This window comes from Staphylococcus pasteuri, assembly GCF_003970495.1.
Taxonomy (GTDB): Bacteria; Bacillota; Bacilli; order Staphylococcales; family Staphylococcaceae; genus Staphylococcus; species Staphylococcus pasteuri.
The window spans coordinates 1-50,347 of the sequence record NZ_RXWW01000022.1; the positions used below are offsets into that span (position 1 = coordinate 1).

The 50,347-nt window shown below is 31.3% G+C and carries 44 protein-coding genes; 26 read left to right on the top strand and 18 right to left on the bottom strand.

The window, feature by feature from the left end:
• Nucleotides 1-98 precede the first annotated feature (98 nt).
• The 6 genes from CD121_RS03045 (at nt 99) to CD121_RS03070 (ending at nt 5,718) form a co-directional block, all read left to right on the top strand.
• A complete protein-coding gene (locus tag CD121_RS03045; protein ID WP_126567425.1) occupies nt 99-344 on the top strand; it encodes a YuzB family protein in 246 nt (81 codons plus the stop codon).
• A 12-nt stretch (nt 345-356) separates the two neighbouring features.
• Nucleotides 357-716: a HesB/IscA family protein gene (locus CD121_RS03050; protein WP_017637445.1), complete on the top strand. Its 360-nt coding sequence runs from the start codon at nt 357-359 to the stop codon at nt 714-716.
• 261 nt (nt 717-977) lie between these two features.
• Nucleotides 978-2,186: an NAD(P)/FAD-dependent oxidoreductase gene (locus CD121_RS03055; protein ID WP_017637444.1), complete on the top strand. Its 1,209-nt coding sequence runs from the start codon at nt 978-980 to the stop codon at nt 2,184-2,186.
• A 182-nt stretch (nt 2,187-2,368) separates the two neighbouring features.
• On the top strand, nt 2,369-3,853 hold the full coding sequence (locus tag CD121_RS03060; RefSeq protein ID WP_126567426.1) for a M17 family metallopeptidase: 1,485 nt from the start codon (nt 2,369-2,371) through the stop codon (nt 3,851-3,853).
• Nucleotides 3,854-4,005: 152 nt separating this feature from the next.
• Entirely contained in the window at nt 4,006-5,322 is a 1,317-nt protein-coding gene (locus tag CD121_RS03065; RefSeq protein WP_029055597.1) for a Na+/H+ antiporter family protein, read from the top strand.
• Between the two features lie 21 nt (nt 5,323-5,343).
• Nucleotides 5,344-5,718 (top strand): PaaI family thioesterase, encoded by a 375-nt coding sequence (locus CD121_RS03070; RefSeq protein ID WP_017637441.1) that lies wholly within the window; start codon nt 5,344-5,346, stop codon nt 5,716-5,718.
• An 81-nt stretch (nt 5,719-5,799) separates the two neighbouring features.
• On the opposite strand, the gene CD121_RS03075 is transcribed toward CD121_RS03070, so the two are convergent.
• Complete coding sequence (locus CD121_RS03075) at nt 5,800-6,957, bottom strand: NAD(P)-binding domain-containing protein (RefSeq protein ID WP_126567427.1); 1,158 nt, start codon at nt 6,955-6,957, stop codon at nt 5,800-5,802.
• Between the two features lie 218 nt (nt 6,958-7,175).
• Here CD121_RS03075 and bioB point away from each other — a divergent pair, with 218 nt between their 5' ends.
• Nucleotides 7,176-8,159, top strand: a complete 984-nt coding sequence (bioB, locus tag CD121_RS03080; RefSeq protein WP_126567428.1) for a biotin synthase BioB — start codon at nt 7,176-7,178, stop codon at nt 8,157-8,159.
• A 71-nt stretch (nt 8,160-8,230) separates the two neighbouring features.
• Here the strand turns inward: bioB and mnhG1 are convergent, their stop codons facing one another.
• From mnhG1 to kapB, 8 genes are all read right to left on the bottom strand, one after another.
• Nucleotides 8,231-8,587, bottom strand: a complete 357-nt coding sequence (gene mnhG1 / locus CD121_RS03085) for a Na+/H+ antiporter Mnh1 subunit G (RefSeq protein ID WP_017637438.1) — start codon at nt 8,585-8,587, stop codon at nt 8,231-8,233.
• Nucleotides 8,565-8,858 (bottom strand): Na+/H+ antiporter Mnh1 subunit F, encoded by a 294-nt coding sequence (mnhF1, locus tag CD121_RS03090; RefSeq protein WP_017637437.1) that lies wholly within the window; start codon nt 8,856-8,858, stop codon nt 8,565-8,567. The genes mnhG1 and mnhF1 overlap by 23 nt, the downstream gene beginning before the upstream one ends.
• Complete coding sequence (gene mnhE1 / locus CD121_RS03095) at nt 8,855-9,337, bottom strand: Na+/H+ antiporter Mnh1 subunit E (RefSeq protein WP_126567440.1); 483 nt, start codon at nt 9,335-9,337, stop codon at nt 8,855-8,857. Before mnhE1 ends, mnhF1 begins: the two co-directional genes overlap by 4 nt.
• A 2-nt stretch (nt 9,338-9,339) precedes the next feature.
• Entirely contained in the window at nt 9,340-10,836 is a 1,497-nt protein-coding gene (gene mnhD1 / locus CD121_RS03100) for a Na+/H+ antiporter Mnh1 subunit D (RefSeq protein ID WP_126567429.1), read from the bottom strand.
• A complete protein-coding gene (gene mnhC1 / locus CD121_RS03105; protein WP_017637434.1) occupies nt 10,823-11,170 on the bottom strand; it encodes a Na+/H+ antiporter Mnh1 subunit C in 348 nt (115 codons plus the stop codon). Before mnhC1 ends, mnhD1 begins: the two co-directional genes overlap by 14 nt.
• Complete coding sequence (gene mnhB1, locus CD121_RS03110) at nt 11,170-11,598, bottom strand: Na+/H+ antiporter Mnh1 subunit B (RefSeq protein ID WP_017637433.1); 429 nt, start codon at nt 11,596-11,598, stop codon at nt 11,170-11,172. The genes mnhC1 and mnhB1 overlap by 1 nt, the downstream gene beginning before the upstream one ends.
• Nucleotides 11,579-14,002 (bottom strand): Na+/H+ antiporter subunit A, encoded by a 2,424-nt coding sequence (locus CD121_RS03115; RefSeq protein ID WP_017637432.1) that lies wholly within the window; start codon nt 14,000-14,002, stop codon nt 11,579-11,581. Before CD121_RS03115 ends, mnhB1 begins: the two co-directional genes overlap by 20 nt.
• 127 nt (nt 14,003-14,129) lie before the next feature.
• Nucleotides 14,130-14,510, bottom strand: a complete 381-nt coding sequence (gene kapB, locus CD121_RS03120) for a sporulation phosphorelay system protein KapB (protein WP_029055592.1) — start codon at nt 14,508-14,510, stop codon at nt 14,130-14,132.
• 65 nt (nt 14,511-14,575) lie between these two features.
• Here kapB and CD121_RS03125 point away from each other — a divergent pair, with 65 nt between their 5' ends.
• The 5 genes from CD121_RS03125 to CD121_RS03145 all read left to right on the top strand — a co-directional run bounded on the left by CD121_RS03125 (nt 14,576) and on the right by CD121_RS03145 (nt 20,160).
• Nucleotides 14,576-15,169, top strand: a complete 594-nt coding sequence (locus tag CD121_RS03125; protein WP_017637430.1) for a peptidylprolyl isomerase — start codon at nt 14,576-14,578, stop codon at nt 15,167-15,169.
• A gap of 312 nt (nt 15,170-15,481) precedes the next feature.
• A complete protein-coding gene (ygs, locus tag CD121_RS03130) occupies nt 15,482-15,862 on the top strand; it encodes a S1 domain-containing post-transcriptional regulator Ygs (protein WP_017637429.1) in 381 nt (126 codons plus the stop codon).
• Nucleotides 15,863-16,097: 235 nt separating this feature from the next.
• On the top strand, nt 16,098-17,225 hold the full coding sequence (locus tag CD121_RS03135) for an NADH-dependent flavin oxidoreductase (RefSeq protein ID WP_126567430.1): 1,128 nt from the start codon (nt 16,098-16,100) through the stop codon (nt 17,223-17,225).
• A gap of 390 nt (nt 17,226-17,615) precedes the next feature.
• On the top strand, nt 17,616-18,806 hold the full coding sequence (locus CD121_RS03140) for an ornithine--oxo-acid transaminase (RefSeq protein WP_017637427.1): 1,191 nt from the start codon (nt 17,616-17,618) through the stop codon (nt 18,804-18,806).
• Between the two features lie 109 nt (nt 18,807-18,915).
• Nucleotides 18,916-20,160, top strand: coding sequence for a Glu/Leu/Phe/Val family dehydrogenase (locus CD121_RS03145; protein ID WP_126567431.1), 1,245 nt, complete (start codon nt 18,916-18,918; stop codon nt 20,158-20,160).
• Between the two features lie 75 nt (nt 20,161-20,235).
• Here the strand turns inward: CD121_RS03145 and CD121_RS03150 are convergent, their stop codons facing one another.
• From CD121_RS03150 to CD121_RS03170, 5 genes are all read right to left on the bottom strand, one after another.
• A complete protein-coding gene (locus CD121_RS03150) occupies nt 20,236-20,529 on the bottom strand; it encodes a TfoX/Sxy family protein (protein WP_046466505.1) in 294 nt (97 codons plus the stop codon).
• Between the two features lie 62 nt (nt 20,530-20,591).
• On the bottom strand, nt 20,592-21,494 hold the full coding sequence (locus CD121_RS03155) for a glycerophosphodiester phosphodiesterase (protein WP_427704023.1): 903 nt from the start codon (nt 21,492-21,494) through the stop codon (nt 20,592-20,594).
• Between the two features lie 381 nt (nt 21,495-21,875).
• A complete protein-coding gene (locus CD121_RS03160; RefSeq protein WP_126567432.1) occupies nt 21,876-22,784 on the bottom strand; it encodes a glycerophosphodiester phosphodiesterase in 909 nt (302 codons plus the stop codon).
• 201 nt (nt 22,785-22,985) lie between these two features.
• Nucleotides 22,986-24,365 carry an argininosuccinate lyase gene (gene argH / locus CD121_RS03165; protein ID WP_108016850.1) on the bottom strand — a complete coding sequence of 460 codons (1,380 nt, stop codon included), beginning with the start codon at nt 24,363-24,365 and terminating at the stop codon, nt 22,986-22,988.
• Entirely contained in the window at nt 24,358-25,560 is a 1,203-nt protein-coding gene (locus CD121_RS03170; RefSeq protein ID WP_046466509.1) for an argininosuccinate synthase, read from the bottom strand. The genes argH and CD121_RS03170 overlap by 8 nt, the downstream gene beginning before the upstream one ends.
• Nucleotides 25,561-25,883: 323 nt before the next feature.
• Here CD121_RS03170 and CD121_RS03175 point away from each other — a divergent pair, with 323 nt between their 5' ends.
• The 8 genes from CD121_RS03175 (at nt 25,884) to CD121_RS03210 (ending at nt 38,380) form a co-directional block, all read left to right on the top strand.
• Nucleotides 25,884-27,215 (top strand): glucose-6-phosphate isomerase, encoded by a 1,332-nt coding sequence (locus tag CD121_RS03175; RefSeq protein WP_029055583.1) that lies wholly within the window; start codon nt 25,884-25,886, stop codon nt 27,213-27,215.
• A 205-nt stretch (nt 27,216-27,420) separates the two neighbouring features.
• Nucleotides 27,421-27,996: a TVP38/TMEM64 family protein gene (locus CD121_RS03180; RefSeq protein WP_017637418.1), complete on the top strand. Its 576-nt coding sequence runs from the start codon at nt 27,421-27,423 to the stop codon at nt 27,994-27,996.
• Between the two features lie 4 nt (nt 27,997-28,000).
• A complete protein-coding gene (gene lepB, locus CD121_RS03185) occupies nt 28,001-28,522 on the top strand; it encodes a signal peptidase I (RefSeq protein ID WP_126567433.1) in 522 nt (173 codons plus the stop codon).
• Between the two features lie 18 nt (nt 28,523-28,540).
• On the top strand, nt 28,541-29,116 hold the full coding sequence (gene lepB, locus CD121_RS03190) for a signal peptidase I (RefSeq protein ID WP_017637416.1): 576 nt from the start codon (nt 28,541-28,543) through the stop codon (nt 29,114-29,116).
• A 462-nt stretch (nt 29,117-29,578) separates the two neighbouring features.
• Nucleotides 29,579-33,049: a helicase-exonuclease AddAB subunit AddB gene (gene addB / locus CD121_RS03195; protein ID WP_126567434.1), complete on the top strand. Its 3,471-nt coding sequence runs from the start codon at nt 29,579-29,581 to the stop codon at nt 33,047-33,049.
• Nucleotides 33,046-36,705: a helicase-exonuclease AddAB subunit AddA gene (gene addA, locus CD121_RS03200; protein WP_126567435.1), complete on the top strand. Its 3,660-nt coding sequence runs from the start codon at nt 33,046-33,048 to the stop codon at nt 36,703-36,705. Before addB ends, addA begins: the two co-directional genes overlap by 4 nt.
• A gap of 135 nt (nt 36,706-36,840) precedes the next feature.
• On the top strand, nt 36,841-37,743 hold the full coding sequence (locus CD121_RS03205; RefSeq protein ID WP_017637413.1) for a fumarylacetoacetate hydrolase family protein: 903 nt from the start codon (nt 36,841-36,843) through the stop codon (nt 37,741-37,743).
• A 235-nt stretch (nt 37,744-37,978) separates the two neighbouring features.
• Nucleotides 37,979-38,380, top strand: a complete 402-nt coding sequence (locus tag CD121_RS03210; RefSeq protein WP_029055580.1) for a YisL family protein — start codon at nt 37,979-37,981, stop codon at nt 38,378-38,380.
• Between the two features lie 66 nt (nt 38,381-38,446).
• On the opposite strand, the gene CD121_RS03215 is transcribed toward CD121_RS03210, so the two are convergent.
• Both CD121_RS03215 and CD121_RS03220 read right to left on the bottom strand, forming a co-directional pair.
• Nucleotides 38,447-39,763: a CoA-disulfide reductase gene (locus CD121_RS03215; protein ID WP_119622415.1), complete on the bottom strand. Its 1,317-nt coding sequence runs from the start codon at nt 39,761-39,763 to the stop codon at nt 38,447-38,449.
• A 76-nt stretch (nt 39,764-39,839) separates the two neighbouring features.
• Nucleotides 39,840-40,664, bottom strand: coding sequence for a Cof-type HAD-IIB family hydrolase (locus tag CD121_RS03220; RefSeq protein WP_107999945.1), 825 nt, complete (start codon nt 40,662-40,664; stop codon nt 39,840-39,842).
• Nucleotides 40,665-40,776: 112 nt separating this feature from the next.
• Here CD121_RS03220 and CD121_RS03225 point away from each other — a divergent pair, with 112 nt between their 5' ends.
• The 4 genes from CD121_RS03225 (at nt 40,777) to CD121_RS03240 (ending at nt 46,996) form a co-directional block, all read left to right on the top strand.
• Nucleotides 40,777-41,085 (top strand): metal-sulfur cluster assembly factor, encoded by a 309-nt coding sequence (locus CD121_RS03225; RefSeq protein WP_017637409.1) that lies wholly within the window; start codon nt 40,777-40,779, stop codon nt 41,083-41,085.
• A gap of 494 nt (nt 41,086-41,579) precedes the next feature.
• Complete coding sequence (locus tag CD121_RS03230; protein ID WP_126567436.1) at nt 41,580-43,382, top strand: acyltransferase family protein; 1,803 nt, start codon at nt 41,580-41,582, stop codon at nt 43,380-43,382.
• A 299-nt stretch (nt 43,383-43,681) separates the two neighbouring features.
• Entirely contained in the window at nt 43,682-46,288 is a 2,607-nt protein-coding gene (gene clpB, locus CD121_RS03235) for an ATP-dependent chaperone ClpB (protein WP_126567437.1), read from the top strand.
• 192 nt (nt 46,289-46,480) lie between these two features.
• Entirely contained in the window at nt 46,481-46,996 is a 516-nt protein-coding gene (locus tag CD121_RS03240; protein ID WP_126567438.1) for a YbhB/YbcL family Raf kinase inhibitor-like protein, read from the top strand.
• A 73-nt stretch (nt 46,997-47,069) separates the two neighbouring features.
• Here the strand turns inward: CD121_RS03240 and CD121_RS03245 are convergent, their stop codons facing one another.
• Nucleotides 47,070-47,264 (bottom strand): YjzD family protein, encoded by a 195-nt coding sequence (locus CD121_RS03245; protein WP_017637405.1) that lies wholly within the window; start codon nt 47,262-47,264, stop codon nt 47,070-47,072.
• 313 nt (nt 47,265-47,577) lie between these two features.
• Between CD121_RS03245 and CD121_RS03250 the strand changes: the two genes are divergently transcribed.
• Together CD121_RS03250 and fabF are read left to right on the top strand one after the other, a co-directional pair.
• Nucleotides 47,578-48,519 (top strand): beta-ketoacyl-ACP synthase III, encoded by a 942-nt coding sequence (locus tag CD121_RS03250; protein ID WP_017637404.1) that lies wholly within the window; start codon nt 47,578-47,580, stop codon nt 48,517-48,519.
• Nucleotides 48,520-48,530: 11 nt separating this feature from the next.
• A complete protein-coding gene (fabF, locus tag CD121_RS03255; protein ID WP_126567439.1) occupies nt 48,531-49,772 on the top strand; it encodes a beta-ketoacyl-ACP synthase II in 1,242 nt (413 codons plus the stop codon).
• A gap of 44 nt (nt 49,773-49,816) precedes the next feature.
• Here the strand turns inward: fabF and CD121_RS03260 are convergent, their stop codons facing one another.
• Nucleotides 49,817-50,179 (bottom strand): DUF3899 domain-containing protein, encoded by a 363-nt coding sequence (locus tag CD121_RS03260; RefSeq protein ID WP_185817739.1) that lies wholly within the window; start codon nt 50,177-50,179, stop codon nt 49,817-49,819.
• Between the last annotated feature and the right edge of the window lie 168 nt (nt 50,180-50,347).

Sequence of the window (50,347 nt, forward strand, 5' to 3'; positions counted from 1 at the left end):
GTAAAAATTTCTATTTTTAACATTTTAAGCTCAAAGATAGTCATAACAACTGGTAGTTTGTTATAATATTATAACTATTATTTTAGAGAGGGTGTCGTATGTTTCCGTTAGTTGAATTCTGCATTTCCAATATGGCTAAAGGTGGGGATGTAGTTTATGAAAAATTAGAAAATGATCCTGATATAGATGTTTTAGAATATGGATGTTTACAAAACTGCGGTATATGTTCCGACGGCTTGTACGCACTTGTCGATGGTGATATTGTTGAAGGAGATACACCGGACGATTTGTTAAATAATATATATAAACATATAGAAGAAAATGATTTCATGAACTTATTATAGGAGGTTATGATTATGCAAACAGTTATATTAACTGAAGCAGCAGCTTATGAAGTTAAAGATATGTTACAAAGTAATGATATGCCCGATGGCTATTTAAAAATTAAAGTTAATGGTGGCGGATGTACGGGTTTAACATATGGCATGTCAGCAGAAGCTGAACCAGGCGAAAATGATGAAATATTAGAATTCTTTGGTTTAAAAGTGTTAGTAGATAAACATGATGCCCCAGTATTAAATGGTACGACAATCGATTTTAAGCAATCATTAATGGGCGGTGGTTTCCAAATTGATAATCCAAACGCTATTGCTTCATGCGGTTGTGGTAGTTCATTTAGAACAGCTAAAGTTGCAGGAAACCCGGAAGATTGTTAAAGCGATATACAGCAATTAATTTAATAAATTAAATTTTTCACAAAGTGCACTATTGTCGCTTGAAAATATTGTACAAAAGCTATAGAATTAAACTTGGATTTAATATTGTCTTTTCTGTGAACTTCACGAGAAATAGCTTGATGAAAAAGACGTAATAATTATTGTGTGTCGTAGTTTTAAAATGTGTTACTTATTTAAGTTTAATCATTTTTAGTTATGCTACACTAGAGTTAAAATATTATGAAAGCTTAGGTGAAAATAATGGCTCAAGAACGTAAAAAAGTATTAGTTTTAGGTGCAGGTTATGCAGGTTTACAAGCTGTTACTAAATTACAAAAAGAAGTTTCTGCAGAAGAAGCAGAAATTACTTTAATCAACAAAAATGATTATCACTACGAAGCAACTTGGTTACATGAAGCTTCAGCAGGTACAATTAATTATGAAGATTTATTATACCCAGTTGAAAGTGTATTGAAAAAAGACAAAGTTAACTTTGTAAAAGCAGAAGTTACTAAAATTGACCGTAATGCTAAAAAAGTAGAAACTGACAAAGGTATCTATGACTTCGACATTTTAGTTGTAGCATTAGGATTTGTTAGTGAAACATTTGGTATTGATGGTATGAAAGATTACGCTTTCCAAATCGAAAACGTTTTAACTACACGTCAATTATCTCGTCATATCGAAGATAAATTTGCTAATTATGCAGCTTCTAAAGAGAAAGATGAAAATGATTTATCAATCTTAGTTGGTGGTGCAGGATTCACTGGAATCGAATTCTTAGGTGAATTAACTGACAGAATCCCTGAATTATGTAGTAAATATGGTATCGATCAAAGCAAAGTTAAAGTAACTTGTGTTGAAGCGGCACCTAAAATGTTACCAATGTTCTCAGATGACTTAGTTAATCATGCAGTAAACTACTTAGAAAACCGTGGCGTTGAATTCAAAATCGCTACACCAATCGTTGCATGTAATGAAAAAGGATTTGTTGTTGAAATCAATGGTGAAAAACAACAATTAGAAGCAGGCACTTCAGTTTGGGCTGCAGGTGTACGTGGAAGCCACTTAATGGAAGAATCTTTCGAAGGCGTTAAACGTGGTCGTATTGTTACTAACCAAGATCTTACAATTGCAGGTCATGACGATATCTTTGTTATTGGTGACTGTTCTGCATTCGTTCCTGCTGGTGAAGAACGTCCATTACCAACAACAGCACAAATTGCAATGCAACAAGGTGAACATGTTGCTAAAAACATCAAACATATCTTAAATGGTGAAGCTAAAGAAGAATTTGAATATGTTGACCGTGGTACAGTATGTTCATTAGGTTCACATGACGGTGTAGGTATTGTTTACGGTAAAGATATTACTGGTAAAAAAGCAGCGTTCATGAAAAAAGTTATCGACACTCGTGCCGTATTCAAAATCGGTGGCATAGGTCTAGCATTCAAAAAAGGTAAATTCTAACTTTTTATAATAATGTAAGCCTCCTTACTTAATAGTTTGGAGGCTTTTTTGTATGCTTATTAAGAAAAGATGATTTGTAAATAAAACACTAAATAGTTATTTCAGTAATAGTCATTTTTTCTATTTTGAAATGATATAAAATGATTTACAAATGAATCAAAATAAAAAAGGAGGAAACGCTTATGAAAATTCACTTTAATTCGACGACTCCCAACGATATACATAATATTATCGTTGGGATCCCTGAACATATAAATCAATTAGAAAATATAAATTATAATGGTCAATCATTAATTGAAGATTTACAAACATTAAAGCAAAATCATATTATCCAAGGTGGCATTGGAAAAATTGCGACTTCAATCATATATATTCAAGAACAACCTAAAAGATTAATAACAGTAGGCTTAGGTAATATCAAACAATTGAATTATGCGGATTTTTTAAAAATATGGGGAAATTTATTTCAATATTTAAAACAAGAATTTATTACTGAAGCGGAGTTAATATTATCATCATTTTTAAATAAGTATATTAATGACAGTATTATAGCTAAAACACTGGGATTACAAAGTGAACAATCTATTTATCAATTTGATAATTATAGATCTGATAAACGCTCACCATATCAACCTAATTTATATATAAGCGTAAATCAAAGACATGAAGACATAGAATCAATGATAAAAGAAGGTAAAATTTTAGGTGAATCAATTAATATAGCACGTGGCTTTAGCCAAATACCACCTAATATTTTAACTCCACAATATTTTGCCGAAAGTGTAGATAAGCTATTTAAAGATACGTCAGTTAGTGTTGAGATTAAAGATGGACAAACTATACAAGATGAAGGATTTGGATTATTACATGCAGTAGGAAAAGGTTCTATTCATAGTCCAAGACTCATTACGTTAAGTTATCAAGGTCGTCAAGATGATGCAGATCCAATCGCATTAGTTGGTAAAGGAATTACTTATGATTCCGGTGGTTATAGCATTAAAAGTAAAACAGGCATGCAAACAATGAAATACGATATGTGTGGTGCAGCTAATGTTGTTGCAATGATAAAGGTTGCTCATCAATTAGCACTTCCTATCAATATTATTGGTGTAATTGCTTCAGCTGAAAACATGATAAATGAAAAAGCTATGAAACCTGATGATGTATACACAGCGTTTAATGGTGAAACCGTTGAAGTTCTAAATACCGATGCAGAAGGGCGACTAGTATTAGGTGATGCTGTAGCCTTTGCTACCCAATTTAAGCCACAAGTTATATTAGATTTTGCAACATTAACAGGTGCAGCTATTGTAGCCTTAGGTGAAGATAAAGCTGCTGCATTTGAATCACATGCTTCTAATCAGCTACAAGAAATTTTAAAATTGGCTAAAAATGTTGATGAACAAGTATTTGAGCTGCCTATTACTCAAACTGAAAGACAATTAATAAAAAATAGCGACGTAGCTGATTTAGTTAATCATACGAATGGACAAGGAAAAGCTTTATTTGCAGCATCCTTTATTAGTCACTTTAGTGGATCAATTCCGCATATGCATTTTGATATCGCAGGACCAGCTACTATAAATAAAATGTCTTATAAAGGACCAAAGGGACCAACCGGTTATATGATTCCAACGATTATAGAATGGTTGAAAACAATGAATTAGTTTATTAAGGGAGGAGGTTTGAACCTCCTTTCTTGTTGTTAATTATAATATGCAATTGGTTTTATTTTTATATTGACTTTATATTATTGAATTGCTATGATATTATCCATAAACGCTTTAGTTCGATAGAGTGATAAAGGATGGTTTTGCTTATGGTAAATGCAGTAGTTATAGCTGTTATATTAATGATTATCTTATGCTTGTGTAGATTGAATGTCGTTATAAGTTTATTTATTAGTGCACTTGTTGGCGGCATACTGTCTGGTATGAGTGTTGAAAAAGTTATAAGTATATTTGGGAAGAATATTGTTGACGGTGCTGAAGTCGCATTGAGCTACTCATTATTAGGAGGATTTGCTGCATTAATTTCCTATAGTGGTATTACAGACTATTTAGTTGGAAAAATAATTAATGCAATTCACTCTGAAAATAGTCGACTTTCAAGAATTAAAGTAAAAATAATTATTATCGTTGCGTTACTAGCAATGAGTATTATGAGTCAGAATTTAATACCTGTACATATTGCATTTATTCCAATTGTTATCCCACCATTATTAAGTTTATTCAATGATTTAAATATTGATAGAAGAGTCATTGGTTTAGTCATTGGATTTGGATTATGTTGGCCTTATGTTTTAATACCTTATGGTTTTGGTCAAATATATCATCAAATTATTCAAAGTGGTTTTCAAAAAGCACACCATCCTATCGAGTTTAATATGATTTGGAAAGCGATGATAATTCCTTCAATGGGCTATATCGTTGGTTTAATTTTAGGTTTAATTGTTTACCGCAAACCAAGAAAATATGAAGAGCGAAATATTAATGATAGAGCAACCGTAACTGAAGTAAAACCATATATTTTAGTTGTTACTATCATTGCGATTTTAGCAACTTTTATTGTTCAAACATTAACAGATTCAATGATTTTTGGTGCTTTAGCAGGTGTTCTTGTATTCTTCATTTCACGTGCATATAGTTGGCACGAATTAGACGAACAATTTGTAGATGGTATCAAAATTATGGCATATATTGGTGTTGTAATATTGACGGCTAATGGTTTTGCTGGTGTCATGAATGCTACTGGAGATATAGATAACTTAGTAAAAAGTTTAACAAGTATTACAGGAGATCATAAATTACTAAGTATAGTAATTATGTATATTATAGGCTTAATCGTTACGCTAGGTATCGGTTCATCATTTGCGACGATACCAATTATTGCTTCATTATTTATTCCATTTGGTTCTTCAATTGGTTTAGATACAATGGCTTTAATTGCATTGATAGGTACAGCTAGTGCATTAGGTGATTCAGGTTCACCAGCTAGTGATTCAACTTTAGGTCCAACAGCAGGACTTAATATGGATGGACAACATGACCATATTAGAGATACATGTATTCCAAACTTTTTATTCTATAATATACCATTGATTATTTTTGGTACGATAGCAGCCATGGTATTATAGTATAAAAAGGGGTGTTCTAAGTTGACCAATTTGTTAGAAACATTTGAAATGAATGTTGAAATTGAAGAAGAAGGCAAAGTAGTTATTTCAATGCCAGTTACAGATAAAGTGAAACAACCATTTGGATATTTACATGGCGGTGCGAGTTTGGCCCTAGGAGAAACTGCCTGTTCACTTGGAGCAGCGAATTTAATAGATACGACTCAGTATATTCCATTAGGTTTAGAAATGAATGCTAACCATGTCCATTCAGTAAAAGAAGGAAAGGTTATTGCAATAGCTACTATTATCCACCAAGGTAAATCAACACAAGTTTGGAATATTGAAATTAAAGATGAAAACGATAACCTAATTAGTATTATGAGAGGGACAATGGCAATTAAAGCTTTGAAGTAAAATATATCTCATAAATTTATAAATAATATATACCCCTATAGTTGAAATATAATTTCAATTATAGGGGTAATTTGTTGTTTATTAGGATACTTTTTCTTTTAGTATGCGATTATATGCATGACAGATTCTTTCAGAAGCTTCTCGACCGCCCATAATATTTCTACCAAAGGGACCAAGTTCTAAATCTGCTAGTCCACCAGCTACAAATAAATTAGGTAACCATTCTAACTCATATGATATGTTAGGAAAACCACATTTTGTTAATGGAGCGTTCAATTGAGTAATTAAATCTTGGATAATAGGTTGATTCATGACAGTATTTTCAAATCCAGTAGCTAATAAAATATGGTCATAATAAATCGATTTGTGAGTTGTAATGATATGATGATCTTTAATATCTTTAATTTCATTTTTATGAAGAACTAAACGACCATTATTTACATGTTTTTTAATACGAAGATATAGTTCGTGAGGCATTGATCCTTTATGACGTTCTGCTTTAATAATTCTCATTCGTTCCTGTGAAGATTCGATATTTAAGAAATGTTTCATATTCTTAGGACCAAGCCAACCTGGGTCGGCGTCAAAATCATGAATTTCAATATCTTTATTTAACCATAAATGAATTGTTCTTTGATGATTAGTATTAATTAATTTAAGTGTCAAATGTGCGGCTGATATTCCGCTTCCCACGACATGAGAAGTTTGATTAATATTTATTTGCGATTCCGCTTCGTTGAAAATATGCTGGACATCGGGTTGTTGCTGAAACATAGGTGGAATATTCGCGCGATGGTTACAACCATGTGCAATAATTAAAAATTCTGTTTGAATGGTTTGACCGTTTGTCAATTCTAATTGCCATTGATGTTGCTTTCGATTTATATGTTTAACAAATCCTTGTAAGTGACTCTCATTTAAATGATATTGATGGATAAGTTCATGAGTATGATGCATAAACATATCGCGCTGTGGTCGTTTATAAGGACCGTATGTAGCACCTGTATATTGATTAAATTTAGCATATTGTTTTAAATGAAATGGCTCAGGGTGAATATGATGTACAAATGGAGATCTTAAAAATGGCATACTAATACGTTGAGTATAAGTATTAAATTGTTCACATAATGAAGGATAAGGGTCTATTATTGTCAATTCGTCAGATGATAAGCCGGCTTGTCTTAGTTTTAAAGCTATTGTTGTACCTTGAATGCCGCCACCAATAATGGTCCAGTGCATGTTATCAACTCGCTTTCTAATTTATTATATAAAACGTAATTATTACGATTTAAAAATTATAGCACACTTCTACTTCTAATACAATTTCATGACAATAATAATCCATAGCTATAATGTAAACTTTTAAAATAAATTAGTTTACATTATAATAGAATAGTATTTAGATTCTCATATATATATAAAGAAGATTTATTTTATGATAATAGGGGGAAAATTGAATGAAATTATCAGAAAGAGTTATGAAAGAAGACAATTTTACTAAAAAAGAATGGCTAAGTATCTTCGAAAGCGACAGAATAGATACATTGGAGTTATTACATGAAGCATATATCGTTAGAAAACATTACTATGGTAAAAAAGTAAAATTAAATATGATACTTAATGCTAAAAGTGGTATATGTCCTGAAGATTGTGGTTATTGTGGGCAATCTAGAGAAATGAAACAAAAGCAAAGATATGGTTTAGTTGATAAGGAGAAAATAAAAGCAGGGGCAAAAGTGGCTTATGAAAATCAGATAGGAACGTATTGTATTGTTATGAGTGGTAGAGATCCTAGTGATAAAGAAGTTAAACATATTTGTGATACCGTACAAGAAATTAAAACTATACATCCACAACTTAAAATATGTGCATGCTTAGGTTTAACCAATGAAGAGCAAGCTTCACAATTAAAAGAAGCAGGCGTAGACCGCTATAATCACAATATTAATACAAGTGAACGTTATCATGATAACGTGGTAACTACACATACATATGAAGATCGAGTTAATACTATTGAGGTTATGAAAGCAAACCAGATTTCACCTTGTTCTGGAGTTATATGCGGTATGGGTGAAACGAATGAGGATATTATAGATATGGCTTTAGCACTCAAAGCGATTGATGCAGATAGTATTCCCATAAATTTTTTACATCCAATAAAGGGAACTAAATTTGGAAATATGGACGAATTAACACCAATGAAATGTTTGCGTATCATTTCAATGTTTAGATTAATTAATCCAACTAAAGAAATACGAATTGCAGGTGGAAGAGAAGTTAACTTACGTTCATTACAGCCATTAGCGTTACAAGCTGCTAATTCTATATTTGTAGGTGATTACTTAATAACAGGTGGCCAACCTAATCAATTAGATTATGATATGTTAAAGGATTTAGGATTCGATATAGATGTAGTGAATGATAAAGTTACCCAAATCTAGAATAGTATCAATGATTATTAAAAAGACCAATCGAAGTATGATTTTATCGATTGGTCCTTTTCAAATAATATTTATAATTTTTTATCTTTTAAATCTTCTTTAATTTCGTCAACTTTAGTATTTTTACTATAAGGTGTATTTGTATTATAAGCTGCTTTCATTATCATGTGACTTGATAGGGGGCCAGTAATTAAGACGAAGATAATACCAATGATTAATTGCATGTTTGTATAACCTTCAGTACCAATAAAATATAAAAATGCTCCCATTAATAAACTCATTGCTCCCAATGTAGCGGCTTTACCAGCAGCGTGTGCACGAGAATAGATATCTTCAAGTCTTAATAAACCAATAGCAGCTACAGCACTGATGATTGCTCCAATAATGATTAAGATAAGAGAAATACTAATGACTATCGTTTCTATCATGTTCTATCACCTTACCTTTATCCATGAATTTTGAGAAAACGGCTGTACCTAAGAAGGCTAAAATACCTACTAATAAAATAACTACAATCATATATTTAATATTCATTAAAATACTGAAGAGTGCAATAACGGCCATTAGTTGTAGGCCCAAGGCATCTAATGCAACTACTCTATCTGCTAGAGAGGGTCCTAAAATAACTCTAACTAGCATAGCCAACATAGATAAAACGACTATGACTAATGCAATAATAATTATTGTTTTAATTGTCATTGTTCTTCGCCCACCTCTCTAACAACTTTTTCTAAAGAAAATTTTATTCCTTCAATTTCTTCTTCGGTTGTACTAAAGTCAATAGCATGTATATAGATTTTGGTACGATCATCACTAATACCAAGAACTACAGTCCCAGGTGTTAATGTAATTAAATTGGAAAGTAACACTATTTGCCAGTCTGTCTTCAAATCTGTTGGATATACAAAGAATCCCGGCTTATTAGTGATTTGTGGCTTTAAGATGATTTTTAAGACATCTAGATTAGCTTTTATTAATTCTAATAAGAAAATAAAGACTAATCGAATCATTCTATATATACGAATTAAGTAAAACTTTCCTGGCATTACGCGATGAAGGAGATAAACCAATATGAGACCAAATAAATAACCTAATACGAAATTGTTTAATGTATAGCTATCTGAAATGAGTAACCACACAATTGAAACTAATAAATTAACAACAATTTGGACTGCCATCATTATTTACCTCCTAATACACTATTAATATATACGCTTGGATCATAGAATGTTTCTGCGCCATCTTTAATAATTGGGTATAGGACATCCGCTGATAATCCAAATAATACAGTAATGGCAACAGCAATCACTGAAACAGTAATTAAACCATAACTATTTACTTTAGTTGATATATCATATCCTTTAGGTGTTCCGAAGAATCCTTTTAAGAAGATTCTTATAACAGAATATAAAACTACTAAACTAGAGATTAATACTACGATACCTGTTAAATAAAATCCTTTTTCAAATGTAGCTTTTACGATATACAATTTACCGTAAAAACCACTAAGTGGCGGTATACCTGCCAAACTTAACGAAGCTATAAAGAATGTCCAACCAAGAACAGGATAACGTTTAATTAGTCCACCAAATTGACGTAAATCCGTAGTTTTTGTAATTTTATACATGACACCTATTAAGAAGAAAAGGGATGTTTTAACTAACATATCATGAATAGTGTAGTAAATAGCACCAATCATGCCCGTTTCATTCATCATAGCAACACCGACTAAAATAACGCCTACTGCAATCATGATATTATATAAAATGATTTTTTTCGTATCATAGTAGGATACTGCGCCAACACAACCAAAAATAATTGTTAATAGCGCTAAGAATAATATGACATAGTTAGAAAAACCTACTGAACTATTAAAGAATAAACTTAATGTTCTGGCAATGGCATATACGCCTACTTTTGTAAGTAAAGCACCAAAGAATGCCATAATAGCAAACGGTGGTGCATAGTAAGCACCAGGTAACCATACATACATTGGGAAGACGCCAGCTTTAGTAGCAAAGACGAAAATGAATAGTATAAATACAATATTTACTAAGCCACTTTCATGTGCTGATAATTCATTCAAACGTTGACTGATGTGTGCCAAGTTTAAAGTTCCGACAACTGAATATAAAATAGCGACACCCATAACAAAGAATGATGAAGAAACAACATTAACTAATACATATTTAATCGTTTCTTGTAGTTGTATTTTTGTAGTGCCAATAACTAAAAGGCAATATGAAGACATTAAGAATACTTCAAAAAATACAAATAAGTTAAATATATCTCCTGTTGTAAAGGCACCAATAATACCTATAAGCATGAACATTACAGTGAAATAATAATAGAATCTTTCTCGGTCAACACCAATCGAATTATAAGAATATAGAATGATGAGTGCAGTAATAATAATACTTGTAATAATTAGTAATGCACTAAAAGTATCTAATACAAATACAATACTGTAAGGTGCTTTCCATGAGCCTAATTCCAATTTAATAGGTCCATTTTTTAATACATTATACAAATTAATAATAGATATAACTAAAGTAATCATTGTACCTGCTAAAGCGACATAACGTTTTATATATGGTCGTTTTCCAATAAAGACGAGTAATATTGCCGTTAGAATAGGTACAACTAAAGTAAGGGCTAGCATATTACTCTCTGACATCTTCTGGAACTCCTTTCATACTTTCCACGTTATCAGTACCTAACTCTTTGTATGTTCTAAAGGCTAGTACTAAAAAGAAAGCCGTAGTAGCAAATGCGATAACGATAGCTGTTAATATAAGTGCTTGAGGGATTGGATCAACATAGCTATGAATTCCTTTTTCGTGGATAGGTGATGCGCCATGTTTTAATCCACCCATAGTAATTAGAAATAAATTTGCTGCGTGTGTTAGTAGCGTAGTTCCCATAATGATTCGTATCAAACTTTTAGATAAAACGAGATAGACGCTGATTGCTGTAAGTATGCCACTAACAAATATCATAATAATCTCCACTATTCGTTCTCTCCAATCGATAAAATAATAGTCATTACAGTTCCTACGACTGCACATAAAACACCAAAGTCAAAGAATACAGCGGTTGTCATATGCATTGGTTGTAACAATGGAAGCGGAATATCAAAAGTAACATGTGTGAAAAAGTTATTAGACATAAACCAACTAGCCATTGGTGTACCAACACAAAATAATAACCCAATACCTATAAGTATTTTAAAATCTATAGGGAAAATTTTTCGCATCGTTTTAATATCAAATGCGATAGTAATGATAACTAAGGCACTAGAAAATAATAAACCACCGACAAAGCCGCCACCAGGAGTATAATGACCTGCAAGGAATAAAGAAAAACCAAACATCATAATCATGAAGAAAATAATGACAGCTGTATATTGAAACATTAAATCATTTTTCTGTCTGTTCATGACGTTTCACCTCACTCGTTTCTGTATGACGTTGATGCTTTTTGCGCAGTTTAATCATTGTATAAATGCCTAATCCTGCAATACCTAATACTGATGATTCAAATAACGTATCCATACCACGGAAATCGACTAATATGACATTGACCATATTCTTACCAGAAGCAAGATCATAGACATGGTCTTGATAGTAATGAGTAATAGATTCAAAGTGTCGGTTACCATATGCAATTAATCCTAAAATAATCACGACAAGTCCAATTCCTGCTGAGATTAATGCATTTGTTACTTTAAATGAACGTGTTTCGTTGTAACGGTTAAGATTAGGTAAGAAATAAAAACATAGTAAAAATAATGCAGTAGAAATTGATTCTACGACAAATTGTGTAAGGGCTAAGTCAGGTGCTTTAAAGAATATGAATAGCACAGATACTGAATAACCCACTGCACTTAACATAATAATGCTAAACAAACGAGATTTAGCAAATATAATTAAAAATGCTGCTATAACAAGTAAAGCGATAATTCCAACTTCAAAAATTCTAATATGACTAACATTTTTGAAATTAATAGTAAATGGCACGCTAAGTAATACAACAGTTGTTAATAATATTAATAAGCCAAAGATAATGACCAGATTATTTCTAGCAGAGCCAGTCACATAACTATTAGTCATATTTTTAGAATAAGTTGGGATATATTTTCCTAAACCGTCGTACCAATAATTAAAAGTAATTTGTTTAGGTTGTGCCTGTAATAATTTAATCCAATAAGCAAACGTTAAAATTAATAAAATTCCTACGATATAAATACAAATTGTAGTGATAAATGCTGGAGTTATACCATGGAATAAATGGAACTCAGCACTCACTTGAGAAGTTTGACTCATTGAAGCTGTTGCTGGTTCTATGATTGATTGTGTTAAAATTCCTGGGAATAAACCAAATACAATAACTAATATTGCTAATATAGCAGGCGAAATAAGCATTAATATCGATGCTTCATGAGCTTTATGAGGTAATTGATTTGGTTTATATTGTCCAAAGAATATATGCATAATAAATTTAATTGAATATACAAAAGTAAAGATACTACCAACAATAGCTAATATTGGAAAGATAATACCTATTGTATTTAAACTCATGGTATTTGCATGCGTTAATTCAATAACGGATTCAATGAATTTTTCTTTTGATAAAAAGCCATTGAATGGGGGTATGCCAGCCATACTTAAAGAAGTAATCACTGTAATTGTGAATGAAATTGGCATAATCGTTAATAAACCGCCTAATTTTCTAACATCACGAGTACCCGTACTATGGTCGACTGCACCAGTTATCATAAACAATGCACCTTTAAACGTCGCATGGTTAATTAAGTGAAATGCAGCTGCTGTGAAAGCCGCGATATATAATTGACTATCCTGACCTTCAAAGTGATAGCTTACAGCACCAATACCTAGCATAGACATAATCATTCCCAGTTGTGACACAGTAGAAAATGCTAAAATCCCTTTGAGATCTTGCTGTTTCGTAGCGTTTAATGATGCCCAAAACAAGGTAATTAATCCAACTAGAGTAACTGTCCAAATCCATCCTTGTGACACTGCGAAAATAGGAGTCATTCTAGCTATTAAATATAAACCAGCTTTTACCATCGTTGCAGAATGTAAATAAGCACTTACAGGTGTAGGTGCTTCCATTGCATCTGGTAACCATATGTAAAAGGGAACTTGTGCTGATTTAGTAAACGCACCAATTAGTACAAAAATCATTGCTAAGATAAAGAAAGGACTACTTTGTATATCAGCTACATGCTGAATAATATAACGAATACTTAGCGAATCTGCAGAAATAGAAAGTAAAATAATACCGCCTAGTAAACTTAGTCCTCCAAAAACAGTAATGATTAAAGACTTTTGAGCGCCATAAATGGAAGCTTGCTTGTCTCTCCAAAATGAAATAAGTAAAAAACTTGAAAACGAAGTTAACTCCCAGAATAAATATAAAACGATAAGGTTATCTGAAAGTACAACGCCTAACATTGCACCCATGAAAAGTAATAAATAACAGTAAAAATTCCCTAATTGTTCTGATTGGCTTAAATAACCAATGGAGTATAAGACAACTAAACTGCCGACACCCGTTATCAGTAAACTAAATAATAATCCTAATCCATCTACATAAAGATTAAAATTCATACCGACATGTGGCATCCACTTAAAAATTTTCATTACGGTATTACCTGACATAGTAGTCGTAATAAAAGTTAAGAAATATATAAATAAGACGACGGGGACAGGTAACACGAACCAACCTATGTGAATTCTTTTAAAGAATCTATATAAGATTGGGATAATGAGTGCAAATATTAACGGTAATAGTACCGCAATATGTAACAAACTCACTAAATTGTCCTCCTTTAAAAATGTTTATGATATTTATTATACATGAATCATATCATTCTGAAAAACGTGATACTGCTTGAAATCACTGTATTTCAATCGCTTTTAAATATGAAGAAACACGTCATTTTTAATAAAATTTTTGTTTGTATTGAATTGAATAATCATGTTTAAGTTGCTCTAAATTTTGCAATGAACGTTTCGCGTGGGCATCATTCTTTTCTTTAAGTTGTTCTTCTAAATTGGAAATGGCTTGTTGTAATGATTCCTCATATGACATTTTTTCAACATTAAAGTCACGTAATTGTGAACGCTTAGCATATCTCTTTTCAAAGTGACTTAATGCTCTACGTTCATGAAAGAATACATCTTCTGATTCATTTGGTGAATGTAAATCACCCTGTTTAGGATGTTTGATCACTTGTTCGACTTGAACTAAGACTTGATCATCATCTTCCTCTTTTATGGAAACGCCATAACTTCCAGTCTTGTGAGAAAATCGATATAACATTCTATATTACTTCCTTTCAAATATGTTAATATATACATATATCATAACATGAATGGAGAATTTTAATGACGAACTATCCTCAGTTAAATAAAGAGATTCAAGAAGATGAAATTAAAATTGTAATGCATACTAATAAAGGTGATATGACATTTAAGTTATTCCCTAACATTGCACCTAAAACAGTTGAAAACTTTGTTACACATGCTAAAAATGGTTACTACAATGGTGTGACTTTCCACCGTGTCATCAATGACTTTATGGTACAAGGCGGTGACCCAACAGCAACTGGTATGGGTGGAGAAAGTATTTATGGCGGTGCATTCGAAGACGAGTTTTCATTAGAAGCATTTAACCTTTATGGTGCTTTATCAATGGCAAATGCTGGTCCAAATACAAATGGATCACAATTTTTCATTGTTCAAATGAAAGAAGTTCCTCAAAATATGTTAAGTCAACTAGCTGATGGTGGTTGGCCAGAACCTATCGTTAAAGCATATGGTGAAAATGGTGGAACACCATGGTTGGACCAAAAACATACAGTATTCGGACAAATTATTGAAGGGGAATCTACGTTAGAAGATATTGCTAACACTAAAGTAGGTCCACAAGATAAACCAGTTCACGATGTAGTTATTGAATCTATAGACGTTGAAGAATAAAAATTAATACGAGATACTTCTTATTGTTTTTTGAAAAAGTCAAAAAGCATCGCGTGAGAATTAAATATAAATTAAAAATCACGATAGTAGGTTGATTACCTGTTATCGTGATTTTTTAATAGTTATTCTTAGGAGTTAAACGATATTAAAAATTCTGAGGGATAATTTGTTTTACTATGTGAAAAGCTATTGATTTATATTTTGTTATATTTATTGCAAAATAATTCAAAAAATTCAACGTTATAGTTAGTCCCTTAATTTGTTTTATGCTATGATAATAGTGTTAAGAAAACGAAATAAGGGGTTATCAAGTTGAATAATCACTATAAAGAAGGTCAACATATTAAGGTACGTGTGACTGGTATTCAACCGTATGGCGCATTTGTTGAGGCCCCTGACCATACTGAAGGACTTATCCATATTTCAGAAATCATGGATGATTATGTCCATAACTTGAAGAAATTTCTATCTGAGGGACAAGTAGTAAAAGCAAAGATTTTATCTATTGATAATGAAGGCAAACTTAACTTGTCACTTAAAGATAACGATTACTTTAAAAATTATGAACGTAAGAAAGAAAAACAGTCGGTGCTAGATGAGATAAAAGAAACAGAAAAGTATGGGTTTCAAACACTTGAAGAACGCTTACCGGTCTGGATCAAACGGTCTAAACGTACTATACGTCAAGATTAAATTGACGTAATTTAAATTCTTTATATTTCAAAAGTATAGAGAACTTATAGAAACGATAATTTCCAATAAATATTGGAAGTTATCGTTTTTATTTTGTATTTGATAAATAGTACAACTTAAAAATCATAGTATGAATAAACTGAAAAGTTTTGTGTATGACTGTAAGCAAAAAAATAGAGCGTACATATATTTCGTGATATAGTCGCATGTATTATTAAATGTGGAGGTTAAATATATGAACAGTAAATATAATCGATTGTTTGAGAGTGTAACATTACGTAATGGTGTAGAACTAAAAAATCGTTTTGTTTTAGCGCCATTAACACATGTTTCTTCAAACGATGATGGAACCATTTCTGATGTTGAATTACCTTATATTGAAAAACGTTCTAAAGATGTAGGACTTGTAATTAATGCAGCTAGTAATGTAAATGATGTGGGTAAAGCATTCCCTGGACAACCTTCAGTAGCACATGACTCTGATATAGAAGGACTAAAACAATTAGCACAAGCAATGAAAAAGAATGGTGCAAAAGCATTAGTTCAAATACATCATGGTGGTGCACAAGCTTTGCCTAATTTAACACCTAATGGTGATGTCGTTGCACCAAGCCCAATCTCATTAAAAAGTTTTGGACAACAAGAAGAACATGACGCGAGAGAAATGAGCGCTGAGGAAATTGAACAAACTATTAAAGATTTTGGTGAAGCAACAAGACGTGTTATTGAAGCAGGATTTGATGGTGTGGAAATACATGGTGCTAACCACTATTTAATTCATCAATTCGTTTCTCCTTACTATAATAGAAGAAACGATGTTTGGGCAGAAAACTTAAAATTCCCTAATGCTGTTATTGATGAAGTTTTAAAAGCTAAAAAAGAACATGCTTCAGATGACTTTATCGTAGGTTATCGCTTATCACCAGAAGAAGCAGAATCTCCTGGTATTACAATGGATATCACAGAAGAATTAATTAATTCAATTACTAAAAAAGATATTGATTATATACATGTATCTCTTATGGACGTTTATTCTAAAACACGTGAAGGTCAATACGAAGGACAAAATAGACTTAAATTAATTCATAAATGGATTAATGGACGTATGCCTTTAATAGGAATAGGTTCAGTATTTACAGCAGATGATGCTTTAAATGCTATTGAAGATGTAGGTGTAGAATTAGTTGCACTAGGTCGTGAGATACTTCTAGATTATAACTTTGTAAGTAAAATTGAAGAAGGTCGAGAATCAGAAATTATTAATAACTTTGATCCTGAACGTGAAGATAATCATGAATTACCACCAAATTTATGGGAACAATTTAATAAAGGCTTTTATCCATTACCAAGAAAAGATAAATAATATTTAAATGACTAGGATGATATCAAAAACCAATTGATATCATCCTAGTTTTTTATATAGAAACAAAAAGAAAATTATCATAATTTTTCAGATGAAAAATATACTAATAATACTGATATCACAATGTTTTTAAAACTTAAAATTATATATAATGATGAATTTTTAAACTTTTACTTGTACAACATAGTAGGCTTGTGTCATTATATTTGTAAGGGCTTTCAAAACTAAAAGTTGATCCTATTTTCTTGAGCATTTTAATAGAAAATCTCAACTAATCTTTATAATTAGAAAATTTTGAAATATATTTGTATAAACAGTTTGAGAGCCGGTAAAAATCAGTTATGATATTGGTAATTAGCTTTAATATTTATTAAACAAAGGGGAGATATTATGACTAAGTCAGAAGAAATCATTGAATTAACAAATCATTATGGAGCTCACAACTATGTGCCACTGCCGATTGTAATTTCAGAAGCGGAAGGTGTATGGGTGACAGATCCTGAAGGTAATAAATATATGGACATGTTATCTGCTTATTCAGCAGTAAACCAAGGTCATAGACATCCTAAAATTATTCAAGCACTTAAAGACCAAGCTGAAAAGGTCACTTTAGTATCACGTGCTTTTCACAGTGATAATTTAGGCGAATGGTATAAGAAAATTTGTGAATTATCAGGTAAAGAAAAGGCATTACCAATGAACACAGGTGCTGAAGCTGTTGAAACAGCATTAAAAGCAGCACGTCGTTGGGCTTACGATGTAAAAGGTATCGAACCAAACCAAGCTGAAATTATTGCATTTAATGGTAATTTCCATGGTCGTACAATGGCTCCAGTATCATTATCATCTGAAGCAGAATATCAAAGAGGATATGGTCCATTACTTGATGGTTTCCGCAAAGTTGATTTTGGTGATGTTGAAAAATTAAAAGCAGCTATTACTGACAATACTGCAGCTATTTTAGTTGAACCAATTCAAGGTGAAGCTGGTATTAATGTTCCTCCAGAAGGTTATTTAAAAGCTATAAGAGAACTTTGTGATGAACACAATATTTTATTTATTGCCGACGAAATTCAAGCTGGCTTAGGTCGTTCTGGTAAACTATTTGCTACTGATTGGGATAATGTTAAACCAGATGTTTATATTTTAGGGAAAGCATTAGGCGGCGGTGTATTACCAATCTCTGTTGTATTAGCTGACAAAGAAGTGTTAGATGTATTTACACCAGGTTCTCACGGATCAACATTCGGTGGTAATCCATTAGCATGTGCTGTGTCATTAGCAGCTTTAGATGTCATTGTAGATGAAGACTTACCTGGTCGTTCATTAGAACTAGGTGAATACTTTAAATCAGAATTACAAAAAATTGAACATCCATCTATCAAAGAAGTACGCGGACGTGGATTATTTATCGGAATCGAGTTAACTGAAAATGCAAGACCATACTGTGAATCATTGAAAGAATTAGGTTTATTATGTAAAGAAACACATGAAACAGTTATTCGATTTGCACCACCACTTGTGATTACTAAAGAAGAATTAGACATTGCTATTGAAAAAATTAAACAAGTATTTCAATAAGTTCAAAAAGTTGTAACAATCATTTTGTAACCCCTTTAAAAAGGATAAAGTTGTGTTACAATAATGAATGAAAGCGAAATCATTAGTTAAAAAAGAGGCGAAAAGGATCATGACTGAGAATAATAATTTAGTGACTTCTACTCAAGGAATTATTAAAGAAGCTTTGCATAAATTAGGTTTTGATGAGGGTATGTACGACCTTATCAAAGAACCACTAAGAATGTTACAAGTACGTATACCAGTTCGTATGGACGATGGAACTGTTCAAACATTTACTGGATATCGTGCACAACACAATGATGCTGTAGGTCCAACTAAAGGGGGCGTACGTTTCCACCCAGATGTTGATGAAGAAGAAGTTAAAGCTTTATCAATGTGGATGACATTAAAATGCGGTATTGTTAATTTACCATACGGCGGTGGTAAAGGCGGAATCGTTTGTGACCCTCGTCAAATGAGTATTCACGAAGTAGAACGCTTATCACGCGGCTATGTTAGAGCTATCTCACAATTTGTAGGGCCGAACAAAGATATTCCAGCACCAGACGTATTTACAAACTCACAAATTATGGCTTGGATGATGGATGAATATAGTGCGTTAGATAAATTCAATTCACCTGGATTTATCACTGGTAAACCAATTGTATTAGGTGGCTCTGAAGGTCGTGACCGCTCAACTGCATTAGGCGTAGTTATAGGTATCGAACAAGCAGCTAAACGTAAAGGTATGGATATTAAAGATGCTAAAGTTGTTATCCAAGGTTTTGGTAATGCTGGTAGTTTCTTAGCAAAATTCTTATATGATTTAGGTGCTAAAGTAGTAGGTATTTCAGATGCTTATGGCGCGCTACATGACCCTAATGGTTTAGATATAGATTATCTATTAGATAGAAGAGATAGTTTCGGTACTGTTACTAATCTATTTGAAGAAACAATCTCAAATAAAGAATTATTTGAATTAGATTGCGATATTTTAGTTCCAGCTGCAATTTCAAACCAAATTACTGAAGATAATGCTAATGACATTAAAGCAAGTATCGTAGTTGAAGCAGCAAATGGTCCAACTACTCCAGAAGCAACACGTATTTTAACTGAACGTGGTGTATTATTAGTACCAGACGTGTTAGCAAGTGCTGGTGGTGTAACAGTTTCTTACTTCGAATGGGTTCAAAATAATCAAGGTTATTACTGGACAGAAGAAGAAGTTAATGAAAAACTACGTGAAAAATTAATCACAGCATTTGATACTATTTATGAATTATCACAAAATAGAAAAATTGATATGCGTTTAGCAGCCTATATCGTTGGTATTAAACGTACTGCTGAAGCTGCACGTTACCGTGGTTGGGCATAAACACAAATTGTTATAATTTTAAATTAAATTAAAACATTCACTCAAAGACAATTGAGTGAATGTTTTTTTGATTAATTATGTTAAATCCTTTTTAATTTGGGATAAAACTTTTAAAATCATATCGCTATCTTCCGTAAAAGGATAATGTATCATTTTTTTGGCATTAGGATAAGGCTCTACTAATTCATAATTAGGTAATGTACTTAGTGAAGAATTTGTAGCTTTAACTAGTAAACGATTGTCATACAAACCGCCAACGACTGCCTTATCATAATATATAATATATTCTCCCATCATTTTACGAGTAGTAATATGATCGTCTTTTAAATGATCCAAAAATTGATTTAATGTTTCTTCGCTTGTTGCCATTTTTTCACTGCCTTTTTAATATATGAATATTATTAATATATACCCTATATTCTTCATATATTTCATTCGTGACTTATATTTTTATATTTATCAGCATAGTTGGTAAACACACCATCAACACCATAATCATTTAGACGTTGCATATCTGTTTCGTTATTAACAGTAAATGGATGAATGAGGAAACCTAAATCTTTTAAATGTTTTGTATTGTTTTCGTTTAAATCTGTATATTCTGGTCCTACACCAATAGCATATGATTTGATTCGTTTTAAGTCTGATTCAGTTTGAGATGTTAGTTCTCCTTTATCTAATAAACGAATTAATGGGATATTAGGACTTAATTGTTTCATTTTTTGTAAACTCGGTTCAGAAAATGATTGAACTATGACGTGACCATTTTTAAGGGATTGATTTGTCAGCATACCATGTTTATTTAATGATTGAATTAATTGATTTTCCATACCTGGATAGACATCTGGTGATTTTGTTTCTATATAATAATTAGCATTTTTACCATAGCGACTTAAAATTTCATCTAAAGTAGGAACTTTAGCATTTTTATACTCTGATTTAGCTAAATTAGGGTGTTGTTTATTGAACCAACTACCAGCATCAAGTTTCTTTAATTCGTCTAAAGTATAATCTTCAACACGACCATGTCCATTTGTAGTACGATCAACAGTTTCATCATGCATAGCTACAAGATGCCCATCTTTCGTTCTTTGTAAATCAATTTCTATGTATGAAGCACCTAATTCTCTATGACTTTTATCATATGAATTGAATGTATGTTCGGGTGCATATCCGCTTGCACCTCTATGCGCAATTGTAGTATGTGCTTCTCCGGTTAGGTTTTTTTGCCAATTTGTTGATTGATTTTGATTTGAAGAGGACTGTGTGGATTGCTGATCATATTGACCATTATTAGTTTGTCCATTACCGCTTGCATATACAGGATTAGCTATACCTAATAAAGATACAGTTGCAACACTTGCGAAAACCCATTTGTTTATTTTCATCGTAATAACATCCTTTCAATAAGTGTGTTATCACTATCATGACAATATTTCCAAATACTAGAAATAGAATTTACTGAATAATTAATTAACTCTAAAAAAATTAATACATTCTTCAAAATATCATTAAAGTTTAACTGTAATTTTACATAAAAACAGCCTGGGACATAAATCAATGTCTCAGGCTACAATTATATATAGGCAGTAGTTGACTGAATTGAAAATGCACTTGTATCAAGCTTTTTTCAACTCTAGTCAACCTTGCCGGGGTGGGACAACGACATAAATTTTGAGAAAATATTATTTCTGTCCCGCTCCCTTTGTAATAAATTAATGTGATACCTTTTTGTATTTATCTGGATAATTGGTGAAAACACCGTCAATACCATAGCCATTTAATCTTTTCATATCTGCAGTTTCATTAACAGTAAATGGGTGGATAAGAAATCCTAAATCTTTGATGTGAGAAGTATTAGAACGAGTTAAGTCACTGAATTCAGGACTAATTACAGTTGCATAACTTTTAATATGTTTAAGATCTTTATCTGTTAAATGTTGTAGCTGATGCTTTTTGATTAATCTAACTAGGGGAACATTTTGATTAGACTTGTGTATTTTTGTCAAACTTTCTTCAGAAAATGATTGAATCATAACGTGACCGTTTTTTAAAGATGTCTTGGATAATAAACCATGCTGTTTAAGTGTTTGTAATAGTTGAGATTCCATTCCAGGATAAACATCAGGAGATTTTGTTTCGATGTAATAATTTGCTTTGTTACCATAGCGAGTAAGTATCTCATTTAAAGTAGGGACTTTGGCATTTATATATTCTGATTTAGCTAATTTAGGATTTGCTTTATTAAACCAACTTCCAGCATCTAATTGCTTTATTTGATATAAGTTTAAATTTTTTACTTTACCATACCCATTGGTTGTACGATCTACTGAGTCATCATGCATAGCTATAAGTTGTCCATCTTTCGTTCTTTGTAAATCAATTTCGATATATGAAGCACCAATTTCTTTATGGCTTTTATCGTAAGAATTAAAAGTATGTTCAGGTGCATAACCACTTGCACCTCTATGAGCGATAGTTACAAATTTTTCGTTTGTAGGGTTGGATAACCAATGTTTTTTAGAACTTTTTGCATCAATTGTTGGTTGAAACTTTGAATAAATAAATACACAAATTGTAGATACTAAAATAAATAATAAGACAGCTTTTAGAAATTTATACATAATATGACCTTTCCAATAATTTTAAAATACTTATCAATTATACTATAAGTTGTATAACAATATAATGTTTATTTTTAAAAGTTGGTAAACTATTAAGTATAAATATAAAAAAGTGGTGTCTACGCAAAATGAAAAAGCCTAAAACAAAGCAATGTCTCAGGCTAAAACTTTATAATTCTGAACGACTTCCTACAAAATAACTTATGATTTTAATAATTTTTCAGCAACTGATAGTTGATGTTTAACTGCATCTTGACCAGTCGAACCATAACTTTTACGTCGTTTTAAACAATTTTCTGGTTTTAGATAATCATAAATATCAGATTCTATACTCTGGTGATAGGATTGATAATCTGTTAAAGGCACATCGAGTAAATAAATACCGTTATTAATACAATCTAATACAATTTTTCCAACAATCTCATGTGCAGTTCTAAATGGTACATTTTTACTTACAAGATAATCAGCTAATTCTGTTGCATTTGAAAAGTCTTTTGTAACTGTTTCATTAAGACGATCAGTATTAACAGTCATCGTATCTAACATGCCATCGAAAATTTTGAGTGAACCTTTAATTGTATGGATAGCATCGAATAAACCTTCTTTATCTTCTTGCATATCCTTATTATAAGCTAATGGTAGGCCTTTAAGTGTAACTAACATACTCATTAAATGACCTGTTGTACGACCCACCTTACCTCTAATTAATTCTGCCATATCTGGATTTTTCTTTTGAGGCATAATAGACGAACCAGTAGAAAAAGCGTCTGATAACGTAATGAATTTTGCTTCATCAGTGGACCAGAAAATAATTTCTTCAGAAAATCTTGATAAATGAACCATAGTTAATGAAATATTATGCAGTGTTTCGACAATATAGTCACGATCACTGACAGCATCTAAACTATTTTCATATATAGCACTAAAATTAAGCAGTGATTGTGTTTCGTGACGATCAATAGGATGTGTTGTTCCGCTTAATGCTGCAGCACCAAGAGGGGAGATGTCGATTCTTTTGATGCTATCTTGGAATCGAGATTTATCACGCTCTAACATCCAAAAATAAGTCATAATATGATGCGCGAAAGATATCGGCTGAGCACGTTGTAAGTGCGTATAACCTGGCATAATTGTGTCTATATGGGTATTAGCAATTTTTAATATCGTTTGCTGCAATGATTTAATTAATTCAATAATTTCTAGAACTTCTTCTTTAGTGTATAAATGCATATCAGTAGCGACTTGATCATTTCTGCTTCTACCAGTATGAAGTTTACCGCCAACTTCTCCTACACGTTGAATTAGCTCATGTTCAATGTTTAAATGAATGTCTTCTAGCGATGCTTTAAATTCAATTTTATTTTGATGCGCATCTACTTGGATTTCTTTTAAGCCTTCTATAATGGTTTTGGCATCATCTTGACTAATAATATGTTGATTAGCGAGCATTGTTGCATGTGCAATGCTACCTTGAATATCTTGGTCTATTAAATTTTTGTCGAAATCAATTGATGCATTAAAGTCATCAACCCAATCTTCTGGTTGAGCTTCGAATCTTCCTCCCCAAGCTTTTTTACTCATTACTGTAGCCTCCATGTAACATAGAATTAACTTGCGTTGGTAAACCATAAATATCGATAAATCCGACAGCTGCTTCTTGATTAAACGCATCTTCTTTTGTATAAGTAGCTAACTTTTCATCGTATAAAGTATAAGGTGATTGTCTACCATTTACGATAGCATTGCCTTTGAATAATTTAACTCTTACATCTCCTTCGACATATTGTTGTGTACTGTCAATAAATTGTTTTAGGCTATCAGTTAAAGGTGAGAACCATAAACCATTATATACTTGTTCAGAAAATTGCTTTTCAATCACTGGTTTAAAGTGTGCAACGTCTTTAGTTAAAGTAATTGTTTCAAGTGCTTTATGAGCTTTTAAAATCACTTCTGCACCAGGTGTTTCATAAATCTCTCTTGATTTTATGCCGACTAATCTATTTTCAACATGGTCAATTCTACCAATACCATGTTTACCAGCTAATTGATTTAAATAAAGGATTAAATCGTCTAAATCATAATCTTTGCCATCTATTTGAACAGGTATACCATTTTTAAATGAAAGAATAATTTCGTCGGATTCATCAGGTGTATTTTCAAGTGCATTCGTTAAATCAAATGCATCTTCAGGTGGGGCAGCATAAGGATCTTCTAAGATACCGCACTCGTTAGCTCTACCCCATAAATTTTGATCAATTGAGTAAGGAGAATCATGATTAATTGATACTGGAATATTATGTTTGATTGCATAATCAATTTCTTCTTCACGACTCCATGCCCATTCTCTTACAGGTGCAAATGCTTTTAGTTTTGGATTAAGTGCTTTAATTGCGACTTCGAAACGTACTTGGTCATTACCTTTACCAGTACATCCATGAGCAATACCGACTGAATTTGTTTTTTCAGCAATTTCTACTAACTTTTTAGAAATTAGTGGACGTGATAATGCTGATACTAATGGATATGCATTTTCATACATTAAATTACCTTTAATAGCATAACTTACATAATCATCACTAAATTCCTTTGTAGCATCAATAATATGACATTCTACTGCGCCCATTTTTAACGCTTTTTCATGTACAACATCTAAGTCTTTTCCTTCTCCAACATCTAAACAACATGCTACAACATCGTAACCCTTATCTATTAACCATTGTACTGCTACGCTTGTGTCTAATCCTCCAGAATATGCTAAAACAATTTTCTCTTTCATATTTACACCTCAAATTATTTTCAGAATTTTAATATAAATTCATCATAACAGACTGCTAATGAAAAATAAACCATAAAACTACATAAATATACATTTAATAGATGAGGTGTTTTCAATATTATCTTTAATATATGCTGATATAAAAGAATTATTAAAGTTATTAAATTTTTAGAAAAATGCATATTGTATTGATAAGAGATTACATTTGGAAACTGAAATGACACTGAAAGTTCATTTTTAATAGTAAAAAGGAGACTTGTGAATTGAATAGCAAATATAAACTTAGTAGAATTAAAGTAGTAAAAACATAGGAGGCTTTTTAGATGACTCATATTCAATTAGATTATGGTAAGACTTTAGAATTTTTTGGAGAACATGAATTAGAACAACAAAAAGATATCGTGAAAACATTACACAAAACGATACATGAAGGTACTGGCGCTGGAAAAGATTTCCTTGGTTGGGTTGATCTTCCTGTTGATTATGATAAAGAAGAGTTTTCAAGAATTGTAGAAGCTTCTAAACGTATTAAAGCCAATTCTGATGTATTAGTTGTTATTGGTATCGGTGGTTCTTATTTAGGTGCACGTGCCGCTATTGAAATGCTTACTTCTTCATTCAGAACAAATAATGACTATCCTGAAATTGTATTTGTAGGTAATCACTTATCTTCTAGTTATACAAAAGAATTAGTTGATTATTTAGCAGATAAAGATTTTTCTGTAAACGTCATTTCAAAATCAGGAACAACAACTGAACCAGCAGTTGCTTTCCGTTTATTTAAACAATTAGTAGAAAATAAATATGGTAAAGAAGAAGCTAAAAAACGTATTTTCGCTACTACTGATAAGAAAAAAGGCGCTTTAAAACAATTAGCTACAAATGAAGGTTATGAAACATTTGTAGTACCAGACGATGTTGGTGGACGTTATTCAGTATTAACAGCCGTTGGTTTATTACCAATTGCAGCTGCAGGTATTAATATTGAGGCAATGATGATTGGTGCAGCAAAAGCACGTGAAGAATTATCTTCAGATAAATTAGAAGAGAATATTGCTTATCAATATGCTACAATCCGTAACCTTTTATATAGCAAAGGCTACACTACTGAAATGTTAATTAACTATGAACCTTCTATGCAATATTTCAATGAATGGTGGAAACAATTATTCGGTGAATCTGAAGGTAAAGACTTTAAAGGCATTTATCCTTCAAGCGCGAACTATACTACAGATTTACATTCATTAGGACAATATGTTCAAGAAGGCCGTCGCTTCTTATTTGAAACAGTTGTTAAAGTTAATAATCCTAAACATGATCTTACAATTGAAGAAGATAGTGATGATTTAGATGGATTAAATTATCTTGCTGGTAAAACAATTGATGAGGTAAATACTAAAGCATTTGAAGGTACATTATTAGCACATACTGATGGTGGAGTTCCTAATATCGTTGTTAATATTCCTCGATTAGATGAAGAAACATTTGGATATGTTGTTTACTTCTTCGAATTAGCTTGTGCTATGAGTGGATATCAATTAGGCGTAAATCCATTTAATCAACCTGGTGTTGAAGCATATAAACAAAATATGTTTGCATTATTAGGTAAACCAGGATTTGAAGAAATGAAAAAAGATCTTGAAGCACGTCTATAATCTATAAAAAATATATTTTATAATAAATAAATGTTATAATTATAAGGCTAGGACTAACTTGTCCTAGCCTTTCATGTTGTAAAGTGGTTTTGTTTTCTCAAACTTCAGATGTATTTATTGCTTTAAAAGAAGATTGCTATTTCAAAATACTATAATTACAACTATAATAAATAAGGTAATGTTTACCAAGAAAGGATTTGATGTTTTGTCGTTTGAACAATTAGAAGAATGGTTTGATTTATTTCGGCAATTCGGATATATTCCTGGGTTTGTGCTAATATATTTTAGAGCAATCATTCCCATTTTACCCTTAACGCTTTATGTCATTTTAATTATGCATACATATGGTGCGGTCGTAGGCATTATAATTTGTTGGCTAGGCATTGTAGCAGGTACATTTACAATGTTTTTAATCTTTAAAAGGTTAGTCAATACTAAAAAAATGAAACAATTCAAAACTAAAAAGTCAGTACAAAGATTAATTAGTTTTATAGATAGACAAGGCTTAATACCACTATTTATTTTATTATGTTTTCCATTTACGCCAAATACATTGATTAATGTGGTAGCAAGTCTTTCACATATTAAAACAAAGTATTATTTTATCGTTTTAACATTATCTAAATTGATTTCCATAACTGTATTAGGGATAATGGGTCGAGAGGTAACGACGATTTTCACTAATCCGATAAGAGCTATTGTGACGTTATTATTATTTGTCTTACTTTGGTTTGTAAGTAAAAAGGTAGAAAAACATTTTATGGGCTCTACTAAGGAGTGAAAAGTTGAAAACTGTTATTAAATATTTGATTTCCTTAATATTTGCGATTATTATTGTAATGTTCATTCAAACATTTATCATCAGAGGTGCTGTTGTACAGGATCAAAGTATGGCACCTACATTAAATGAAGGTGACCGATTGATTGTTAATAAAATTAAAGTCACATTTAATTTATTAGATACTGGTGATATAGTGATGTATAAAGATAATGGACGAATCCATTTTAGTAGAATAATTGGGAAACCAGGACAATCTATTGAAATTAGAAATAACAAGCTTTATCGAGACGATAGAGTAGTTCAAGATAAGTACGCTAAAAATAGAGATTTGAATAATGTTTCGTTAAGAAATATGAAACATTCAGATGGAGATATCATTTCACCCAAACACTATTTTGTATTAAATGATAACGATAGTGTAAAATCAGACTCAAGACGTTATGGTCTAATTGATAAAAGTAATATTATTGGTGATGTAAGTGTAAAATATTATCCGTTTGATGCATTTACGAGAGACTTTAAATGAATATAAGAGGTGTGTAATTTGAAAAAGGAAATTATAGAATGGATTGTCGCCATCGCAATAGCAGTTTTGCTTGTATGGTTTATAAAGGATTTTGTTGGTCAACCTTATACAATTAAAGGTGACTCAATGGATCCAACATTAAAAGATGGGGAACGTGTTGGCGTAAACATTATGGGTTATAAAATTGGCGATGTGAAAAAAGGTAACGTCATTGTTTTCCATGCTAATAAAAAAGATGACTACGTTAAACGTGTTATTGGTACTCCAGGAGATAAGGTAGAATATAAAAAAGACCAATTATATATAAATGGTAAGAAACAGGATGAACCTTATTTAAATTATAATGAGAAACGAAAACAGATTGAATATATTACTGGTACTTTCCAAGTGAAAGATTTACCTAATGCTAACCCTAAATCAAATGTCATCCCTAAAGGTAAATACTTAGTATTAGGGGACAATCGTGAAGTAAGTAAAGATAGTCGTTCATTTGGTTTGATTAATAAAGATCAAATTGTTGGTAAAGTTTCATTCAGATTCTGGCCATTAAATGAATTTAAAGCTAACTTTAATCCAGATAATACTAAAAATTAATTTTGAAAGCGATAGACGCTAAGTCTATCGCTTTTTGTGTGTAAAATTGTGTAGATATATTAATGAATAAATATGTATAACGGAAAGTCATACTTTTTGTAAAACAAATTAGTATGACTTACCTAATAGTGATAGCTATTAGGTTCAATAATGTAATTCTGTGAAAATGAAGTGAACTTAAAAAATAGAAATAAGTTACAAATTGGCAGTAGTTGACTGATAAAGTAATTCTTTTTCTTTAGAAATTAGAATTACTTATGCATGAGTGTTAACTCATGTAATCCTTAGTTGAACACTTTAGCTAAAGCTAATGTGTAAGTATCACTAAACTATTATAAATAGTAGTGATACTTTACTAACTTAGTCAACCTTGCCGGGGCGAGACTACGAAATAAATTTTGTAAAAATGTTATTTCTGTCCCGCTCCCATGTTAAAATGTTGTCAAAGGAGTGAGGGTTGTTATGGAATTAAATGCATATATAGGGAGAGCTGGGACAGGGAAGTCTACAGCTATGGTTAATGAAATTAAAGATAAAATGAAAACTGACCCACTTGGTGATCCAATTATTTTAATCGCTCCAACTCAAAGTACTTTTCAATTTGAACAAGCATTTGTTAATGATTCAACATTAAATGGAAGTTTGAGAACAGAGGTACTTCACTTTGAAAGATTAAGCCATAGAGTGTTCCAAGAAGTTGGGGGATTTACGGAACAACGATTATCTAAAGCGGCAACTGAAATGATGATTTATCATTTAGTACAACAATATCAATCAGATATGAAATTATATAAATCACAAGCCAAATACTTTGGGTTTAGTGAGAAATTAGCCGAACAAATTCAAGATTTTAAAAAATATTCTGTCTTACCTGAACATATTGATGAATTTCTAAATACACACGATATTCAAACCAGAACTAAACATAAATTAGAAGATATTTCTTTAATATATAAACAATTTGAGTCTCGAACTCACGGCAATTTTATTACAGTTGAAGATTCGTTACGAAAATTTATCGAACAAATGGATAAATCTGAATGGCTAAAACGCTCAGAAATATACATAGACGGTTTCCATAACTTTTCAACTCTTGAATACGAAATGATTCAAGCATTAGTAAGAAATGCTAAAAAAGTAACGGTATTATTAACTACTGATGATAATCAAGATGCTTTCAGTTTATTTAGAAAGCCATCTGAAGTTTTAAATCATTTAGAAGAGATTACTCAAGATTTACATATCCAACTTCAAAAGCGTTTTTTCAATGAAGTCTATCGATTTAATCATAATGATCTAAAAGCTTTAGAATCCCAATTCGACGCATTACAACTAACGCCTCAACAAAATCAGGGGCATATCGATATTCTTGAATCTTCAAGTATGAGAGAAGAAATTAATGAAATTGCAAGACAAATTCTTAAAGATACACGTGATAACCAATTGAGATTTCAAGATATTGCAATCTTATATCGAGACGTATCATATGCCGATTTATTTGAATCTATTTTACCGCTATATCAAATTCCTTTTAACATAGATACAAAACGTTCAATGACACATCATCCTATTATGGAAATGATTCGTTCACTAATCGAAGTAATCCAAACTAATTGGCATATCAATGCAATGATGCGTTTATTGAAAACAGATGTGCTGACTAACCAATATAAAAATAGTACACACCTAATAGATTTATTAGAAAATTTTGCTATAGAACGTGGTATTTATGGAAAAAGATGGTTAGATGACGATTTATTTAATGTAGATAATTTTAGAAAAATGGGTCGTAAAGAACATCAACTTACACAAGAAGAAAGAGAGACATTCGAACAAGTTGTTAAATTAAAAAATGATGTGATTGATAAAATTCTTCATTTTGAACAAGCAATGAATGAAGGTAACACAGTTCGTGAGTTTGCTACTGCATTTTATGAAAGTATGGAATATTTTGAATTACCCAATCAGTTAATGACACAACGAGATATTTTAGATAATGATGGTTACCATGAAGAAGCTGAAGAAATTGATCAAATTTGGAATGGTTTAATTCAAATACTAGATGATTTGGTAACTGTGTTTGAACATGAAAGCATGACATTAACTCGCTTTTTAGAAGTATTTGATATTGGATTAGAACAATTAGAATTTGTGATGATTCCTCAAACACTTGATCAAATAAGCATTGGTACGATGGATTTAGCTAAAGTAGATAATAAAAAGCATATCTATCTTGTCGGTATGAATGATGGTTCTATGCCTCAACCTATTTCTTCTTCAAGCTTAATTAGTGATGATGAGAAAAAATTATTCGAACAAAATGCTCAAATAGAATTAAGCCCAACGTCAGATATCTTACAAATGGATGAAGCATTTGTATGCTATATTGCTATGACTCGTGCAACAAATAGAGTTACATTTTCATATAGCTTGATGGGATCATCAGGTGATGAAAAAGAAATGAGTCCATTTTTAGCACAAATAAAAGATATTTATGACAATTTAGATGTAATAAATATTCATCAAATGCATCAAGAACATCCTATTTCATTAATTGAGCATGTTCATCAAACAAAAATTAATTTGTTTGAGTCACTAAGAGCTTGGTTAGATGAAGAAATTGTAGCAGATACATGGCTTGATGCATATCAAGTAATGAGTGACGATGAGCGTCTTAATGAGGGATTGGATTATTTAATCACTTCGTTAACTTACGATAATGAGACGAAGCAGCTTAGTGAAACACTGGCACAGGATTTATACGGTAAAACGATTAATGCGAGTGTATCTAGATTCGAAGGGTATCAACAATGTCCATTTAAACATTTTGCTTCACATGGTTTAAGATTAAATGAGCGAACAAAATATGAACTACAAAACTTTGATTTAGGTGATATTTTCCATTCTGTATTGAAATATATATCTGATCGTATAGATGGAGACTTTAAACATCTTGATCAGAAAAAAATCAAAACATTAACATCAGAAGCGCTTGAACAAATTTTACCTAAAGTTCAATTTAATCTATTAAATTCATCAGCTTATTATCGTTATTTATCCAGAAGAATAGGCGCAATTGTTGAAACAACTTTAAGTGCTTTGAAATATCAAGGAGACTATACGAAATTCAAACCACAACAATTTGAAACGGGCTTCCGTAAATCACCTAAATCTGATGAAGAATTGATGGCTAAATCATTAACAACTACACAAGGTGTTCCTATTAATATACGTGGTCAAATTGACCGAATAGATACTTATACAAAAGAAAATCAAAGTTACGTTAATATCATTGACTATAAATCATCAAAAAATAGTGCAACACTTGATTTAACAAAAGTTTACTATGGTTTACAAATGCAAATGATGACTTATATGGACATCGTATTACAAAACCAAGAAAGATTAGGCTTAACAGATATCGTTAAACCAGGTGGCTTACTATACTTCCATGTTCATGAACCAAGACTCAAATTGAAAAATTGGTTAGAAATTGATCAAGAAAAATTAGAAAAAGAGCACATTAATAAATTTAAGATGAGTGGATTAGTTAATAGTGATGAAAATGTGTTAGATGCTTTAGATATTAGATTAGAACCTAAATTCAAATCTGATATTGTGCCAGTTGGTTTAACTGCTAAAGGAACAATAAATAAAGCTAGTAGTCAGGTTGCAGATGAAAACACTATTTACAAATTTATAGAACATAATAAAAAGAATTTTATTGAAACGGCAAGTCATATTATGGATGGACATACAGAAGTAGCACCACTCAAATATAAACAAACATTGCCATGCCAATATTGTAGTTACCAATCTGTTTGTCATGTAGATGGCATGATAGATAGTAAAAGATATCGCACTGTTGATGAGTCCATTAATCCAATAGAAGCGATTCAACAAATGGAAGAAAATGGAGGTGGAACTGAATGATACCTACGAAACCACAAGATGTTATTTGGACAGATGCACAATGGCGCAGTATTTATGCCAAAGGTCAAGATATTTTAGTAGCTGCAGCTGCTGGTTCTGGTAAAACAGCTGTACTGGTTGAAAGAATTATTCAACGTATTTTAAGAGATGAAATTGATGTAGACCGTTTACTAGTAGTGACATTTACTAATTTAAGTGCAAGAGAAATGAAACATCGAGTTGACCAACGTATTCAACAAGCTTCGATTGAAGATCCAAATAATGAACACTTGAAAAATCAGCGTATCAAAATACATCAAGCTCAGATTTCCACTTTACACAGTTTTTGTTTGAAATTAATTCAACAACATTATGACGTACTAGATATTGATCCTAATTTTAGAACGAGTAGTGAAGCAGAAAATATCTTACTTTTAGAACAAACGATTGATGAAGTGTTAGAGCGACATTATGATTATTTGAAACCAGAATTTATTGATTTAACTGAACAATTATCAAATGACCGTAGTGATACACAATTTAGAAGTGTAATTAAACAACTTTATTTCTTTAGTATTGCAAACCCGAATCCTCAAGAATGGTTAAATCAACTTTCAACGCCATATATGGATGAATCACAACAAGATGAGTTATTAAAATTATTAAATGATTTGGCAATGATTTTTATAAATGCTGCGCAAGAATCACTTGAAAAAAGCTATGAGTTATTTTCAATGATGGAAAGTGTAGATAAGCAGTTAGAAGTCATAGAATCAGAACGACGATTTATGAGTCAATTATTTGAAAATGATACATTACAAATTGAAACGCTTATAAATCATCAATTTGCAAGTAGATTTCCAGCTATAACAGCAAAAATCAAAGAAGAAAATGCCATGATGGTAGATGCATTAGAAGATGCGAAAGCTGCGTACACTAAATATAAAGATATGATTACTAAAGTTAAAAGTGATTATTTCTCAAGAACTGCAGAAGATTTGAAACATGATATGCAATTGTTAGCGCCAAGAGTTTCATATTTATCGGATATTGTGAAAGATGTTATCAATGAATTTGGGAAACACAAACGCCAAAGAAATGTATTAGACTTTGCGGATTATGAACATTTTGCCTTACAAATTTTAACTAATGAAGATGGTTCACCTTCACAAATTGCTGAAATGTATCGTCAACATTTTTCTGAAATATTGGTTGATGAATACCAAGATACCAACCGTGTTCAAGAGAAGATTTTATCTTGTATCAAAACAGGTGAAGAATCTAATGGGAATTTATTTATGGTTGGTGACGTTAAACAATCGATTTATAAATTCAGACAGGCCGATCCAAGTTTATTTATCGAAAAATATAACCGTTTTAATACCGAAGGACAAGGAGCAGGTATGCGTATAGATTTGTCTCAAAACTTCCGATCTCGAAAAGAAATATTATCAACGACAAACTATCTATTTAAACACATGATAGATGAAGAAGTAGGAGAAATTACTTATGATGAAGCGGCACAATTATATTATGGTGCGCCATTTGACGATGTTAATCATAATGTAGAATTACGTACAATGGTTGAAGCGAGTTCTGAAGATAGTGATTTAACTGGTACTGAACAAGAGGCTAATTATATAGTTGAGCAAGTTAAAGACATTTTAGACCATAAAAAAGTATATGATATGAAATCTAATTCATATCGACCTGCGACATATAAAGATATCGTTATATTAGAACGCAGTTATGGTCAAGCGCGTAATTTACAGCAAGCTTTTAAAGATAATGATATTCCATTTCACGTGAACAGTAGAGAAGGTTATTTCGAACAGACAGAAGTACGACTTATATTATCGTTTTTACGTACAGTTGATAATCCGTTACAAGATATCTATTTGGTTGGATTAATGCGCTCAGTTATTTATCAATTTACAGAAGATGAATTAGCAAATATTCGTGTATTTAGTCCTAATGATGATTATTTTTATCAATCAATTCACCAATATATTAATAATGATGTTGCTAATAAAAAGTTAGTTAAAAAGTTAAAACACTTTTTAGATGATATTCAACACTATCAAGAATATAGCCAACGTTATCCGGTTTATCAATTAATTGATAAATTTTATAACGATCATTTTGTTATTCAATATTTTAGTGGCTTAATAGGTGGTAGAGGACGTAGAGCAAATTTATATGGACTATTTAATAAGGCTATTGAATTTGAAAACTCCAGTTTCCGTGGATTGTATCAATTTATTAGATTTATAGATGAGCTAATTGATAGAGGTAAAGACTTTGGTGAAGAAAATATTGTAGGGCCAAACGATAACGTAGTACGTATGATGACAATTCATAGTAGTAAAGGTTTAGAGTTTCCATTTGTCATATATTCTGGTTTATCTAAGAAATTTAATAAAACAGATTTAAGAGGACAAGTTGTTTTGAATCAGAAATATGGATTAGGGATGGATTACTTTGATGTAGAAAAAGATATTGCTTATCCATCGTTGTCTTCAGTCGCTTATTCTGCAATTAATGAAAAAGAAATGATTTCTGAAGAAATGCGTTTAATCTATGTAGCATTAACAAGAGCCAAGGAACAATTGATATTAATAGGTAGAATTAAAGATGAAAAGGAATTAGATAAACTAGAAAGATTGCCTATTTCGGGAAATCATATCGCTGTTAATGAACGTTTAACTGCATCTAATCCATTTACAATGATTTATAGCATATTATCAAAATATCAATCGTCTAGTATTACAAATGATCAAAAATTTGAAAAAGATGTTGAACAATTGGATAGTAATGTAAAACCAAGAGTGACATTATTTATTGATCATTTCGAAGATATTTCTACAGAGATTGCAACTACTGATCAAGAACATAGAAGTATAGAAGATATTGAAATGTATCAAAGTGGAAACGAAGATGTTAAAGCTAAAATAAAAGACAAGTTAACTTTCGAATATCCTTATTTAGTCGACACTGAAAAACCGTCAAAACAATCTGTATCAGAATTAAAACGTCAACTTGAAACGGAAGAAAGTGGGACTAACTATGACAGAGTGCGACAGTATAGAATAGGTGTCTCAACATATGAACGTCCTAAATTTTTAAGTCAACAAGGAAAACGCAAAGCGAATGAAGTGGGTACATTGATGCATACAGTAATGCAACATTTACCATTTAACCAAGAAAGAATGACTGAAGATGATTTAGATCAATATATCAATCAGCTTATAGATAAAAATATCATTGAATCTGATGCAAAAGAAGATATTAGATATAAAGAAATTATGCGTTTTATAAATAGTAATTTGTATTTAGAAATAGCAAACGCTGATCAAGTTTATAGAGAATTACCTTTTGTTGTGAATCAATCTAAAGTTGACCAATTAGAACTGAAAGATGAAGACGTTTCAATTATTCAGGGGATGATTGATTTAATATATGTTAAAGATAAACAATATTATTTTGTAGATTATAAGACAGATGCTTTTAACCGTCGAAAAGGATTGACAGATGAAGAAATCGGTCAACAATTGAAAGATAAGTATCGCATACAGATGAAGTATTACCGCAATACATTAGAAACGATTCTTCAAACTAAGGTCAAAGGTTATTTATATTTCTTTAAATTTGGCATGTTAGAAATTGATGACAATTAAGATACTCTTACTTACGGATAATTTGAAAAAACGAATATGTAGAAACTTTCTTAATTTTCTTACTTATATATTTGTTATTTCATGGTCATAACAGTTATAATATGTATTAAGATATAGATGAGGAGTTGATTATGAATGAAATTTTTATCATTCAAGCATAATGACAGAACTTCATATGGTGTTAAAGTTAAACGTGAAGATGCTGTTTGGGATTTAACATTAGTATTTGCAGATTTTGCAGAAAGTGATTTTCATCCGAAAACATTATTAGCAGGATTACAACAAAACCAAACGTTAGATTTCCAAGAACAAGTACGTAAAGCAGTTGTAGCTGCTGAAGATAGCGGTAAAGCTGAAGATTATAAAATTTCATTTAATGATATTGAATTTTTACCACCGGTTACTCCACCAAATAACGTTATCGCATTTGGTCGTAACTATGAAGATCATGCAAGTGAATTAAACCATGAAGTACAACGATTATATGTTTTCACTAAAGCAGCATCATCATTAACAGGTGATTTAGCAACAATTCCAAATCACAAAGATATTACTGATCAATTAGATTATGAAGGCGAGTTAGGTATTGTAATTGGTAAATCAGGAGAGAAAATTCCTAAAGCATTAGCGTTAGACTATATTTATGGATATACAATTATCAATGATATTACTGACCGTAATGCCCAAAATAACCACGACCAAGCATTCTTATCTAAAAGTTTAACAGGTGGTTGCCCAATGGGACCATACATCGTAACTAAGGATGAACTACCTACACCTGAAAACGTTAATATTGTTACTAAAGTAAACAATGAAATTCGTCAAGATGGTAACTCAGGTGAAATGATTTTAAAAATTGACGAATTAATCGAAGAAATTTCTAAATACGTTGCTTTACATCCTGGAGATATTATTGCTACTGGTACGCCAGCTGGTGTTGGTGCTGGTATGCAACCTCCAAAATTCTTACAACCTGGTGATGAAGTTAAAGTAACTATCGATAATATTGGTACGTTAACTACTTACATTTCTGAATAAGATTAAACTAGTTATAATTAATTAGATAATATAGTTAAAGGCCTGGGACATAAGTAAATGTCTCAGGCTATAATTATGTTTGGGCTTAGGGTTAGAGTTTTATATTTTTGTTTATTACTATGACGAACAATCTCTTAAAAAGGGTAATAAATTATATACTTATATCATTTAAAATAAATTGTTCGTTTTGTGGTATCATTAGTTAAGTAAAATATTAAGTGGGGGGAACATTGATTTGTTACATGTTCATATTTTAAGTTGGGTATTAGCAATTATTCTTTTTATTGCTGCATACTTAAACATTTCTAAAGCACAAGGAGCTACACCATATTTTAAACCATTACAGATGGCATTAAGATTGTTTATGCTATTAACATTAATTTCTGGTTTTTGGGAATTAATTAAAGAATTTGCTGCAGCCAGTAATGGTGAAGGCGGCAATCATATGCTTTTAACATTGAAAATGTTGTGTGGTTTAGGTGTTATTGCATTAATGGAAATTTCTATTACTAAAAGAAAGAAACACGAAGATTCTACAAAATTATTTTGGAGTACAATTGTCTTAATTATTATAACAATGGCAATTGGTGTTATTCTTCCTTGGGGTCCTATCTCAAAAATGTTAGGTTTAGGATAGGTCATTAAATCATTTATAAACTTAAAAACATGCAAAACGATTTTAATTAACCGTTTTGCATGTTTTTTATTGTGCTTTATATCCAATCATATTAATAAGATCTTTAGGATGACTATAAGGTGGGGCATACGCAACTTCAAACTCTGTTAATTCATCAACAGTCATATTATTTTGCATTGCCATAGATAATACATCAATACGTTTATCAGCACCTTCTTGCCCAACTGCAGCTGCACGTATAATTTTTCTAGTATCTTGATCAAAGTATACTCTCAGATGTAATGGTGTATTTCCTGGGTAATAACCTGCATGTGCGCCTTGTTTAGTTTCTACCATTTTATAATTGAATTGAGATAATTCTTCTGGTTTAACACCAACGCTAGCAAACGTATAATTGAAAAATTTAACAATATTAGATCCTAGATATCCTTTAAATTTAATATTATCATTTCCTACTAATTGTTCAGCAATAATACTCGCAGCACGATGTGCGCCCCAGGCTAGAGGAACATTTGCTTTTAAATCAACATGTCTGTAATGTGATGTAATGACATCTCCAAGAGCATAAATGTTATTTATATTTGTTTGGAAAGCATCATTCACTGGAATAAATCCTTTTTCATCAAGTTGAACGTTAGAACTTTTTACAAACTCAGAGTTAGGTTTAGTACCTATACCTTCAATAATGATATCGTAGTCTTCTTTTATTCCTGATTTGAATGTAATTTCATTACCATTTATATCAGCAATTTCTTCATTTAAACGATATTGAATATGTTTATCTTTTAATTCATCAAAGATAGGTTGATTCATATCTTGATCCATTAATTTATTTACCTGTTCAGAACGATGAATAAGTGTGATATCTAATCCTCTATGATATAAATTTTCTAATACTTCTAATGAAATATACCCAGCACCTACAATTAATGCTTTTTGAGCATTATTTTTATCAATAAATGAATTGATAGCGTCTGTATCTTCTAGGTTTCTTAATGTAAAAGCTAAGTCTGTATCAAAATTAAGTCGGTTTGCACTACAACCAGGGCTTAAAATTAAGTAATCATATGATTCTTCAAACGATTCATTTGTATTTTTATTTTTAACGGTTACAGTTTGTTTGGTATCGTTAATTGCAATGACTTCATGATACGTTTTAACTGATATTTGTTTTTTATCGAAAAACTTATCCGGAGTATAAGCTAACACTTTTTCTCTTTCAGTAATTGTATCACTCAAATAGTAAGGCAATGCGCAGTTGGCAAAGCTCATATCTCTATCTTTTTCAAAAATTATAATCTCGCTTTCAGAGTCTAAACGTCTAATTTGACTTGCACAAGTTGCACCACCTGCAACTGCACCGACGACAACTATTTTACTCATGCGGTTATACCCCCTGATATAATAAAATTCTGAGACAGCATAGTATATCTATCTCAGATGTGTTGAAACGCTATTCTTATGAATAATAACGTATATTCAAATCAAAGAAATTATTTAAATATCTTCCAATTCCATCTTCATTATTACTAAATGTTGTTTCATCAGCAATATCCTTAAGTTCTTGAAGACCATTGTCCATAGCAATACCATAATGTGCGTATTTAATCATTTCGATGTCATTATCTTCATCACCAAAAGCAATAATATGTTCTGGTTCAATATTTAAAAATTGTCTAACTTGGTCAATACCACGAGCTTTGTTAATACCGCGTTTAACAATTTCAATGACAGGAAATGGTGCACCCCAACGACGGTGTTCAATATTTTCAGCATAAAACTGAGTTAATTTATCTTTGATTTCTGGAATTTTGCTTTCTTCTGCTTCAACTAATAGAGATGTTGGTGCTTCGTTAAGTTGTTCTAATAAATTACCAGTTTGTATTCTAGGATTTCCCATTGAGAAACCTTCAAATAAACGAGGATCATGGTTGTTAATAAACACATAATCTTTTACTTCAGCAATAATATTAGTTACATGAAATTGCTGTAATTTTTCGATAATATTTTTTGAAATATCTATATCTAAAACTTCATGTATTGTATCAAAATCGTTTGATTTAGGATGATGTACATACGCACCGTTAAAGTTTACGACAGGCGTATCCATATTTAATTCATGATAATACATTTGACTGGCACGATATGGACGGCCTGTAGCAATCATGATTGAATGACCACGTTGTTGTAATTCTGTTAAAACTTGTTTTGTATAATTAGAAATTTCTTTATTATCATTTAATAATGTTCCATCTAAGTCTAAGCAAATTAAATGAGGCTGCATAACGTTCTCCTTATGTTGTAATAATATATTGTAGTTGTATCATAGCATTTTATTGGCGTTTTGTCGGATATTTGATATATTAGTATAAAGAAAATATAGAGAGGTGATACTAATGGAAGAGGCATTAAAAGATAGTATCCTAGGAGCTCTAGAAATGGTAATCGACCCTGAATTAGGTATTGATATTGTTAATTTAGGATTAGTATATAAAGTTGATGTAGATGACGAAGGACTTTGTACTGTTGAGATGACATTAACTTCTATGGGTTGTCCTTTAGGACCGCAAATTATTGATCAAATTAAAACTGTATTAGCAGAGATTCCAGAAATTCAAGATACTGAAGTTAATATCGTATGGAATCCACCTTGGAATAAAGATATGATGTCTAGATACGCGAAAATTGCTCTAGGTGTTGGTTAATCTAATTCTGATAATAAGAATGGTTATGTAGTAATATACACATTGCGTGTATACATTACATACCATTCTTTTTTATGTGGTCTAAATTAGAGATGGCAAATTAAGATGAATTAAATTTAAAAATTTACGCTATCTAAACGATAAGAAACCAATATTCTGAAAATAAAAATGTATTTATTAATAAATTTTAAAAAAATCCAATCGTCATTAAATAAATAATATTCAATTGCTATTTAAATTGAATTTATACTACGGTTGTATTACAATAATTAAGACTAATTGTAACTTGAATGCAATAAATTTAAGTAATAAATAAGTTGTTGCAAGTTTATTTTAACCAAATCATTATTAGTCATAAGATTTATCAAGTTGTTTTAATTATTTCTCAATAAGTAATGAAACTTAGATTAAATACAAGATACATGACTATTTTAATATAAAACTTAAACTACTATGAATATTCGAAAATGATTTGATGGGGAAGAAAGTGAAATATGAATAAGGAATATAAAAGCACTAGAAATAGGGGAAAGAAATTAAGATATATGCCTGGTTTAGATGGTTTAAGAGCAATTGCTGTTATCGGCATTATTATTTACCATTTAAATAAACAATGGTTAACAGGCGGATTTTTAGGTGTAGATACATTTTTTGTTATTTCAGGTTATTTAATAACGAGCTTATTATTAAAAGAATACGAAGAAAATGGCATAATCAATTTAAAGAATTTTTGGTTACGTCGTTTGAAAAGGTTAGTTCCAGCTGTATTAGCGCTATTATTAGTAGTTGGTATAGCCACATTACTTTTTAAATCAGAAGAGATAGTTAGAGTAAAACATGATATTATTGCTGCAATATTTTATGTTTCAAATTGGTGGTATATCGCTAAGGATGTTAACTACTTTGAACAATTCTCTTTTATGCCACTTAAACACTTATGGTCATTAGCTATTGAAGAACAGTTTTATTTAGTTTTTCCAATAGTTTTAATTACTTTATTACTAACTTTAAAGAAATACCGTAATGTGACGCTCATTTTTTGGATCATTTCATTATTATCACTTATGTTAATGATTATCATTTCAGAGCCACATCTGAACCATTCAAGAGTATATTTTGGTACAGATACGCGTTTACAAACATTATTATTGGGTGTCATATTGGCATTTTTATGGCCACCATTCAAATTAAAAGCACAACCTCCTAAAGCGTTACAACGTGCAATAGATATTGTAGGCATATTAGGATTAGCATTTTTAATTCTATTATTTGTAACTGTTCAAGACGAAAGTGACTGGATTTATAATGGTGGATTTTATATTATTTCTGCTATGACTTTATTTATCATTGCTAGTGTGGTGCATCCAGCAACATTTGTGTCTAAACTATTAGGTAATACTTTGTTTGTATACATAGGTAAACGGTCTTATAGTTTATATTTATGGCACTTTCCGATTATTAGTTTTATTCATAGCTATTATATTGATGGACAAATTCCTTTATATGTCTACATTATAGATATTGTTTTAACATTTGTTTGCGCTGAGTTGTCATATCGTTATGTAGAAACACCTTTCAGAAAACAAGGATTAAAGGCATTTACTTTGAAACGTAAGTATAAACCTGCACTTATTAGAACGATTACGATTATTATTTTAATTATTCCATTTGCTTTTATTATGATTGGTTCATTTGATGGACTAGGTAAAGATAAAATTAATCATAAGTCCAATTCATTTAACACAGATTTAGAAGATAAGTATTTAATTAGAATGATTCCTATTGATAAAATTGGTCAAAATGGAAAAAATGATACAGATGTAAATACAGATATTAGTCCATTATTAATAGGTGACTCAGTAATGGTAGACATAGGGGAAACTTTTAAAGACAGTGTGCCAAAAGCTAAAATTGATGGTAAGGTTGGTAGAAATTTATATCAAGCAATTCCATTAGCAGAACAAAATTATTCTCATTATAATAAAAAATCTGATCAAGTTGTATTAGAATTAGGTACTAATGGCGATTTTAATAAAGAACAGCTTGATGATTTAATTAGTAAATTTGGTAAAGCTCAAATTTATTTAGTCAATACACGAGTACCAAGAGGTTATGAAAATCATGTTAATAAGCTAATGGCTGATGCAGCAAAAGATAAGAGTAATGTGACTTTAATTGATTGGTATAAAAGATCAGAGGGTCATACAGAATACTTTGCACCTGATGGCATTCATTTAGAAAATAGTGGCGTAAAAGCACTTACTGACGAAATTTTAAAACATATTAAAAAGAAATAATCTAATCAAATAATGGAGTAGTATTGAAAGATGTTTATTAAACTAAACGTACTCAATACTACTTCTTTGTTTATTATTTGAAAATATGTCAATTCAATACTTAAAGAGGTTTTAGTTTGAGTTTTTCGGTATTATCCATTCAAAATTTAATTGATTAAAATTAATAAAAATTTTAGGTTCAAGTTGTTGATTAATTTTAAAAAGAGGACTATAATATAGTTAAGGTCAAAGAAAGTCAAAGTCAAAAATAAACTTTGATAAATGAATGACTGACTCTAAATAAATAGAGGTGAAAACAATTGGATATAAATAAAATGACTTATGCTATTCAAGGCTCATTACAAAGAGCAATTGAATATAGTAAAGAATTTGAATTACAAAATATAGAAATAGAAGCAATACTAAAAGCAACATTAAACGAAAGTGAAAGTTTATTTAAAAGTGTGTTAGAACGTGCAAATATAGACGTAGACCAATTAGAAAAAGCTTATGATAAGAAGTTAAAATCTTATCCAACTGTTCAAGGTGATAATGTTCAATATGGACAATATATCAGTTCTAAAGCAAACGAATTAATGAACAAATCTGAAATTTACATGAATGATTATGATGATGAATTCATTTCTATGGAACATGTTTTAAGAGCAGCTATGGACATTGATCAAACAACTAAAGAATTCATAGGTAATAAATCTGAAGTTATCAAAGAAATTATAAATAAAATAAGAGGGGGAAATCATGTGACTAGCCAGAACCCAGAAGTAAATTATGAAGCATTAGAAAAATATGGCCGTGACTTAGTAGAAGAAGTGCGTCAAGGTAAAATGGATCCTGTCATTGGCCGTGACGAGGAAATACGTAATACGATTCGTATTTTAAGCCGTAAAACAAAAAATAATCCAGTACTTATAGGTGAACCAGGTGTAGGTAAAACAGCAATAGTTGAAGGTTTAGCTCAACGAATTGTTAAAAAAGACGTGCCTGAATCATTATTAGACAAAACTATTTTCGAGCTTGATTTAAGTGCCTTAGTTGCAGGTGCAAAATTCCGAGGAGAATTCGAAGAACGTTTGAAAGCAGTACTTAAAGAAGTTAAAGAATCTGATGGTAGAATAATCCTATTTATTGATGAAATTCATATGTTAGTAGGTGCAGGTAAAACAGACGGTGCTATGGATGCTGGCAACATGTTAAAACCTATGTTAGCACGTGGTGAATTACATTGTATTGGTGCTACAACATTAAATGAATATAGAGAGTATATTGAAAAAGATTCTGCCTTAGAACGTCGTTTCCAAAAAGTAGGCGTAAGCGAACCAGATGTTGAAGATACAATTTCAATCCTACGCGGTTTAAAAGAACGTTACGAAGTATATCATGGTGTACGTATTCAAGACCGTGCTTTAGTTGCAGCTGCAGAATTATCTGATAGATATATTACTGACAGATTTTTACCAGATAAAGCGATTGACTTAGTTGACCAAGCTTGTGCAACTATTCGTACAGAAATGGGCTCAAACCCTACTGAATTAGATCAAGTTAATAGACGTGTAATGCAATTAGAAATCGAAGAAAGTGCATTGAAAAATGAATCTGATAATGCTAGTAAACAACGTCTTGAAGAACTTCAAGAAGAATTATCTAACGAAAAAGAAAAACAAGCCTCATTACAATCTCGTGTTGAACAAGAAAAAGAAAAAATTGCTAAATTACAAGAAAAACGTGCTGAATTGGATGAAAGTAGAAAAGCTTTAGAAGATGCGCAAACTAATAACAATCTTGAAAAAGCAGCAGAATTACAATATGGCAAAATACCACAATTGGAAAAAGAATTAAAAGAATTAGAAGATGTCTTCCAAGATGAACAAGGTGAAGATAACGATAGAATGATTCGTGAAATCGTTTCTGACGAGGAAATTGGAGATATTGTAAGTCAATGGACTGGTATCCCAGTATCAAAACTAGTAGAAACTGAAAGAGATAAATTACTGCACTTAGGTGATATTTTGCATAAACGTGTAGTAGGTCAAGATAAAGCAGTAGATTTAGTTTCTGATGCTGTAGTACGTGCCAGAGCAGGTATCAAAGACCCTAATAGACCAATTGGTAGTTTCTTATTCTTAGGACCAACTGGTGTAGGTAAAACTGAATTAGCTAAATCATTAGCAGCGTCATTATTTGATTCTGAAAAACACATGATCAGAATCGACATGAGTGAGTATATGGAAAAACATGCTGTGTCTAGATTAATTGGTGCCCCTCCAGGCTATGTAGGTCATGATGAAGGTGGTCAATTAACTGAAGCGGTAAGACGTAATCCATACTCAGTTATCTTACTTGATGAAGTGGAAAAAGCCCACAGTGATGTATTTAACGTATTACTTCAAATTTTAGATGAAGGTCGATTAACTGATTCTAAAGGTAGAAGCGTTGACTTTAAAAATACAATTATTATTATGACAAGTAATATTGGCTCACAAGTATTGTTAGACCAAGTATCTGAAACAGGTGATATTAGTGAATCTACTGAAAAAGCTGTGATGGATAGCTTACATGCATACTTCAAACCAGAAATTTTAAATCGTATGGATGACATCGTATTATTCAGACCATTATCAATTGACGATATGAGTATGATTGTCGATAAAATTATTGGTAACTTGAATATGAGATTAGTAGATCAAAGAATAACTATTGAAGTAACTGAAAAAGCGAAAAAATGGTTAGGTGAAGAAGCTTATGAACCTCAATTTGGTGCAAGACCATTGAAACGATTTGTACAAAGACAAATTGAAACACCATTAGCACGTATGATGATTAAAGAAAACTTACCAGAAGGTACTAAAATAGATGTAGATTTAGATGAAAACAATGAACTAACATTTGATGTTAACAAACCTGAATAATAAATAACTAAAACCAAGAATTTGAACGTAAGTTCATCTTCTTGGTTTTTTGTTTGTGATGTAAAAGGTGGATTTTAGTATTTAAAAGTATGGATTGATTCACATATTGAACTAAACAAATGATGCATATACTTTAATTAGTTAATTTATAATATAATAAAAATAACAGTAATCATTCGAGGAGTGAACATCATGAAAATCAACACAGAATTTAAACATAATTATATCCCATATGCCTATGCAGCTGGCGCAAATGAAAGTGACATAATCAATGGCAATCCAATCAAATCATTTCCTTTTGAAGTGACTGAACTTCCTAAAGATACTCAATATCTTGCTTGGTCATTAATAGACTATGATGCTATTCCAGTATGTGGATTTGCCTGGATTCATTGGAGTGTAGCAAATCTTAAAGTTTCAAATTCAAATATTTCTGTAAAAGAAGATTTCTCTAGAATTACGACTGACGGTATTCAAGGAAAGAATAGTTTTACAAGTGGCTTACTAGGAGAAGATTTCTCAGCAATTGATAAGTATTATGTAGGACCCACACCTCCCGACAAAGATCATCAATATGAATTAACAGTTTATGCATTAAAAGAAAAATTAGATTTAGATAATGGATTTTATTTGAATGACTTTTTAAAACAAGTAAACAAACATAAAATTGACGAAACAAGTGTACAATTGACGGGGAGAAAAATTTAAAAATAGTAAATTTATGATATAAATTATAAAAAAACTGGTAGCAACTGTATAAAAGTCTGCTACCAGTTTTTACTTATTCGTATTGTTCAGATTTATTTTTAGGACTAATTATTGCACCTAAAATAGCAGTTGTTATTGTAAATATAACTGCCATAATGATAGGTGAAACAACATTTAAGCTGTTACCTTCACCATTTAAACTGTTCAATACGAAATTGACCATTTGTAATAAAACGAATGCCCAAAAGAATGTCATGAGGTATTTCATTGCATGCAACCTCCAATATAGTATATATACATATATTTTAATGGAAAAAAGATTGTTTGTATAGAGTGAATCCAAATGAGTTTGAAACAGTGGTATCAAACTTATATATGATATGATTTAATTAAAGCATTTTTGTATTAGTTGAAATTCAAAAGCTATTTAAATGACGGTATTTGATGATTGTATAGCTAATCATATAAGTATGTGTAGAGATAGCAGCTATTCAATTAGATTTCTATATACTTGAGTTTAAAATGAAAAATATGTTAAATTAATACCTGGTATTAAAAATTTATTAAGAAGGTGTACAACCATGGATGTGGGTATTAAAGGTTTCGGGGCATACGCTCCAGAAAATATTGTAGACAATGCCTATTTTGAACAATTTTTAGAAACATCAGATGAATGGATTTCTAAAATGACTGGAATTAAAGAAAGACATTGGGCTAATGAAGATCAAGATACATCAGATTTAGCTTACGAAGCTAGTGTAAAAGCAATTAAAGATGCTGGTATTCAACCAGAAGATATAGATATGATTATAGTAGCGACTGCGACAGGTGACATGCCATTCCCAAGTGTTGCTAATATTTTACAAGAACGTTTAGGTACAGGAAAAGTACCTACAATGGATCAGTTAGCAGCTTGTTCTGGTTTTATGTATTCAATGATTACTGCTAAACAATATATTCAATCAGGTGATTATAAAAATATACTAGTAGTAGGCGCAGATAAATTATCTAAAATTACTGATTTAACTGACCGTTCTACAGCTGTCTTATTTGGCGATGGCGCTGGTGCAGTTGTTATTGGCGAAGTATCAGAAGGTCGTGGTATTATAAGTTACGAAATGGGATCTGATGGTAGTGGCGGAAAATACTTATATTTAGATAAAGAAACTAAGAAATTAAAAATGAATGGTCGTGAAGTATTTAAATTTGCTGTAAGAATAATGGGCGATGCGTCAACACGTGTTGTTGAAAAAGCAGGTTTAACTTCAGAAGATATCGATTTATTTGTTCCTCATCAAGCAAATATAAGAATTATGGAATCAGCTCGTTTAAGATTAGGTATTGAACCTGAAAAAATGAGTGTATCTGTTAATAAATACGGTAATACATCTGCTGCTTCAATACCGTTAAGTATTAATCAAGAGTTACAAAATGGTAAAATTAAAGATGACGATACGCTAGTTTTAGTAGGTTTCGGTGGCGGACTTACTTGGGGTGCAATGGTTATTAAATGGGGAAAATAGGAGGATAACTAATGAGTGAAAATAATAGAGTTGTTATTACTGGTATCGGAGCCTTATCTCCAATCGGTAACGATGCTGAAACAACATGGCAGAATGCACTAAAAGGAGTTAATGGTATCGATACTATTACAAGAATTGATACTGAAAATTATAATGTGCATCTAGCAGGCGAATTAAAAGATTTTAATGTAGAAGATTTTATTGATAAAAAAGAAGCACGTCGTATGGATAGATTTACGCAATATGCAGTTGTTGCTGCTAGAGAAGCAGTACAAGATTCCCAATTAGACGTTAAAGCGAATGCAAATCGTATTGGTGTGTGGATTGGTTCAGGTATCGGAGGAATGGAAACATTCGAAAAAGCCCATACTCAATTAGTTGAACGCGGACCAAGACGTGTAAGTCCATTCTTCGTGCCAATGTTAATTCCAGATATGGCGACAGGACAAGTATCTATTGATTTAGGTGCTAAAGGTCCAAGTGGCTCAACTGTAACTGCTTGTGCAACAGGAACTAACTCAATTGGTGAAGCATTTAAAATCATTCAACGTGGTGATGCGGACGCAATGATAACTGGTGGTACGGAAGCTCCTATTTCACATATGGCTATTGCTGGTTTCAGTGCGAGTCGTGCATTATCTACAAATGAAGATAAAGAAACGGCTTGCCGTCCATTCCAAGAAGGCAGAGATGGCTTTGTAATGGGTGAAGGTGCAGGGATTGTAGTTATAGAATCTCTTGAATCTGCAAAAGCACGTGGTGCTAAAATTTATGCAGAAATTGTGGGCTATGGTACAACAGGTGATGCTTACCATATTACTGCACCAGCGCCAGAAGGTGAAGGCGGTTCTAGAGCAATGCAAGCAGCACTTGATGATGCGGGCATTGAAGCAAAAGATATTCAATATTTAAATGCGCATGGTACAAGTACTCCAGTGGGTGACTTATACGAAGTACAAGCTATCAAGAATACTTTTGGTGATGCAGTTAATACATTAAAAGTTAGCTCAACAAAATCTATGACAGGTCATTTACTTGGCGCAACTGGTGGTATTGAAGCGATTTTCTCTGCTTTATCAATTAGAGATTCAAAAATTGCTCCAACGATTCATGCAGAAACACCTGATCCAGAATGTGATATAGATTATGTGCCTAATGAAGCTCAAGACTTAGAAATTACACATGCAATGAGTAATAGTTTAGGTTTTGGTGGACATAACGCAGTACTGATTTTCAAAAAATTCGAAGACTAAAATATACAAAACGCAAGTGTCGGCTTAATGTGACACTTGCGTTTTTAAATAGTGAAAGAAACAATAATAGTGATGATAACTAACAATATATTAATACAAAGACTAGGGAACACCCATGAGGAAATCGTGTAGTGTTCCTTTTTTGCGTTCTTAGGATTAAAAAACGCATCATCTTTCATACTTTTCTTTTTCGAATCAGATGAAAGATGATATGTTAAACGTCGAAAACCATAACTAGTGACATCGAATATGCCTTCTTGTACTAAAAGAATAATAAACAATAGTATGAAAGAAATTAAAGATACATAAAATAAGACGTTAATATAATCAGTCCATGTATGAGAAGTCCAAATCCAAAATAGAAAAGATATGATGACTGTTATAAATAATTTTTTAGGTTTTGAAATTTTTTTGATTCTGTAAATTAAATAATAAATCAAAATCAATATATTAGTAATTTAACAAAAACATTGAAAACTGAAAATTCTAAAAACAAACTTGTCTTATTTTCCATCAATAGTAAAATACATTAATAACAACTAGAATCTACGAAAGGAATTAAATTTATGAAAAAG

What these genes read in the sequence shown, in the direction of transcription:
- CD121_RS03045 (WP_126567425.1), top strand. Translation starts at nt 99, where the DNA reads ATGTTTCCGTTAGTTGAATTCTGCATTTCCAATATGGCTAAAGGTGGG.
- CD121_RS03050 (WP_017637445.1), top strand. Translation starts at nt 357, where the DNA reads ATGCAAACAGTTATATTAACTGAAGCAGCAGCTTATGAAGTTAAAGAT.
- CD121_RS03055 (WP_017637444.1), top strand. Translation starts at nt 978, where the DNA reads ATGGCTCAAGAACGTAAAAAAGTATTAGTTTTAGGTGCAGGTTATGCA.
- CD121_RS03060 (WP_126567426.1), top strand. Translation starts at nt 2,369, where the DNA reads ATGAAAATTCACTTTAATTCGACGACTCCCAACGATATACATAATATT.
- CD121_RS03065 (WP_029055597.1), top strand. Translation starts at nt 4,006, where the DNA reads ATGGTAAATGCAGTAGTTATAGCTGTTATATTAATGATTATCTTATGC.
- CD121_RS03075 (WP_126567427.1), bottom strand. Translation starts at nt 6,957, where the DNA reads ATGCACTGGACCATTATTGGTGGCGGCATTCAAGGTACAACAATAGCT.
- bioB (WP_126567428.1), top strand. Translation starts at nt 7,176, where the DNA reads ATGAAATTATCAGAAAGAGTTATGAAAGAAGACAATTTTACTAAAAAA.
- mnhG1 (WP_017637438.1), bottom strand. Translation starts at nt 8,587, where the DNA reads ATGATAGAAACGATAGTCATTAGTATTTCTCTTATCTTAATCATTATT.
- mnhF1 (WP_017637437.1), bottom strand. Translation starts at nt 8,858, where the DNA reads ATGACAATTAAAACAATAATTATTATTGCATTAGTCATAGTCGTTTTA.
- mnhE1 (WP_126567440.1), bottom strand. Translation starts at nt 9,337, where the DNA reads ATGGCAGTCCAAATTGTTGTTAATTTATTAGTTTCAATTGTGTGGTTA.
- mnhD1 (WP_126567429.1), bottom strand. Translation starts at nt 10,836, where the DNA reads ATGTCAGAGAGTAATATGCTAGCCCTTACTTTAGTTGTACCTATTCTA.
- mnhB1 (WP_017637433.1), bottom strand. Translation starts at nt 11,598, where the DNA reads ATGAACAGACAGAAAAATGATTTAATGTTTCAATATACAGCTGTCATT.
- kapB (WP_029055592.1), bottom strand. Translation starts at nt 14,510, where the DNA reads ATGTTATATCGATTTTCTCACAAGACTGGAAGTTATGGCGTTTCCATA.
- CD121_RS03125 (WP_017637430.1), top strand. Translation starts at nt 14,576, where the DNA reads ATGACGAACTATCCTCAGTTAAATAAAGAGATTCAAGAAGATGAAATT.
- CD121_RS03135 (WP_126567430.1), top strand. Translation starts at nt 16,098, where the DNA reads ATGAACAGTAAATATAATCGATTGTTTGAGAGTGTAACATTACGTAAT.
- CD121_RS03140 (WP_017637427.1), top strand. Translation starts at nt 17,616, where the DNA reads ATGACTAAGTCAGAAGAAATCATTGAATTAACAAATCATTATGGAGCT.
- CD121_RS03145 (WP_126567431.1), top strand. Translation starts at nt 18,916, where the DNA reads ATGACTGAGAATAATAATTTAGTGACTTCTACTCAAGGAATTATTAAA.
- CD121_RS03150 (WP_046466505.1), bottom strand. Translation starts at nt 20,529, where the DNA reads ATGGCAACAAGCGAAGAAACATTAAATCAATTTTTGGATCATTTAAAA.
- CD121_RS03160 (WP_126567432.1), bottom strand. Translation starts at nt 22,784, where the DNA reads ATGTATAAATTTCTAAAAGCTGTCTTATTATTTATTTTAGTATCTACA.
- argH (WP_108016850.1), bottom strand. Translation starts at nt 24,365, where the DNA reads ATGAGTAAAAAAGCTTGGGGAGGAAGATTCGAAGCTCAACCAGAAGAT.
- CD121_RS03170 (WP_046466509.1), bottom strand. Translation starts at nt 25,560, where the DNA reads ATGAAAGAGAAAATTGTTTTAGCATATTCTGGAGGATTAGACACAAGC.
- CD121_RS03175 (WP_029055583.1), top strand. Translation starts at nt 25,884, where the DNA reads ATGACTCATATTCAATTAGATTATGGTAAGACTTTAGAATTTTTTGGA.
- addB (WP_126567434.1), top strand. Translation starts at nt 29,579, where the DNA reads ATGGAATTAAATGCATATATAGGGAGAGCTGGGACAGGGAAGTCTACA.
- addA (WP_126567435.1), top strand. Translation starts at nt 33,046, where the DNA reads ATGATACCTACGAAACCACAAGATGTTATTTGGACAGATGCACAATGG.
- CD121_RS03205 (WP_017637413.1), top strand. Translation starts at nt 36,841, where the DNA reads ATGAAATTTTTATCATTCAAGCATAATGACAGAACTTCATATGGTGTT.
- CD121_RS03215 (WP_119622415.1), bottom strand. Translation starts at nt 39,763, where the DNA reads ATGAGTAAAATAGTTGTCGTCGGTGCAGTTGCAGGTGGTGCAACTTGT.
- CD121_RS03220 (WP_107999945.1), bottom strand. Translation starts at nt 40,664, where the DNA reads ATGCAGCCTCATTTAATTTGCTTAGACTTAGATGGAACATTATTAAAT.
- CD121_RS03225 (WP_017637409.1), top strand. Translation starts at nt 40,777, where the DNA reads ATGGAAGAGGCATTAAAAGATAGTATCCTAGGAGCTCTAGAAATGGTA.
- CD121_RS03230 (WP_126567436.1), top strand. Translation starts at nt 41,580, where the DNA reads ATGAATAAGGAATATAAAAGCACTAGAAATAGGGGAAAGAAATTAAGA.
- CD121_RS03240 (WP_126567438.1), top strand. Translation starts at nt 46,481, where the DNA reads ATGAAAATCAACACAGAATTTAAACATAATTATATCCCATATGCCTAT.
- CD121_RS03245 (WP_017637405.1), bottom strand. Translation starts at nt 47,264, where the DNA reads ATGAAATACCTCATGACATTCTTTTGGGCATTCGTTTTATTACAAATG.
- CD121_RS03250 (WP_017637404.1), top strand. Translation starts at nt 47,578, where the DNA reads ATGGATGTGGGTATTAAAGGTTTCGGGGCATACGCTCCAGAAAATATT.
- fabF (WP_126567439.1), top strand. Translation starts at nt 48,531, where the DNA reads ATGAGTGAAAATAATAGAGTTGTTATTACTGGTATCGGAGCCTTATCT.